This is a genomic window from Erythrobacter sp. (genome assembly GCF_024305245.1).
In the GTDB taxonomy this organism is placed as follows: Bacteria; Pseudomonadota; Alphaproteobacteria; order Sphingomonadales; family Sphingomonadaceae; genus Erythrobacter.
Genome location: NZ_JAMWYX010000006.1, coordinates 56,353 through 111,334, shown reverse-complemented (window position 1 = coordinate 111,334; position 54,982 = coordinate 56,353). Strand labels below are relative to the sequence as shown.

At 65.0% G+C, this 54,982-nt stretch carries 57 protein-coding genes (2 of these 57 running past the window's edge); 32 read left to right on the top strand and 25 right to left on the bottom strand.

Annotation, left to right across the window (positions count from 1 at the left end):
* Positions 1-1,213: the start of a pitrilysin family protein gene (locus tag Q0L48_RS10400; protein WP_296720586.1), read on the bottom strand. It extends 1,781 nt beyond the left edge of the window; only the first 1,213 of its 2,994 coding nucleotides appear in the window; the start codon lies at positions 1,211-1,213; the stop codon falls past the left edge of the window.
* A gap of 88 nt (positions 1,214-1,301) precedes the next feature.
* On the opposite strand from Q0L48_RS10400, the gene Q0L48_RS10395 reads away from it, so the two are divergent.
* The 7 genes from Q0L48_RS10395 to Q0L48_RS10365 all read left to right on the top strand — a co-directional run bounded on the left by Q0L48_RS10395 (position 1,302) and on the right by Q0L48_RS10365 (position 5,691).
* A complete protein-coding gene (locus Q0L48_RS10395; RefSeq protein WP_296720584.1) occupies positions 1,302-1,880 on the top strand; it encodes a NifU family protein in 579 nt (192 codons plus the stop codon).
* 29 nt (positions 1,881-1,909) lie between these two features.
* On the top strand, positions 1,910-2,518 hold the full coding sequence (locus tag Q0L48_RS10390; protein ID WP_296720582.1) for a malonic semialdehyde reductase: 609 nt from the start codon (positions 1,910-1,912) through the stop codon (positions 2,516-2,518).
* Positions 2,519-2,569: 51 nt separating this feature from the next.
* Positions 2,570-3,202, top strand: coding sequence for a tRNA (adenosine(37)-N6)-threonylcarbamoyltransferase complex dimerization subunit type 1 TsaB (tsaB, locus tag Q0L48_RS10385; protein ID WP_296720581.1), 633 nt, complete (start codon positions 2,570-2,572; stop codon positions 3,200-3,202).
* Complete coding sequence (locus tag Q0L48_RS10380) at positions 3,199-3,675, top strand: GNAT family N-acetyltransferase (RefSeq protein ID WP_296720578.1); 477 nt, start codon at positions 3,199-3,201, stop codon at positions 3,673-3,675. The genes tsaB and Q0L48_RS10380 overlap by 4 nt, the downstream gene beginning before the upstream one ends.
* Before the next feature lie 116 nt (positions 3,676-3,791).
* Entirely contained in the window at positions 3,792-4,238 is a 447-nt protein-coding gene (locus Q0L48_RS10375; RefSeq protein ID WP_296720575.1) for a MucR family transcriptional regulator, read from the top strand.
* A 129-nt stretch (positions 4,239-4,367) separates the two neighbouring features.
* On the top strand, positions 4,368-4,790 hold the full coding sequence (locus tag Q0L48_RS10370; protein ID WP_296720572.1) for a Fur family transcriptional regulator: 423 nt from the start codon (positions 4,368-4,370) through the stop codon (positions 4,788-4,790).
* A gap of 94 nt (positions 4,791-4,884) precedes the next feature.
* The gene (locus Q0L48_RS10365; protein WP_296720756.1) at positions 4,885-5,691 is read left to right on the top strand and encodes a 1-acyl-sn-glycerol-3-phosphate acyltransferase; all 807 of its coding nucleotides are present in this window, start codon (positions 4,885-4,887) and stop codon (positions 5,689-5,691) included.
* Here Q0L48_RS10365 and Q0L48_RS10360 read toward each other — a convergent pair.
* The 3 genes from Q0L48_RS10360 to ybeY all read right to left on the bottom strand — a co-directional run bounded on the left by Q0L48_RS10360 (position 5,688) and on the right by ybeY (position 8,103).
* Complete coding sequence (locus Q0L48_RS10360) at positions 5,688-6,572, bottom strand: LysR substrate-binding domain-containing protein (RefSeq protein WP_296720569.1); 885 nt, start codon at positions 6,570-6,572, stop codon at positions 5,688-5,690. The genes Q0L48_RS10365 and Q0L48_RS10360 overlap by 4 nt on opposite strands.
* Positions 6,573-6,666: 94 nt before the next feature.
* A complete protein-coding gene (locus Q0L48_RS10355) occupies positions 6,667-7,596 on the bottom strand; it encodes a hemolysin family protein (RefSeq protein ID WP_296720567.1) in 930 nt (309 codons plus the stop codon).
* Positions 7,597-7,623: 27 nt separating this feature from the next.
* Complete coding sequence (ybeY, locus tag Q0L48_RS10350; protein WP_296720564.1) at positions 7,624-8,103, bottom strand: rRNA maturation RNase YbeY; 480 nt, start codon at positions 8,101-8,103, stop codon at positions 7,624-7,626.
* A gap of 211 nt (positions 8,104-8,314) precedes the next feature.
* Here ybeY and Q0L48_RS10345 point away from each other — a divergent pair, with 211 nt between their 5' ends.
* Positions 8,315-8,818 (top strand): DUF421 domain-containing protein, encoded by a 504-nt coding sequence (locus tag Q0L48_RS10345; RefSeq protein WP_296720562.1) that lies wholly within the window; start codon positions 8,315-8,317, stop codon positions 8,816-8,818.
* 12 nt (positions 8,819-8,830) lie between these two features.
* Here the strand turns inward: Q0L48_RS10345 and Q0L48_RS10340 are convergent, their stop codons facing one another.
* From Q0L48_RS10340 to Q0L48_RS10325, 4 genes are all read right to left on the bottom strand, one after another.
* Positions 8,831-9,862 (bottom strand): PhoH family protein, encoded by a 1,032-nt coding sequence (locus Q0L48_RS10340; RefSeq protein ID WP_296720560.1) that lies wholly within the window; start codon positions 9,860-9,862, stop codon positions 8,831-8,833.
* A gap of 140 nt (positions 9,863-10,002) precedes the next feature.
* The gene (gene miaB / locus Q0L48_RS10335; protein ID WP_296720557.1) at positions 10,003-11,346 is read right to left on the bottom strand and encodes a tRNA (N6-isopentenyl adenosine(37)-C2)-methylthiotransferase MiaB; all 1,344 of its coding nucleotides are present in this window, start codon (positions 11,344-11,346) and stop codon (positions 10,003-10,005) included.
* A 35-nt stretch (positions 11,347-11,381) separates the two neighbouring features.
* Complete coding sequence (locus tag Q0L48_RS10330) at positions 11,382-12,323, bottom strand: hypothetical protein (protein ID WP_296720556.1); 942 nt, start codon at positions 12,321-12,323, stop codon at positions 11,382-11,384.
* Positions 12,324-12,341: 18 nt separating this feature from the next.
* Complete coding sequence (locus Q0L48_RS10325) at positions 12,342-12,803, bottom strand: peptidylprolyl isomerase (RefSeq protein WP_296720553.1); 462 nt, start codon at positions 12,801-12,803, stop codon at positions 12,342-12,344.
* Between the two features lie 101 nt (positions 12,804-12,904).
* On the opposite strand from Q0L48_RS10325, the gene mgtE reads away from it, so the two are divergent.
* Positions 12,905-14,377, top strand: coding sequence for a magnesium transporter (gene mgtE / locus Q0L48_RS10320; RefSeq protein ID WP_296720552.1), 1,473 nt, complete (start codon positions 12,905-12,907; stop codon positions 14,375-14,377).
* Positions 14,378-14,436: 59 nt separating this feature from the next.
* On the top strand, positions 14,437-14,841 hold the full coding sequence (locus Q0L48_RS10315) for a DUF1489 domain-containing protein (protein WP_296720550.1): 405 nt from the start codon (positions 14,437-14,439) through the stop codon (positions 14,839-14,841).
* A gap of 43 nt (positions 14,842-14,884) precedes the next feature.
* Here the strand turns inward: Q0L48_RS10315 and Q0L48_RS10310 are convergent, their stop codons facing one another.
* Positions 14,885-15,940, bottom strand: coding sequence for a BLUF domain-containing protein (locus Q0L48_RS10310; RefSeq protein WP_296720548.1), 1,056 nt, complete (start codon positions 15,938-15,940; stop codon positions 14,885-14,887).
* A gap of 237 nt (positions 15,941-16,177) precedes the next feature.
* A complete protein-coding gene (locus tag Q0L48_RS10305) occupies positions 16,178-17,140 on the bottom strand; it encodes a YncE family protein (protein ID WP_296720547.1) in 963 nt (320 codons plus the stop codon).
* A 167-nt stretch (positions 17,141-17,307) separates the two neighbouring features.
* Between Q0L48_RS10305 and Q0L48_RS10300 the strand changes: the two genes are divergently transcribed.
* The 13 genes from Q0L48_RS10300 to Q0L48_RS10240 all read left to right on the top strand — a co-directional run bounded on the left by Q0L48_RS10300 (position 17,308) and on the right by Q0L48_RS10240 (position 35,478).
* The gene (locus Q0L48_RS10300; protein ID WP_296720545.1) at positions 17,308-18,393 is read left to right on the top strand and encodes a putative urea ABC transporter substrate-binding protein; all 1,086 of its coding nucleotides are present in this window, start codon (positions 17,308-17,310) and stop codon (positions 18,391-18,393) included.
* Between the two features lie 34 nt (positions 18,394-18,427).
* Positions 18,428-19,243, top strand: coding sequence for an ABC transporter permease (locus Q0L48_RS10295; protein WP_296720544.1), 816 nt, complete (start codon positions 18,428-18,430; stop codon positions 19,241-19,243).
* Positions 19,239-20,021, top strand: a complete 783-nt coding sequence (locus Q0L48_RS10290; protein WP_296720753.1) for an ABC transporter ATP-binding protein — start codon at positions 19,239-19,241, stop codon at positions 20,019-20,021. Before Q0L48_RS10295 ends, Q0L48_RS10290 begins: the two co-directional genes overlap by 5 nt.
* Positions 20,022-20,033: 12 nt before the next feature.
* Positions 20,034-20,516: a CopG family ribbon-helix-helix protein gene (locus Q0L48_RS10285; protein WP_296720541.1), complete on the top strand. Its 483-nt coding sequence runs from the start codon at positions 20,034-20,036 to the stop codon at positions 20,514-20,516.
* A complete protein-coding gene (locus Q0L48_RS10280; RefSeq protein WP_296720540.1) occupies positions 20,513-21,337 on the top strand; it encodes an urea amidolyase associated protein UAAP1 in 825 nt (274 codons plus the stop codon). Before Q0L48_RS10285 ends, Q0L48_RS10280 begins: the two co-directional genes overlap by 4 nt.
* Before the next feature lie 19 nt (positions 21,338-21,356).
* Positions 21,357-21,992 (top strand): urea amidolyase associated protein UAAP2, encoded by a 636-nt coding sequence (locus tag Q0L48_RS10275; RefSeq protein ID WP_296720538.1) that lies wholly within the window; start codon positions 21,357-21,359, stop codon positions 21,990-21,992.
* Entirely contained in the window at positions 21,989-25,573 is a 3,585-nt protein-coding gene (uca, locus tag Q0L48_RS10270; protein WP_296720537.1) for an urea carboxylase, read from the top strand. The genes Q0L48_RS10275 and uca overlap by 4 nt, the downstream gene beginning before the upstream one ends.
* The gene (gene atzF / locus Q0L48_RS10265; RefSeq protein WP_296720534.1) at positions 25,570-27,336 is read left to right on the top strand and encodes an allophanate hydrolase; all 1,767 of its coding nucleotides are present in this window, start codon (positions 25,570-25,572) and stop codon (positions 27,334-27,336) included. The genes uca and atzF overlap by 4 nt, the downstream gene beginning before the upstream one ends.
* 53 nt (positions 27,337-27,389) lie before the next feature.
* Positions 27,390-28,895, top strand: a complete 1,506-nt coding sequence (locus Q0L48_RS10260; RefSeq protein ID WP_296720533.1) for an ATP-binding protein — start codon at positions 27,390-27,392, stop codon at positions 28,893-28,895.
* Positions 28,885-29,811, top strand: a complete 927-nt coding sequence (locus Q0L48_RS10255) for a response regulator transcription factor (RefSeq protein ID WP_296720532.1) — start codon at positions 28,885-28,887, stop codon at positions 29,809-29,811. The genes Q0L48_RS10260 and Q0L48_RS10255 overlap by 11 nt, the downstream gene beginning before the upstream one ends.
* Before the next feature lie 258 nt (positions 29,812-30,069).
* Complete coding sequence (locus Q0L48_RS10250) at positions 30,070-31,095, top strand: sterol desaturase family protein (RefSeq protein WP_296720530.1); 1,026 nt, start codon at positions 30,070-30,072, stop codon at positions 31,093-31,095.
* 28 nt (positions 31,096-31,123) lie between these two features.
* Positions 31,124-31,825 (top strand): hypothetical protein, encoded by a 702-nt coding sequence (locus Q0L48_RS10245; protein WP_296720526.1) that lies wholly within the window; start codon positions 31,124-31,126, stop codon positions 31,823-31,825.
* Positions 31,826-32,121: 296 nt separating this feature from the next.
* On the top strand, positions 32,122-35,478 hold the full coding sequence (locus Q0L48_RS10240; RefSeq protein WP_296720525.1) for a TonB-dependent receptor: 3,357 nt from the start codon (positions 32,122-32,124) through the stop codon (positions 35,476-35,478).
* A 21-nt stretch (positions 35,479-35,499) separates the two neighbouring features.
* Here Q0L48_RS10240 and Q0L48_RS10235 read toward each other — a convergent pair whose 3' ends face one another.
* Positions 35,500-36,075, bottom strand: a complete 576-nt coding sequence (locus Q0L48_RS10235) for an HdeD family acid-resistance protein (RefSeq protein ID WP_296720523.1) — start codon at positions 36,073-36,075, stop codon at positions 35,500-35,502.
* Between the two features lie 178 nt (positions 36,076-36,253).
* On the opposite strand from Q0L48_RS10235, the gene Q0L48_RS10230 reads away from it, so the two are divergent.
* Positions 36,254-36,499, top strand: a complete 246-nt coding sequence (locus Q0L48_RS10230) for a hypothetical protein (protein ID WP_296720522.1) — start codon at positions 36,254-36,256, stop codon at positions 36,497-36,499.
* Positions 36,500-36,553: 54 nt separating this feature from the next.
* Here Q0L48_RS10230 and Q0L48_RS10225 read toward each other — a convergent pair whose 3' ends face one another.
* From Q0L48_RS10225 to Q0L48_RS10215, 3 genes are read right to left on the bottom strand one after another with little or no spacing between them, the layout of a single operon-like run.
* Entirely contained in the window at positions 36,554-37,267 is a 714-nt protein-coding gene (locus tag Q0L48_RS10225; protein ID WP_296720519.1) for a DsbA family oxidoreductase, read from the bottom strand.
* On the bottom strand, positions 37,264-38,154 hold the full coding sequence (gene nudC / locus Q0L48_RS10220) for an NAD(+) diphosphatase (protein ID WP_296720518.1): 891 nt from the start codon (positions 38,152-38,154) through the stop codon (positions 37,264-37,266). Before nudC ends, Q0L48_RS10225 begins: the two co-directional genes overlap by 4 nt.
* Positions 38,154-39,470: a serine hydrolase gene (locus Q0L48_RS10215; RefSeq protein WP_296720515.1), complete on the bottom strand. Its 1,317-nt coding sequence runs from the start codon at positions 39,468-39,470 to the stop codon at positions 38,154-38,156. The genes nudC and Q0L48_RS10215 overlap by 1 nt, the downstream gene beginning before the upstream one ends.
* Positions 39,471-39,586: 116 nt before the next feature.
* Between Q0L48_RS10215 and Q0L48_RS10210 the strand changes: the two genes are divergently transcribed.
* Positions 39,587-39,808 carry a hypothetical protein gene (locus Q0L48_RS10210; protein ID WP_296720514.1) on the top strand — a complete coding sequence of 74 codons (222 nt, stop codon included), beginning with the start codon at positions 39,587-39,589 and terminating at the stop codon, positions 39,806-39,808.
* Here the strand turns inward: Q0L48_RS10210 and Q0L48_RS10205 are convergent.
* Entirely contained in the window at positions 39,805-40,848 is a 1,044-nt protein-coding gene (locus Q0L48_RS10205) for an A/G-specific adenine glycosylase (RefSeq protein WP_296720512.1), read from the bottom strand. The two genes, Q0L48_RS10210 and Q0L48_RS10205, sit on opposite strands and share 4 nt — an antisense overlap.
* A gap of 29 nt (positions 40,849-40,877) precedes the next feature.
* Here Q0L48_RS10205 and Q0L48_RS10200 point away from each other — a divergent pair, with 29 nt between their 5' ends.
* The 4 genes from Q0L48_RS10200 to Q0L48_RS10185 all read left to right on the top strand — a co-directional run bounded on the left by Q0L48_RS10200 (position 40,878) and on the right by Q0L48_RS10185 (position 46,481).
* Positions 40,878-41,429, top strand: coding sequence for a DUF721 domain-containing protein (locus Q0L48_RS10200; protein WP_296720510.1), 552 nt, complete (start codon positions 40,878-40,880; stop codon positions 41,427-41,429).
* Positions 41,426-42,190 carry a thioredoxin domain-containing protein gene (locus Q0L48_RS10195; protein ID WP_296720507.1) on the top strand — a complete coding sequence of 255 codons (765 nt, stop codon included), beginning with the start codon at positions 41,426-41,428 and terminating at the stop codon, positions 42,188-42,190. Before Q0L48_RS10200 ends, Q0L48_RS10195 begins: the two co-directional genes overlap by 4 nt.
* A 91-nt stretch (positions 42,191-42,281) precedes the next feature.
* Positions 42,282-43,028 carry a thioredoxin domain-containing protein gene (locus Q0L48_RS10190; protein WP_296720505.1) on the top strand — a complete coding sequence of 249 codons (747 nt, stop codon included), beginning with the start codon at positions 42,282-42,284 and terminating at the stop codon, positions 43,026-43,028.
* Positions 43,029-43,058: 30 nt separating this feature from the next.
* The gene (locus Q0L48_RS10185) at positions 43,059-46,481 is read left to right on the top strand and encodes an AAA family ATPase (protein ID WP_296720503.1); all 3,423 of its coding nucleotides are present in this window, start codon (positions 43,059-43,061) and stop codon (positions 46,479-46,481) included.
* Positions 46,482-46,483: 2 nt separating this feature from the next.
* On the opposite strand, the gene Q0L48_RS10180 is transcribed toward Q0L48_RS10185, so the two are convergent.
* The 5 genes from Q0L48_RS10180 to rpmF form a co-directional block, all read right to left on the bottom strand.
* Positions 46,484-46,915, bottom strand: a complete 432-nt coding sequence (locus tag Q0L48_RS10180) for a MerR family transcriptional regulator (protein WP_296720499.1) — start codon at positions 46,913-46,915, stop codon at positions 46,484-46,486.
* 59 nt (positions 46,916-46,974) lie between these two features.
* Positions 46,975-47,274, bottom strand: coding sequence for an integration host factor subunit alpha (locus Q0L48_RS10175; protein ID WP_198157200.1), 300 nt, complete (start codon positions 47,272-47,274; stop codon positions 46,975-46,977).
* Between the two features lie 140 nt (positions 47,275-47,414).
* Complete coding sequence (locus Q0L48_RS10170) at positions 47,415-48,389, bottom strand: beta-ketoacyl-ACP synthase III (RefSeq protein ID WP_296720495.1); 975 nt, start codon at positions 48,387-48,389, stop codon at positions 47,415-47,417.
* On the bottom strand, positions 48,386-49,477 hold the full coding sequence (gene plsX / locus Q0L48_RS10165; protein ID WP_296720494.1) for a phosphate acyltransferase PlsX: 1,092 nt from the start codon (positions 49,475-49,477) through the stop codon (positions 48,386-48,388). The genes Q0L48_RS10170 and plsX overlap by 4 nt, the downstream gene beginning before the upstream one ends.
* Before the next feature lie 38 nt (positions 49,478-49,515).
* Positions 49,516-49,692, bottom strand: coding sequence for a 50S ribosomal protein L32 (rpmF, locus tag Q0L48_RS10160; protein ID WP_296720492.1), 177 nt, complete (start codon positions 49,690-49,692; stop codon positions 49,516-49,518).
* A gap of 240 nt (positions 49,693-49,932) precedes the next feature.
* Here rpmF and Q0L48_RS10155 point away from each other — a divergent pair, with 240 nt between their 5' ends.
* Entirely contained in the window at positions 49,933-50,328 is a 396-nt protein-coding gene (locus Q0L48_RS10155; protein ID WP_296720491.1) for an MAPEG family protein, read from the top strand.
* A gap of 124 nt (positions 50,329-50,452) precedes the next feature.
* Here the strand turns inward: Q0L48_RS10155 and Q0L48_RS10150 are convergent, their stop codons facing one another.
* Genes Q0L48_RS10150 through Q0L48_RS10140 form a run of 3 tightly spaced genes read right to left on the bottom strand, consistent with a single transcriptional unit; the run spans position 50,453 to position 52,261 of the window.
* Positions 50,453-51,124, bottom strand: a complete 672-nt coding sequence (locus Q0L48_RS10150) for an MBL fold metallo-hydrolase (protein ID WP_296720490.1) — start codon at positions 51,122-51,124, stop codon at positions 50,453-50,455.
* A gap of 40 nt (positions 51,125-51,164) precedes the next feature.
* A complete protein-coding gene (locus tag Q0L48_RS10145; protein ID WP_296720489.1) occupies positions 51,165-51,584 on the bottom strand; it encodes a hypothetical protein in 420 nt (139 codons plus the stop codon).
* On the bottom strand, positions 51,581-52,261 hold the full coding sequence (locus Q0L48_RS10140; protein WP_296720488.1) for a LexA family transcriptional regulator: 681 nt from the start codon (positions 52,259-52,261) through the stop codon (positions 51,581-51,583). Before Q0L48_RS10140 ends, Q0L48_RS10145 begins: the two co-directional genes overlap by 4 nt.
* 123 nt (positions 52,262-52,384) lie before the next feature.
* On the opposite strand from Q0L48_RS10140, the gene Q0L48_RS10135 reads away from it, so the two are divergent.
* Positions 52,385-52,588, top strand: coding sequence for a hypothetical protein (locus tag Q0L48_RS10135; RefSeq protein ID WP_296720486.1), 204 nt, complete (start codon positions 52,385-52,387; stop codon positions 52,586-52,588).
* Complete coding sequence (locus Q0L48_RS10130; RefSeq protein ID WP_296720484.1) at positions 52,585-53,022, top strand: hypothetical protein; 438 nt, start codon at positions 52,585-52,587, stop codon at positions 53,020-53,022. Before Q0L48_RS10135 ends, Q0L48_RS10130 begins: the two co-directional genes overlap by 4 nt.
* A 41-nt stretch (positions 53,023-53,063) precedes the next feature.
* Here Q0L48_RS10130 and Q0L48_RS10125 read toward each other — a convergent pair whose 3' ends face one another.
* Together Q0L48_RS10125 and Q0L48_RS10120 are read right to left on the bottom strand one after the other, a co-directional pair.
* Positions 53,064-54,506, bottom strand: coding sequence for an aldehyde dehydrogenase family protein (locus Q0L48_RS10125; RefSeq protein ID WP_296720483.1), 1,443 nt, complete (start codon positions 54,504-54,506; stop codon positions 53,064-53,066).
* Positions 54,507-54,617: 111 nt separating this feature from the next.
* Positions 54,618-54,982, bottom strand: partial view of an acetolactate synthase large subunit gene (locus Q0L48_RS10120; RefSeq protein WP_296720482.1) — the 3' end only. 1,318 nt of this gene lie beyond the right edge of the window; only the last 365 of its 1,683 coding nucleotides appear in the window; its start codon lies beyond the right edge, outside the window; it ends in the stop codon at positions 54,618-54,620.

The following is a 54,982-nucleotide window of genomic DNA, read 5'->3' as shown; positions in this document are numbered from 1 at the left end:
CGAGCGCGGCCTGCCAGTCATCGGTCAGCGGCGCGAAGGTCACGAAGGTCGCATCGGTCGAGCGCGAGACGTCGTCCTGCTGCACCTGCGCATACAGGAAACTGCCGCCACCGCGCGCGCGCGATTCGAGCCGGCGATTGATGATCGACTGCGCCACCGCATCGAGCAGCAGGCCTTCGTTATATTCGATGGTGTCCTCAACCGGACGCCACGGACGCATGATCGCATAGGTCAGGCTGCGCGGCAGATCGGCCTCGACCCCCACGGCCAACTCGCCGATGGGTGTGCCGGACACCGGGCTTTGCTCGGCTCCGGCAGGTGCGGCCGGATCGCCGAAATCGGGTGCCACTCCGGGTTTGCCGGTGCCCTTCCAGTCGCCGAACCATTGTTCGACCAGCCCGGCCAGCACCATCGGATCGGCATCGCCCGCCACCACGATCACGGTGTTTTCGGGCCGGTACCAGCGTTCGTAGAACGCCTTCACGTCCGCGCCGTTGGCGGCCCTCAGCGTTTCGTCGGTACCGATCGGATTGCGGGTAGCGAGCCGTTGTCCGGCAAAGAAGGTGCGCCGCGTGATATCGGCCATGCGTTCGCCCGCGCCCCCCCGCTCGCGCTTCTCGGCAAGCACGATCGGGCGTTCTGCGGCGACGTTCGCATCATTCAGAACCGGCGCCTTGATCATGCCCGACAGCAGCTTGAAACTTTCCGCCAGCTTGGCCTCGCTGATATCGGGGATGTCGAGCTTGTAGACGGTGTGCGTCGGGCTGGTTTCGGCATTGGCATCGCTGCCGAAGGTCGCGCCGAGCCGCTGCCACGCGGAAATCGCCTCGGCCTGTCCGAGATATTGGCTTTCGCGGAACAGCAGGTGTTCGAGCAGGTGGGCATAGCCCTGTTCGCTGTCCTGTTCGTGCAGCGAGCCTGCATCCACCCGCACCCGGATCGATATCTGGCGCGGCGGCACGCCATTGCGGCGCACGGCATAGCGCAGGCCGTTCTCCATCTCGCCGAACAGCCACTTGTCATCGACCGGAACGTCCGAACCGCGATACAGCCACGGCACCTCGCCCTCTGCCTGGACCGCGACCGGAGCCGGGACCGCCGGCGCAGGCTGTGCGGCCGTGACAGGTGCCTGCTGGGCCAGTAGCGGCTGAGCCAGAACGACGGGGGCAAGCAGAAGGGCGAGAGCGCGGGCCGCGCGGGAGAACGACGTCATACGGCAGCTTATAGTCTGCCCGACCCTGAAGCGATAGTGAATGCTTGCATCCTTGCCCTTGGCGCTGCGGACACCTAAGTTGACGGACATGTTCATAGAAACCGAAACCACACCCAACCCCGCCGCGCTCAAGTTCCTTCCCGGTCAGACCGTGATGGACGCAGGCACGCGCGAATTCGCTTCCCCCGAAGCTGCCGAGGCCAGCCCGCTGGCGCAGGCGATCTTCGACACGGGCGAGGTGGTAAACGTGTTCTTCGGTGCCGATTTCGTCAGCGTCACCGCTGCGCCGGGCGCGGACTGGAGCGCGCTGAAGCCGCAGGTGATCGCCATCCTGCTCGATCATTTCGTCTCCGAAGCCCCGCTGTTTGCAGGTGGGAGCGGAAACGGCATCGCCGTCCCGCCCGAAGACGAAGCCGTTGTCGAAGAACGCGCCGAGGACGCCGAAGTCATCGCCGCGATCAACGAACTGCTCGAAACCCGCGTGCGCCCGGCCGTTGCTGGCGACGGCGGCGATATCGCCTATCGCGGTTTCCGCGACGGCGTGGTGTACCTGACGCTGCAGGGATCATGCTCCGGCTGCCCGTCGAGCACCGCGACCCTGAAGCATGGGATCGAGGGCCTGCTGAAACATTACGTGCCCGAAGTCGTTGAAGTCAGGGCCGCCTGAATTCTTCAATCACACTGCGGGGATTTCCCATGACGACGCAATTTCACGACCACGTCCTGTCGGACGCGGCGCTTGCCCAACTGTTCAACGAAGCGCGCAGCTATAACGACTGGCTCGACCGCGACGTTTTGGACAAACAGCTCCACGCGATCTGGGATCTCATGAAAATGGCTCCCACCTCGGCCAACATGCAGCCGGCGCGGATCGTGTGGGTCAAATCGCCTGACGCCAAGGCGAAGCTGACGGAATGCGTTATGGACGGCAACAAGGCCAAGGTCGCCGCCGCCCCCGTAACCGCTGTGATCGGCTACGACATCGATTTCCACGAAGAACTGCCGTGGCTATTCCCGCACACCGATGCGAAAAGCTGGTTCGACGGCGACGAGGAAGGCCGCAAGGAAGGCGCGTTCCGCAATTCCTCTCTGCAAGGCGCCTACCTGATGCTTGCCGCGCGCGCGCTGGGGCTGGATTGCGGGCCGATGTCAGGCTTCGATGCCGATGCGGTGAACGCCGCTTTTTTTGCGGACGAACCGCGCCACCGCGCCAATTTCATCTGCGCGATTGGCTATGGCGACCCTGCCAGCATCTTCGACCGCAGCCCGCGTCCGGATTTCGCGACCTTCAACCGCATCGCCTGACGCGCATCTGCCGCTTGCGCCCCGCCACGTGCTGAGGCATCGGGCGGGGATATGCGGGTACTCGCCATAGAAACCGCCTCCGAGGCCTGTTCCATCGCCCTGTTCGACGATGGGCACCTGATCGCGCGCGACCATCGCGTGATCGGGCGCGGCCATGCCGAGGCGCTGGTGCCGATGATCGCCGCGCTGCCGGACAAGGGGCGCGCGGATCGCATCCTCGTGTCGCTCGGTCCGGGCAGCTTTACCGGAGTGCGCATCGGCCTGGCCACCGCCCGCGCGCTGGGCTTTGCTTGGAATGCCGAGGTGCTCGGCTACCCGACGCTGGCGCTGCTTGCCGCGCAGGCCCGCGCCGACGCGCCGGGATCGGCGGTGACGGTGTGCGTGACCGGCGGCCACGGCGAATGGTTCGTAGCCGACTTCGGCGCCGATGGCCTGCCGGAGGGCGACTCCGCCTCGCTCACGCCAGGTGCGGCCGCCGCGCGGGCCTGCCACCCATGCGTCGCTGGCAATCGTGCGGAAGAATTCGCCGCGTTGCGCCCGGATGCCGGTCTGGCCGCCAATCCCCTGCTGCCCGATGCCGCCGCCGTGCAGATGCTCCCCGCCGCGCTGCTGACACGCGCCCTCGCCCCGATCTACGGACGCGGGCCGGACGCTACCCCAATGGCAGGGCGCGTCCCGGCATGATGCCCTGCCCGCACCTCCTCGACCGGATCATGGCGGTGATGGAGGCGGCGTTCGATCCGGCTTACGGCGAAGCCTGGAACCGGCGGCAGGTGGCTGACGCGCTGTCGATGCCCAGCACCCATGCGCTGGTGGTGGACGGCGAAGGCAATCTGATCTCCGATGGCGCGGCGGACAGCCGGACCCCGGCAGGGTTCGTGCTGAGCCGTCATGTGCTCGACGAGGAAGAGCTGCTGCTGATCGCGGTGGCCCCCGACACCCGCCGCCGCGGGATCGGTGCGATCCTGATAGAGCACCTGTTCGATGCTGCGCGCGAGCGGGGGATTACAAGGATCTATCTGGAAATGCGGCGGGGAAATCCAGCACTTCACCTTTATCAGAAGCTCGGTTTCGTCCCGATCGGGGAACGGCCCAAATATTACCGCATGGCCAATGGCGAGCGGATAGACGCGATTACTTTTGCCCGTTCGGTTTAATTTGGCACGGTTCGTCTTATCTATGGGCCTACGGAAACTCTCCCAGTTGCAAACCTTGGGCAGTTCGGCCATGACCGCGCCCTTGGGGAGTAACCGGAACATTGACTGAGGATTCTATGCAAGACGTGGAAAATGAAATGAACGAAACCCTTATTACGCTCACCAGCGATATCGTGTCGGCGCATGTCAGCAATAATGATGTCGCTGTCGGCGATCTGCCCAGCCTGATTACCAACGTCTATGCAGCGCTCGCAAATCTCGGCGAAAAGCCGGTGGTGGAAGAGCCCAAGCCGCAGCCCGCCGTTGCCATTCGCAATTCGATCAAGCCCGAATACATCGTGTGTCTGGAAGACGGCAAGAAGCTGAAAATGCTCAAGCGTTATCTGCGCACCAACTTCAACATGACGCCGGAAGAATACCGCGCACGTTGGAACCTGCCCGCCGATTACCCGATGGTCGCCCCCGCCTATGCTGAAAAGCGCCGCGATCTGGCCAAGAAGATCGGCCTTGGCCGCAAGCCCGGCACCACCAACCGTCCCCGGCGCGCCAAGAAAACGACCTGAACGCGTGCGACCGGCCCTGTTGAGAGGGCCGCAAGCCAGCTTGAGCAAGCAGCCCCGCCCCTATAAGGATAGGGCTGCTTTGCTATGCGGAGCCCACACGGGCTCGGCCACTTGGCGATGGAGCTGTCATTGACCCAGAAAATAGATCTCGAACAATTATGCGCGGAAAAAGGCCTGCGCATAACCGAACAGCGCCGCGTCATCGCCAGAGTGTTGTCCGAAAGCGAGGATCACCCCGATGTCGAGCTGCTGCACACGCGCGCGTCGGCAATTGATCCCAAGATCTCGATTGCCACGGTCTACCGCACTGTGCGCCTGTTCGAGGAAGCGGGCATTCTCGACCGTCACGATTTCGGCGATGGCCGCTCGCGTTATGAACCCGTGCCCGAAGCGCATCACGATCACCTGATCGATGTCGAGACCGGAAAGGTGGTCGAATTCGTCGATCCCGAGGTCGAGGCGCTCCAGCGCCAGATCGCCGAGCGTTTGGGCTACCGTCTGGTCGACCACCGGATGGAATTGTACGGCGTACGGCTCTCGCGTGAGGACTGAGGTGGACGGCGCCCCGCGCACGTCCGCAAAAGAGCAGCGCGAGTGGGAACTGCGCCAAGCCGCCGCGCGCGGCGAGATCACCCCGATCTCGCCGATGGGCCGGGTTCGCATCACGCTGCGGGCGCTGGCGCTGATCGGTCTGATCGCGGTGTTCGTGCCGCTGCACTACCTCTACCGCACCTTCGCCTATGGCTCGCCCTTCCCGATGCTGTTCCTGCGCTATGCCGCGCGGGTGTGCGGCGCGAAGGTCGAGGTGATCGGCACGCATCTGCGGCGCGACGTGTTCTATGTCGCCAACCATATCTCGTGGATCGATATCCTCGCGCTGGCGGGTGCCAGCGGCACGGCTTTCGTCGCCAAGGCGGAACTCGAAGCATCGCCGGTGGTCGGCTGGCTCGCCAGCCTCAATCGCACCGTCTTCGTAAAGCGCGAGCATCGCATGGGCGTGGCCGAGCAGATCAACGCCCTAAAGGAGGCGCTGGTCGATAACTGGTCGGTCACCGTGTTTCCCGAAGGCACCACCACCGACGGCCAATCGCTGCTGCCGTTCAAGACCAGCATGCTGTCGGTGCTGGAGCCACCGCCGCCGGGCGTGCTGGTGCAGCCGGTGGTGCTCGATTACGGGCCGGTCGCTGAATGGATCGGCTGGATCGGCGAGGAAGGCGGGCTCAACAACGCCAAGCGCTTGCTGGCGCGCAAGGGCACCTTCCGGCTGCGGCTGCATTATCTGGAGCCCTTCAGCCCCGAAGATTTCCGCGGGCGCAAGGCCATCAGCCACGAATCGCGTCGCCGGATCGAGGAAACCCTGCTGGAAGTCCTAGGCCGCCCGCTGCGTGAATTCGCGCACACCGTCCCGCCGGTACGTTACGAACCGCGCACCGATGGCGAACGGGTCGGCTAAAGCCCCGCCCTGACCAGCCAATCGTGGAAGATCCGCACCGGGCGGCTTTCCAGCGCCACCGGCTTGCACACGAACCAGTAGCTATAGGGGCTTTCCACCGGAACGCCGGGCAGATTGGTGAGCCGGTTATCGCTGGCGCGGCGCAGGTGATCGTCATGCATGATCGCAATGCCAAGGCCCTGCGCGGCGGCTTCCAGCATTAGCGCGCCCGAATCGTAATGGTCGATTGCGCCCGCTTCCATGTCTTCAAGCTGGTTGGCCTTTTTCCACGCCACGAAGCTTTCGGGCAGTTCGTTGTGGATCAGGAAGGTCTGCTTCGCCAGGTTCTCGGCCGTGACCTCCGGCCCGATGTTGCGCGCCACTTCCTTGCTGCAGATAGCGTGGACGAGATTGTGATCGAGCCGCACCGCGTGCAGTCCGCTCGCCGGCCCGCGCGACAGGATGATCGCGGCGTCGAGCGTATCGCCCACGCGGTCTTCCAGATGCGGCGCGGTGTCGATGTCGATATGCAGCAGCGGGTGGCGCTTGCGCAGTTCGCCCAGCCGCGGGAACAGGCGCTGGCTGCCGAACATCGGCAGCACGCCCAGCCGCAGCCGCAGCAGCGCGATATTGTCGGACTGGCTTTCCACTGCGCGGGCCAGCGCTTCCATGTGCGGGTTGACCGCCTCGTAGAACGCCTGGCCTTCGTCAGTCAGTTGCATCGACTGGCGGGCGCGGGTGAACAGCTTCTTGCCGACGAATTCTTCAAGATTGCTGATCCGCCGCGACAGCGCCGACGGGCTGAGGCCGATTTCCTCCGCCGCCGCGCGGGCGGAACCCATTCGGACCGTGCGCATGAACGCTTCGAGCGCGCGCAATGGAGGCAGACGACGTTTGGGCATGGAACCTCTCCTTGGTGAAGGGAGATACGCACGAGGCCGCCATTTGGATGCAAAAAATCGAAGAAAAATTGCATCCGTCGCCAGCGCGTTGCGCCTACTGCACGTCGCTTTCGACGTGCGGCGGATGCAGCCGCAGGCGTTTCACGTGGGTTTCGTCACCTGCTGTGACTTCAATCCTCCAACCGCTCGTATGTTCCAGCACAGTGCCGACTGGCGGCACCGCCTCGGCCAGCACGAAGGCCAGCCCGCCCAGCGTATCGACGGCTTCCTCGACCTCCGCCAGTCGCGGGTCGACCATTTTGGCGACATCGTCCAGCTCGGCGCGGGCGTCGCAATCCCACATCCCTTCGCCGATCGCCACGATCAGGTCTTCGGGCGCGTCGTCGTGCTCGTCCTCGATGTTGCCGACGATTTCCTCGACCAGATCCTCGATCGTGATGAGCCCGTCGGTGCCCGAAAATTCATCGACCACGATCGCCAGATGCACCCGGCGCGCGCGCATATCGGCCAGCACGTCCAACGCTCCGCGCGCCTGCGGCACATACAGCGGCTGGCGCAGCAGCACCGTCCAGTCCGCAGGGGGCGGCGTGCCGTTGGCGAGGAACGGGAAGATATCCTTGATGTGGATCATCCCGATCACGTCATCCAGCGTCTCGCGATAGACCGGCATGCGCGAATGGCCATGTTCGCTGAACGCCGCCACAACTTCGGCCCAACTGATCGACGCTTCCACCGCGATGATCTCGCCGCGCGGCACGGCGACATCATCGGCATCATGTTCGGAGAAGTGCAGCAGGTTGCGCAGCATCTGGCGTTCGACCCGCGACAGATCCCCGCCCGCATGGGCGCGATCATCGAAATGCGACGCGCCGTGTTCGTCCTCGTGCTCGTCGATCGCTTCTTCAAGCTGTTCGCGCAACGAACGCGCGGCTTCCAGCCCGAGGATCTTGCGCAGGGCAGGCCAAAGCCCGCCGCTACTGTCCGCGTCTCCCGAAGAAGATGCGGAAGATGGGGAATCGGCCATGGCCTTAGTCAATGCTCCTTGCGGTGTTCATGCGCCATATGGGTCGTTGATGCCCAGTTTTGCAAGTATCGCTGTTTCGATTGCTTCCATTTCATCCGCCTGTGCGTCGCTTTCGACATGATCGTGGCCCGCCAGATGCAGCAATCCGTGAACGATCAGGTGCGCCGCGTGATGATCCAGCGGCACGCCCTTGTCTGCCGCCTCGCGCGCACAGGTCGCATGCGCCAACGCGATATCGCCCAGCATCACCGGCGGGCCATCGGGGGCGAGGCCCTGCAATTCACCGCGTTCCAGCATCGGGAAGCTGAGCACATTGGTCGGCTTGTCGCGTGCCCGCCATTCGCGGTTGAGGCTGTGCACTTCGGCGTCGGAAGTGAACAGGATGCTGGCGATCAGGCGCGGATGGGCCAGCAGCGGCTCGCCCTCGCCCGCCGCCCGCGCTGCTCGCTCCGCCAGCGCTTCCCAATTGCCATCCGGCCAATGTTCGACGTCGCAATCAAGCTGCATGGCGCGCCTGTAGGAGACACATGAGACACTGTACAGGAAGCGAAAACCGGCCCTGCCCAGAGGGGTCGTTCGCAGCGGTCGTCAAAGGCAGGAAGTCGGCGCGGATCATGCTGCGCCCGATAGCCTGTCGCCCTGCGGTAGGAAAGGGCGGCAGCTTGGCGGCCGATATCGCCCCAAAAGGAACAAAACTGCGCAAACGCGTTCACCTCTCATGCTTTTCGATGACTTTTATGACCTTCTGCGGGTCGCGGTGGTATCGCTGTTGGCCTATGCGGCTCTGGTGATGGTGCTGCGGCTGGCGGGCAAGCGATCGCTGGCGAAGCTCAATGCCTTCGATCTGGTTGTCACCGTGGCGCTCGGCTCGACACTGGCGACGGTGCTGCTCAGTTCCGATGTCGCCTTGCTGGAGGGGCTGCTGGCCTTCGTGATGCTGGCGCTGCTGCAATGGGTGGTGTCCCGCCTGTCGATCACATCGCAGACCTTCCGCAACCTTGTGCGCAGCCAGCCGCGCCTGCTGTTCGAAGACGGGCAATACCGGACGCAGGCAATGGCGGACGAACGCGTGACCAAGGACGAAATGGAGGCTGCGATCCGTTCCTCGGGCGTCGCCCACCTTGAAGATGTCGCCGCCGTGGTGCTGGAAACCGACGGCAGCCTGAGCGTGATCAAGGGTTCCGAAAAACCGCTGACTGTACTGGGCAGCGTGCGGCGGTAGCCAGACCCGCCCTTACGCGTCGTCCCCCTCATAGGCTTCGACAATCCGGCCCACGATCGGGTGGCGCACCACGTCGGCGACGGTGAAGCGGATCGTGCCAAAGCCTTCGATCCCTTCCAGCCGCGATACCGCATCGTTCAAGCCGCTGTTGGCCGGGCCGCCCGGGATATCGACCTGCCTGGGATCGCCGCAGACCACCATCCGGCTGTTCTGGCCGAAACGGGTCAGGAACATCTTCATCTGTTCGCGCGTGGTGTTCTGCGCCTCGTCGAGGATGACGAAGGCATCGGCCAGCGTGCGCCCGCGCATGAAGGCGATCGGAGCGATCTCGATCTCGCCGCTGGCAATGCGCCGCTCCACCTGTTCGGGCGGCATGCAATCGTTCAGCGCATCGTACAACGGGCGCAGATAGGGATCGACCTTGTCCTTCATGTCGCCGGGTAGGAAACCGAGTTTCTCCCCCGCCTCCACCGCCGGACGCGACAGGATCAGGCGCTGGACGCTTCCCGTAATCAGCTGGCTGACCGCCTGCGCCACCGCGATATAGGTCTTGCCCGTGCCCGCTGGGCCGAGCGCGAAGATGATATCGTCCTTGGCGAGGCTGCGCATGTATTCGATCTGTGTGGCTGACCGGGGCACGATGGTTTTCTTGCGCGTGCGGATCATGATCGGCGCCGCGTCCATGTCGCCCGAAATGATGCCTTCCAGCGTCGGTTCGTTCGACATCGCGATCAGCGATTCGATTGCGCCGCTATCCAGATCCTCGCCGCGCGCCAGCCTATCATACATGGTGGTAAGCGTATCGCGGGCGCGCGCGACATCGTCCTCCGGCCCTTCGACCACCACCTGATGTCCGCGCGCGTGGATATACACGCCAAGCCGGTTTTCGACCTGCACCAGATTGGCATCGAACTGGCCGAACAGCGGGCCGAGCAGCGACTGGTTCTCGAAGGTCAGTTCCAGCCGGGCGCGCCGGGGAACGGAAATGCCGCGAGGATCGGGCGAAAGAGCCGGGTGTCCGGCACGGGAGGGTCGTCGGCCCATAGGTTCCTTTGCATGAGGCCAAGGGACAATTCCCGGCCCACGAGTCGGAAAGGTAAGCACGCCTCCCGCCAAAGCAAGCTGGCAGCGACGAGATGGCAGTGGAAAGTCACCGAGTTGCAATCTCGGCGCGCGGGACCGGTTCAGGCCGGAAGGGTCGCGCGGACCTGTCCCATCAACGAATTCGGCCCCGCTTCGGCGAGGGTGACTTCAACCAGATCGCCAATGGCGTAATCGCCCTCGAACCACACCGATTGCAGCCACGGCGATTTGCCAAGCCACTGGCCGGGGTTGCGCCCTGTGCGTTCCACCAGCACCTTGCAGGTCTTGCCGACGCTGGCTTTGTTGAAGGCGAACTGGTGGTGGGCGATGCGCGCTTGCAGGCGTTGCAGGCGCTCGTCCATGATTTGGGGCGCGATCTGACCCTCCATCGTCGCCGCCGGGGTGCCGGGGCGCGGCGAATATTTGAAGCTGAAGGCGTGGGCGTAGCCGACTTGATCGACGATCCGCAGCGTATCCTCGAACTCTGCTTCGGTTTCGCCGGGGAAGCCGACGATGAAGTCGCCCGACAGCGCGATATCGGGGCGGACGGCGCGGAATTGCTCCAGCAGCCTCAGATAGCTTTCCGCCGTGTGCTGGCGGTTCATCGCTTTCAGCACCCGGTCGCTGCCGCTCTGCACGGGAAGGTGCAGGTAGGGCATCAGCTTCGGCACTTCGCCATGCGCGGCGATCAGGGCTTCGTCCATGTCGTTGGGGTGGCTGGTGGTGTAGCGGATTCGCTCCAGCCCGTCGATGTTGGCGAGCGCGTGAATCAAGCCTGCGAGGCCCGCCGGGCGGCCCTTGTCGTCCTCGCCGCTCCATGCATTGACGTTCTGGCCGAGCAGGGTGATTTCGCACGCGCCGGTCTCGACCAGTTTGCGCGCTTCGGCGATCAGGTGGTTGAACGGCCGCGAAATTTCCGCGCCGCGGGTATAGGGCACCACGCAATAGGTGCAGAACTTGTCGCAGCCTTCCTGCACCGTCAGGAACGCGCTGGGGCCACGTTTCTTGCGCGCCGGGAGCGCGTCGAACTTGGCGATGGCGGGCATGTCGGTATCGGTCGCGCGCTCGCCGTTCGTGGCCTTGTCGAGCATCTCGGGCAGGCGGTGATAGGCCTGCGGGCCGACCACGATGCTGACCGCCGGCGCGCGCGCCATGATCTCCTCGCCCTCGGCCTGCGCAACGCAGCCCGCGACCGCGATCATGGGAGCCTTACCCGCCTTGTTGCCCGCCTTCACCAAGCGGCCAATGTCGGAATAGACCTTCTCGGCGGCTTTCTCGCGGATGTGGCAGGTGTTGAGGATGACGAGATCGGCCTCCTCGCCCTCGGGCGCAGGCGCGATGCCGCGTTCCCCCAGCAATTCGGCCATGCGCTCGCCATCATAGACGTTCATCTGGCAGCCGAAGCTTTTGACCCGGTAGGTCTTGGGGGCGGAGGTGGGTTTCATGAGGCGTGCGCCTTTAGCGCCGATGGGGCGCGGGTTCAATCACCGCTGCGCTTGCGCTTTGCCGAGTCCTTGGGCTGGTCGTTGTGCAGGCAAGGCTCGTCCTTGCGCTGTCCCGGGCCGGGGTGGGTCTGATCCTCCGAACCGCACTCCACCAGCGGTCTTGCGATCCGATTGGCCTTCACCACCTCGTGCGCATCCGCGCTGGCATAAGCTGCGATCCACGTGATGCAATCGGCCAGCGGGCGAACCTTGTGCTTGAAAAGGGCGTTCTTGCGCGGCTCGCAATTGATCGTGAACACATTGGCTGCTGGCGGTTCCTCGGAGCGGGCGAACCGCCGCAGCACCTCGCCGCGTTCGTTGAAGACGGTGCGCTGCAGGGCGTTGGCCTTCGTCTCGCTGCGATAGAAGGGCGATGTATTGAACATGTAGGCGCGCACTTCAGGGTGGGCGACCGAAACTTCGGTTGCCAGCGCTCCGCCGAGCGAATGGCCGGTGACCACCCATTGCGGGTCGGAACCCCAGCGTTTTTTCTCAGCCGCGAAATAACGCAGCGCCAATTCGATCTGGTCATTGCGCAGCGTGCCGTAGAACAGATCGCTGAGGCCTTTCAGATCGGTCCCGCGAAAGGCGAGGATGCGGGCGATCGGCTTGCGCTGGGGGTCGCCAGAGGTGCCGGGCGCGAACTGGTCGAAGATTTCGTAGCTGAAGCCCTTGTCAGCGTCTTCAGGCGCAATCGGCAGGTGTTCCAGCCGTTGCAGGACGCGGCCCGGCCTTGCGAACAGATCATCGTCACCGGTGTATGCGTTGGTCGAGGCGACGGCATAGGGGAAGGCATCCACCGCCGCATCGCGCACGAAACCGCACCACCCGCCAGGCTCAAGCTGGCAGGGTGAGCGCGATTGCGAAATATCGGGAAGGGTGGCGCAGGCCGATAGCAGCAATACGCATAGCGCCGCTGCTACCGCACGCAGCGTCATACCTGCACCAAGTTGATCTTAGGCAACGGATGCCTTCACGATCTTGCCCGGCGCGCGCGGCGGTTCGCCCTTGGGCAGGGCGTGGACGTGTTCCATGCCGCTCGTGACCTGGCCCCACACGGTGTACTGCTTGTCGAGGAAGCGTGCGTCGTCGAGGCAGATGAAGAACTGCGAATTGGCGCTGTCGGGGTTCTGCGAACGCGCCATCGAGCACACGCCTTCGACGTGGGGTTCGGCGTTGAATTCGGCCTTCAGGTCGGGCTTGTCGCTGCCGCCCATGCCGGTGCCGGTCGGATCGCCGCCCTGCGCCATGAAGCCGTTGATGACGCGGTGGAAGATCACGCCGTCATAGAAGCCTTCGCCCGCCAGCTCGGCGATGCGCTCGACATGGCCGGGGGCCAGATCGGGGCGCAGCTTGATCACGACGTCTTTGCCCTCGCCGTCGCCGGTGTCGAGGGTGAAGGTGAGGGTGTCGGCCATTTCGTATCTCCTGAATGAATTTGGCCGCTTCTATAGCGTGCGAGGCGTGACTGTCACCCTCCCCGCTTGCTTTTCGACCCTCCCCGCCTAAACGCCTCAACATGGCTGACGATCGCATTCCCGAAGACGATCTGCTGATCGCCGACCCCGCTGCGGAGTCGGCGGCCGAATCGGCTGAGGTCGAGGTGCGCCCGGACGACCGCGTCGACGATGAGCGCCACGACGAGGAAAACCGGCTCAAGCCCGAATATATCAGTGCCGTCCACCTCGCATTGGAAGCGGGCGACAAGGGCGCGGTGTATGACCTGGTCGAACCGCTCCACGCCGCCGACGTCGCCGACCTGATCGAACTGCTCGACCGGTCGGAACGCGCGCAGCTCGCCTCGGCGATCAGCGACCTGATGACCGGCGACGTGATCGCGGAACTGAACGATTACGTCCGCGAAGACCTGATGGACACGCTGTCGGCGCACGCGGTCGCCGTGATTGCCGAACAGCTCGACACCGACGATGCGGTGCAGCTGATCGAGGATTTGAACGAAGCCGATCAGCGCGCCGTGATGGCCGAGCTGGAGCCGGAAACCCGCGCCGCCGTTTCCAGCGCGCTCGCCTATCCCGAAGAGACCGCAGGCCGGTTGATGAGCCGCGATTTCGTGGCGGTGCCCGAGCATATGACGGTCGGCAACCTGATCGATTACCTGCGCGAAGAAGGCGATCTGGAGCATGATTTCTTCGAAGTCTTCATCATCGACGAACGCCATCACCCCGTCGGCACCTGCGCGCTGAACTGGGTGCTCACCACCCCGCGTTCGGTCCGCCTGACCGACCTGATGAAGCGCGACCAGACCCTGATCCCGGTCACGATGGATCAGGAAGAAGCCGCGCTGATGTTCCAGAAATACGCGCTGATTTCGGCCGCCGTGGTGGACGAGAGCGGACGGCTGGTCGGACAGATGACGGTCGACGACGTGGTCCACATCATCTCCGAAGAAGCGGGAGAGGATGCGCTGCTGATGTCGGGCGCGGGCGACGGCGACATCAACGAACCGCTGCGCGAGGCCTATTCCAGCCGGGTGCGCTGGCTGATCGCCAATCTCGGCACGGCGGTGGTCGCGTCGGGAATCATCGCGTTTTTCGGAGCGGCGATCGAATCGCTGGTGGCCTTGGCAGTTCTCATGCCGATCGTCGCCAGCATCGGCGGCAATGCCGGCACGCAGACGATGGCGGTGGCGGTGCGCGCGATTGCCACCAATCAGCTGACCCGCGCCAATACCAAACGCATTCTGTGGCGCGAATTTCGCGTCGCGCTGCTCAACGGCGGTACGATTGCATTATTGATCGGATTGGCCGCCGGGCTGCTGTTCTCGCCGATGATGGGCGTGGTGATCGCGCTCGCCATGGTCATCAATATCGGCGTGGCCGGCCTTGCAGGCGTGCTGGTGCCGGTGATTTTCGAGCGGCTGGATCAGGACCCGGCGGTGGCTTCATCGGTGTTCGTGACGATGATTACGGATTCGATGGGGTTCTTCGCGTTCCTCGGGCTGGCCGTGGCGGCGGGCCTTGCTCCGCTGTGATCTCTTGTGCACGAACCGGCGTGGCTCGCAATGCCGCGCAAACTCGCTAGATTGGCCCCATGCCGCTCCACATGACCAAGATCGCGTTCGGCGCGAAAAGCTATGAAGATCTCGCCGGATGGTATGCCAATCACGAGCGGGACCGCAGCGAAATCCGCCTGACCACCCGCAACCGCCCGACCCGGCACGCGGAGCTGGTGGGCGGATCGCTGTACTGGATTCTCAACCATGCGCTGGTGGCGCGTTCGACGATCCTCGGCTTCGAGAAGACCGAGGACGGGCGCTGGGACATCTGCCTCGAGCCTGTGCTGGTGCGGGTCCATCCGCAGGGCAAGCGTGCGCATCAGGGCTGGCGTTACCTGACCGAGGGCAAGGCTCCGCGCGATCTTGATGCGGGCGAGGATATCGGCGATGCCCTGCCCGGCAAGCTGGCGGCCAAGCTGGAGCGGCTGGGGCTAGTCTGATCGGTACCGGCCTGGTCTGACCGTTACTGGCCCGGTCTTACCATTACTGGATCGTGCGGCCCTGCCGGATCAGCTGCGCCAGCCGCGCGCTGGTGCCATCAAGGCTGCGCCGCGCGTGATCCGCACCGACCGAGGCCGCCGTCGCCGTCGCTTCGGCGAACAAACGCCCACCGACCGAAACCACCACCAGATGTCCGGGCGCAGCCTTGCGGCTGATCTCCACAGCTTCGCGCAGGCGGGTGAGCGCGCGTTGCCGCGGCAGGGCATCCGACAGGCCGATATCGACCGCGTCGTGATCCTGCGCGGCGACCTGATTGGCGAGCGCTTCCTTGGTCTGCGGAAAGGCCATTTCCACCCGCCAGCCGGCATCGGTGAACTGGTCGGCGAGCATGGTCGTGCCCAGCATGTGCGGTTCGCCCGGCGCGGTTGCCAGCAGGATCGAATAGCGGCTGCGGCGAAGGGTGCTGGTGCAAGCATGGGTGCGCACCGCGTGCCCGGCCAGTTGCAGCATGCTGAGGCCGATGGTCAGGTCGATCTCGCTACACCGGTCGGCCAGCCAGGCATCGCCCATCGTACGGGCGACCGGCTCGATCAGGTGGGCAACGATATCATCCGCGCTCCAGCCCTGTTCGGCGATGCTCGCAAGCAGGGCGTTGATCCGCGTGTCGTCCGCCTCCAGGGCGATCTCCACCAGCCCCGGCACGTAATGCGCTAACGCATGCGGCGCGAGGTCGCTGGCGCAGGACGCGCTCTGCAGGCCTTGCTCGCGACTGTAAAGCAGCAGGTCCCAGTTCGAGAACAACCGGCTGGAAACCATGTGATCGGTAAGGATTTCGATATCGCTGTGCCGTTCATCGCGCAGGATCGATGCCCAGACCACTTCCAGCGACTCGGGCGGGCCTTCCAGCGTCTGCAGGAACCGGCCATTGTCATACAGCAGCATTCCGGTGACGCCGAGGCTGCGATTGCGCTGCTGGGCCCGCGCGACCATCTGTTTGAGATCGGTTTCCGAAGGCCGCGAGACAGCGCGGCTCTGGTATGTGAGACAGCCGACCCAGGCACCTACGCCCGCAACCACCGATTCCGTATGCACGTGCATTGCATCCTCCCCTCGACCGATCGGGATGCACGGGTTTACCGGAGGAGCTTCTATATTGGCTCTTTGCGATAACCCGTTGGACGATCCCCATCCGCGGAATTACTCAAATTCGAGAGGTGAGCCGATCACGGCAAAGCAACCGGCCCCCTCACAGACCTGTCGCGCCACCGGCACAACAGAACCGGAAGAAGGACAGGTTCACCTATGATAGGACGAAGGTCAATCCTTAAAAGGGATTCACCGTGGATATGGGGCACTCCACCACGACAGAGTCTGGTTGTCATGCGCCGACGTCCACACGCCCGCAGGGGTGTAACGCAGCGCGCCGCTGCCCACCGCGTCGCCGAGTCGCCCACGGATTTCAAGGGTTTCGGGATCGATCACCACCAGTGTCTGATCGTCGGTGGTGCGCAGCCACACCGCGCCGCCGCCGGTATCGATATCGCCCCATTTGAGGTTGTCGCCGACCTTGGTTCGGCCCGCCACCGTGAGCGACTCGGGGTCGACCTTGGCCACGGTGCCATCGCCTTGTTCCTGCACCCACACCGCACCCTCGCCCGCGGCAAGGAAGCCCGGCGTATCGCCCAGCGCGACTGTGCCGGTAACGGTGTTGGTGGCGGGATCGATTTTCTGCAACAGCTTGCCTTCGCTGCTGACCGCCCAGATCGCATCGAAGCCGAAGGCGAGGTACCAGGTCTCGGGCGCGACATCGATGGTGGCGGTCACCGCGTTGGTGGCAGGATCGATCCGCGCGACCTTGCCCGCAGGATCGCTCGCCACCCAGACCGACCCGGCTCCGGCGACCACATTGGTTTCGCCCTTAGGATTGGCGAGGCCGCTGGCGACGGTGGCTTCGAGCGTCGCAGTTTCGAGGTTGATGCGGTAGATTTCCGCGCCCTTGCAATTGGCGACCCACAGCGATCCTTCGGCAATCGCCATCGTGCCGCAGGGGCGCGGGACTGCGAAGCTGGCGAGCTTTTCGGTGGTCGACCACTGCTCCACCCGGCCATCATTGGTGACCCACACCGTATCGCCATCAACCGCGAGGAAATCGGCGAAACCGGGCACTTCGAGCGCCTTTTCCACCAGATCGGGCGCAGGATTGGTCGCAGGCGGCGCAGGCTCCTCCGCCGCGCAGGATGCCAGCAGGGCCGAAGCCATGATGATCGAAAGAGGGCGTGCTGCCGAAGGCCTGACCATCGCATTCCTTTCCAAGATCGTCCGGGCGCGAGGACGCGCGAAAGGCACATCCCCGGCCATAATCCCACATGAGTTAGACATATTACATTTCTTCGCAATCGTAATAATTCCCCATAGACAAATGTTCCGGATCGGGTGATGCTGCGCTTGCGAAAGGAATCCGATTCATGCTCCATCTGGCGAACCGCGCGGCCCGTTTGTTCCTCATTGCCTGCGCGCTGGCGGTGGCGGCCTGCTCCCCTTCCGCCGAAGAAGCGGCCGAGCCGCGCACCGAATTCGACATCGGCTGGTCGATCTATGCCGGATGGATGCCGTGGCCCTATGCCCAGCAGGCCGGGATCGTCGACAAGTGGGCCGACAAATACGGCATTGAAATCAATTTCGTGCAGGTCAACGACTACGTCGAGTCGGTCAACCAGTACACCGCCGGAAAGCTTGACGGAGTAACGGTCGCCAATATGGACGCGCTGACCATTCCGGCAGCGGGCGGCAAGGATACAAGTGCGATCATCCTCGGCGATTATTCCAACGGCAATGATGCGGTGCTGCTGAAGGGCGCGAGCAATGTCGCAGGGATCAAGGGCCGCGATGTCTATCTGGTCGAGCTGTCGGTGTCGCATTACCTGCTCGCCCGCGCGCTGGAGGAAAGCGCGCTGGCGATGACCGACGTGAAGACAATGAACACCTCGGACGCGGACATCGCAGGGGCATTCGCCTCGCCGCAGATCACGGCCGCAGTAGCGTGGAACCCGCAGGTCACAACCATGAAGGAAGTCGCCGGAACCACCGCCGTCTTCACTTCGGCCGATATTCCGGGCGAGATCCTCGATCTGCTGGTGGTCGATACCGCCACGCTCAAGGCCAATCCGAACCTTGGCAAGGCGCTGGCGGGCATCTGGTACGAAACCATGGCCTTGATGGCGAAGGATGACGCCGAGGGCGCAGCCGCACGCGCGGCGATGGCGAAACTGGCGGGCGCTTCACCCGAAGCGTTCGAAGGCCAGCTCGCCACCACCTTCCTCTATACCGACCCGGCTGCCGCAGTCGCGGCGATGGCGTCGCCCGATCTTGTCACCACCATGACCCGCGTGCGCGATTTCAGCTTTGCGCAAGGGTTGTTCGGTCAGGGCGCGCGCTCGGCCGATGCGGTCGGCATGGCGTTTCCGGGCGGAGCAACGCTGGGCGACACCGACAATATCACGCTGCGCTTCGACCCCACCTTCATGCAGTTGGCAGCGGACGGGAAGCTCTGAGGCCGTTGGGGGCGGATAGCAGGACGCTGGCCAGATGCGCTGGGTGAACCGCACCATCGGACGCGGCAATGCGCTGCTGCTGGGCGCGCTGCCGCTGGCGCTGCTGGGGCTGACCTACATCATCGCCGCTGCCAGCCGCAACGCCGCCAATCCGTCCGACAAGATCCTCCCCCTGCCCGCCGCCATGATCGAGGCGATGGCGGTACTGGTGTTCGAAGCCGATCCGCTGTCGGGCCAATACCTGTTCTGGGCGGATACGCTGGCCAGCCTGCAGCGACTCGGGTTCGGGCTGGGCATCGCCACGCTGTCGGCGCTGCTGGTGGGCCTGGTGCTGGGCGCGTTGCCGCCAGTGCGGGCGACATTCGGACCGACAGTGACGGCCATCGCGGTGATCCCGCCGATTGCGCTACTGCCGATTTTGTTCATCGTCTTCGGCCTCGGCGAAACCGCCAAGGTCGCGCTGATCGTGATCGGCATCACGCCGTTCATGATCCGCGATGTCGCCGGGCACATCGCCGCCCTGCCGCGCGAACAGGTGGTGAAGGCGCTGACGCTGGGCGCATCGAGCTGGCAATTGCTGCTGCGCGTCGCGCTACCCCAAGCCATGCCGCGACTGATCCAGAGCCTGCGGCTGTCGCTCGGCCCGGCATGGGTGTTCCTGATCTCGGCCGAGGCGATCGCGGCGGACGTGGGCCTCGGCTACCGCATCTTTCTTGTCCGGCGTTACCTCGCGATGGATGTGATTCTGCCCTACGTCGCGTGGATCGCGCTGCTCGCGGTGGCGATCGATTTCCTGCTCACCCGCTCCAGCCGCAGCCTGTTCGGCTGGGCGCACAAGGCGGGGCATTGAGCCGGTGTTGAGCCTCAACAACGTTTGGGTCGAATATGGCGAGAAGGTGGTGCTCGAACGAATTGCGCTCGACATCGACGAAGGCGCGTTCGTCTCGATCATCGGACCATCGGGCGCGGGCAAGAGCAGCCTGCTGCGCGTCATCCTGGGGCAGGACCAGCCGAGCCGGGGCACGATCATGCTCGACGGCAAGCCGCTGCCCGCCGAATGCGGGCCGGATCGCGGGGTGGTGTTCCAACGCTATTCGGTGTTCCCGCATCTGACGGTGCTGGGCAACACGCTGCTGGGTCTGGAACTGGCGCAGGCGCCCTTCACCGCCCGCCTGTTCGGCAGCGCGCGGCGCGCCGCCATCGCGCAGGCCGAGGAAATGCTGGCGGCGGTCGGCCTGTCCGATAGCCTGAATCTCTACCCCACCGAAATGTCGGGCGGAATGCAGCAGCGGCTCGCCATTGCGCAGGCGCTGATCAAGCGGCCGCGCATCCTGTTGCTGGACGAACCTTTCGGCGCGCTCGATCCGGGCATCCGCACCGATATGCACACGCTGATCACCCGGCTGTGGCGCGAATTCGGGCTGACGATCGTGATGGTCACGCATGACATCAAGGAAGCCTTCGGTCTCGGCACGCGGGTGCTGACGCTCGACAAGCGTCGCCACGATCCGCACGCGCCGAACCGCTATGGTGCAGGCGTGATCTACGACATCGCGCTGACCCGCCGCATGGCAGCCGAAGCGGAGATCGAAGCCGGTATTACGATTGACAAGAATGGTAATAATTGAGATGGTTTCTGCATGAGCACCGAGCCTTCCCGTCTTGCCCGCCTCAGCATGAGCCTTCCCGCTGACCTGTTCCGCCAGCTCGACGTGATGGTCGACGAACGCGGCCTGCCGTCGCGCTCGCAACTGATCGCCGAATTGATCCGCCATGCGCTCGCCGAGCATGAGGCACTGACCCGCCCCGATGATATGCTCGCGGGCACGGTCACGATTGTCTACGCCGGCGGCGGTGGGCGGGTGCGCCAGCAACTGGCCGAAACCCAGTCCGATTACCTGAAAGAGGTGATCTCCTCGCAGCACGTGTTCCTCGAACAGGACCAGTCATTGGAAGTGCTGCTGGTGCAAGGCCCGGCGGTCCGGCTGAAGCAGCTGTGCGATGCGCTGCGCACCATCCGCGGCGTGCAGCAATTGCAGCTGGTCACCACCACCGCGCTGTTGCCACCACTGCACGAACAGGACGCAGCCAGCGAAACCGCAGGACAGGAGGCCGCCGAATGAGCGCGAATCTCGCCGATCCGAAAGCCGCGCGCGATCATGCCCGCGCGCAAGGCGGCACGCGGGTGGAGGCAATGCCGACCCTGCCGCCTGCCGCCGACGATCTGCCCGATGGCGTATCGCCTGACGATCTGCTGTGGGAAGAAACCATCGCGCCGGGCGGCTATGCCTCGCGCCGGATCGCGCGCGGCACGCGGCTGCGGCTGATCGATACCGGCGGCGATGCCTGCGCCAGCCTCAACATCTACAACGCCGAACTGCCGACCGAACGGCTGAATGTCGCGGACACGGTCAAGGTCCAGTGGAACGCCTATCTCGGCACGGGCAAGCTGCTGCTGGGCGACATGGGCCGGGTACTGGCGACCATTATCGCCGACGATGCCGAAACCCACGATGCGTTCTGCGGCACCTCCAACGCCGCCACCAATGCCGCGAAATACGGCGAAGGGCGCAATTCCGGCGTGTTCCCCAACGGGCGCGACCGGCTGATTTTGGGCGCGGCCAAGCACGGGCTGACCCGGCGCGATGTCCACCCCTGCATCAACCTGTTCAAGGGCACCCGGATCGAAGCCGACGGCGCGATCACGCCGGTTGCTGGCCCCTTCGCACCGGGACGCAGCGTCATCCTGCGCGCCGAGATGGACGTGATCGTGGTGCTCGCCAATTGCCCCCATGTCCGCGATCCCCGCGCCGAATGGCACAGCACGCCGCTGCGCGTCACTGCATGGCGCGGCCCCGTCACGCCGGAAAACGACACCATCCGCAACGCCACGCCAGAAGGGCAGCGCGCCTTCCTCAATGTCGAGGACTACTACCGCCGCTGAGCAGGAAGCACGAACACCAATGACTGACGACCCGGCCCTCTCCGGCCTTTCCGGTGCCATTGTTCACGACGAAATCGTACCCGCCCGCGCGCCGTGGCTGCACCACGTCGCCGCCGGGCAGACGCTGCGGATCGTCGATGTCGAGGGCAATCAGGCGGTCGATTTCCTGATCTACGCCGCTGCCGACGATGCCGAGCGTTACAGCGCGCAGGATACGGTCGCAGCGCAAGGCAATTTGTTCCTGCGCACCGGCACCGTGCTGCTGTCGAACGAAGGCAATCCGATGATGACCATCACCGGCAGCGCGGTCGATTACCACGATACCATCGGCGGCGCGTGTTCATGCGAATCCAATACCTTGCGTTACGGACATCACACCAAGTCGCAGCACGCCTGCGTCGAGAACTTCCTCGAAGCCAACCTGTGGGAAGGGCGCGGGAAGCGCGACATGGTGCCCAACATCAACTTCTTCATGAACGTGCCTGTCGAGGATGACGGGACGCTGGGCATCGTCGACGGCATCTCAGCGCCGGGCCTGACGGTCGACCTGCGCGCCGAGATGGATGTGATCGTGGTGGTGTCCAATTGCCCGCAGATCAACAATCCGTGCAACGCCTTCAATCCCACGCCTGTGCGCATGATCGTGACCGCATGAGCTTCGATACGGTCCTGGTGGCGAACCGGGGCGCCATCGCCACCCGGATCATCCGCACCTTGCGGCGGATGGGGCTGCGGTCAGTTGCGGTCTATTCCGAAGCTGACGCAGGCTCGCTCCACGTCGCGCAGGCGGACGAAGCCGTGTGCATCGGCCCTGCGCCTGCCAGCGAATCCTATCTCGATGTCGCCGCGATCCTGAAGGCCGCGAAGGACACCGGCGCGGGCGCGATCCATCCGGGTTACGGCTTCCTCGCCGAAAATGCCGAGTTTGCCGAGGCTTGCGCGGCGGCGGGCATCGCCTTCATCGGCCCGACACCGGACAACATCCGCACCTTCGGCCTCAAGCACTCCGCCCGCGCGCTGGCGCAGGCGCATGATCTGCCGCTGGCGCCCGGCACCGGGCTGCTGACCGACGAGGACGAAGCCGCCGAAGCCGCTGCACGGATCGGCTACCCGGTGATGCTCAAGGCGACCGCGGGCGGCGGCGGCATCGGAATGCGCATCTGCGCCGATGAAGCCGCGTTGCGCGAAGGGTTCGCCACCGTCGTGCGGCAGGGCGAGGCGAGTTTCGGCGATGCGGGCGTGTTCCTTGAACGCTACATCGCCAATGCCCGCCATATCGAGGTGCAGATCTTCGGCGACGGCGCGGGCCGCATCATGCCGCTGGGCGAGCGCGACTGTTCGCTGCAACGCCGCAACCAGAAGGTGGTCGAGGAAGCCCCTGCCCCCTGCCTGTCCGACACGAAGCGTGCCGAGCTGATCGCCGCCGCCGTGCGGCTGGGCGAGGCAGCGAACTACCTCTCCGCCGGGACGGTCGAGTTCCTGTTCGATGCCGACCGTGCCGAATTCTTCTTCCTTGAAATGAACACAAGGCTTCAGGTCGAACACGGCGTCACCGAGGAGGTGATGGGGATCGATCTGGTCGAATGGATGATCCGCGGCGCAGCGGGCGATTTCGCGTTCCTCGCTGCGCCCGCGCCGATGCCCAAAGGCCATGCAGTGCAAGTGCGGCTTTATGCCGAAGACCCGGCGCTCGATTACCGCCCGACCACCGGCACGCTCACCAATGTCGCCTTCCCCGAGGATATCCGGGCCGAGACATGGGTGATGGCGGGCAGCAATGTCAGCGCGTGGTACGATCCGATGCTGGCCAAGCTGATCGTCCATGCCGGGACGCGCGAGGATGCGATTGCGGCGATGCAACACGCGCTCGCCGCCAGCCGCATCGACGGGATCGAGACCAACCTGCGCTGGCTGCGCGACGTGCTGCGCGAGCCACGCTTCATCAGCGGCGATGTGACCACCCGGCTGCTTGCCGGGGTTGTCCATGCCCCCGCGAGCATCAGGGTGATTTCGGGCGGAACGTCCACCACGGTGCAGGATTGGCCCGGACGGCTGGGCCTGTGGGATGTGGGTGTGCCGCCGTCGGGGCCGATGGATGATCGCTCGCTCCGGCTCGGCAACCTGCTGCTCGGCAATCCGGAGGGCACCGCCGGGTTGGAGATTACCGCCAGCGGGCCGACATTGCTGTTCGAGGCGCCCGCGCGCATTTGCCTGACCGGCGCGGATTGCGGCGCGAAGCTCGACGCCGAAGCGGTCGCGCGCGGCGTGCCGATTGATATCGCCGCCGGGCAGACGCTCACCATGGGCCGGGTCAGCGGCCCCGGGATGCGCGGATACATTCTGTTTGCAGGCGGGCTGGATATTCCCGCCTATCTCGGCAGCGCGAGCACCTTCACCCTCGGCCAGTTCGGCGGTCATGCGGCACGTCCGCTGGTCGCGGGCGATGTGCTGCATCTGGGGCAGGCAGAGACAGCCGCGCCTGCCGTAGCCGAAAGCCTGCCCGAACTCGGCAAAAGCTGGGAAATGCACGTGCTCTACGGCCCCCACGGCGCGCCCGATTTCTTCACTCCGGACGATATCGCCCGCTTCCTCGAAGCCGATTGGCAGGTGCATTACAACTCCAACCGCACCGGCGTGCGGCTGGTCGGCCCCAAGCCCGAGTGGGCGCGCCGCGACGGGGGCGAGGCGGGGCTGCATCCGTCGAACATCCATGACAATCCCTACGCCATCGGCGCGGTGGACTTTACCGGCGACATGCCGATCATCCTCGGGCCGGACGGGCCATCACTGGGCGGCTTCGTGTGCCCCTTTACCGTGATCGCGGCGGATCGCTGGAAAATCGGGCAACTGGCGCCCGATGACCGAGTGCGGTTCGTGCCAGTCACCATCAATGACGCCATGGCGGCCAACGCCGCGCCGCTGACCGTAGCGCCCGAGCCCACCTTGGCCCGCACGATTTCCGACTTGTCACCCGTCCTCGCCGAACTCCCAGCCGAAGGCGCGCGCCCGCGCACCACCTATCGCCAGCAGGGCGACCGCAACATCCTGGTCGAATATGGCGATATCGTGCTCGATATCGAGCTGCGCATCCGCGTCCATGCGCTGATGCGGGCGCTGGAGGACGCCGCCCTGCCCGGCGTGATCGACATCACCCCCGGCATCCGCTCGCTACAACTGCATTTCGATGGGCAAGTGCTCGATCAGCCCCGCGCGCTCGCCGCGCTGATGGCGGCCGAGGCGGCGATGGGCGATCTCGACGATTTCACCATCCCTTCGCGCATCGTCCACCTGCCGCTGAGCTGGCGCGATCCGGCGATCACCGAGACGATCGAGAAGTATATGGCCGCCGTGCGCGACGATGCGCCGTGGTGCCCGGACAACATTGAATTCATCCGCCGGATCAACGGCCTGCCGGATAGCAACGCGGTCGAGAACCTGATCTTTGATGCCAGCTATCTCGTGCTGGGTCTGGGCGATGTCTATCTCGGCGCGCCGGTCGCCACCCCGGTCGATCCGCGCCACCGGCTGGTGACCACCAAATACAACCCGGCGCGCACCTGGACTCCGCCCAATGTGGTCGGGATCGGCGGGGCTTACATGTGCATCTACGGGATGGAGGGGCCGGGCGGATACCAGCTGTTCGGGCGGACCATACAGGTGTGGAACACGCACCGGCAGACGGACGCCTTTGTCGATGGCAAACCGTGGCTGCTGCGCTTTTTCGACCAGATCCGTTTCTACCCTGTCTCGGCCGAAGAACTGGCCGATTGGCGGCGCGATTTCCCCACCGGGCGGCGCTCTATCCGGGTCGAGGAAAGCACCTTCCGGCTGGCCGATTACCGCGCCTTCCTTGCCGACAATGCCGATAGCATCGCCGCCTTCGAAGCCACGCGTCAGGCCGCCTTCGATGCCGAGCGGGGTGCGTGGGAGGCCAGCGGAGAATTCGACCGGGTCACCGATCTACTTGCCGAAGATGCACCGGTCGAAGCGGTGGCGATCGCCATTCCTGAAGGCGCAGACCTGATCGAGGCACCTTTTGGCGGTTCGGTGTGGAAGCTGCTGGTCGGCCCCGGCGACACGGTGGAGGCGGGCGACGTGATCGCGGTGATCGAGGCGATGAAGATGGAGTGCCCGTTCGAAAGCCCGGCCAGCGGCACCGTCGCCGCGCTCTACATCACCGAACGCCAGTCTCTCCAGCCCGGCGCGCCGATGCTGGCCCTGAGGAAATCGCCATGACCGCGCCCGAACGCCTGTCCGCCAGCGCCATCGCTGCCGCCGTCAACGCCGGCGAAACCAGCGCGGTGGCGGTGATGGAGGCCGCGCTTGCCCGGATTGCCACCTATGACGCGGTGCAGCCACAGGTATGGATCAGCCGCGCCGCGTCGCACGATCTCATCGCCGCCGCACGCGCTATCGACGCACGCGTGGCCGCTGGCGAGCATCTGCCGCTGGCGGGCGTGCCTTACGCGGCGAAGGACAATATCGATGTGGCGGGCTTTGCCACCACTGCCGCCTGCCCGGCCTTCGCCTATCGGCCGGAACGATCCGCCGGGGTGATCGAACGGCTCGAAGCAGCGGGCGCGATCTGTGTCGGCAAGACCAATCTCGATCAGTTCGCCACCGGACTTGTCGGCACGCGCAGCCCGCATGGCGCGCCGCGCAATACCTCCAACCTCGCCTATGTCAGCGGCGGTTCCAGCTCCGGCTCGGCGGTTGCGGTGGCGGCGGGGCTGGTCGCCTTTGCGCTCGGCACCGACACAGCGGGATCGGGACGGGTTCCGGCCGCGTTCAACCACTTGGTCGGCCTCAAGCCCAGCAAGGGCCGCTGGAGCACGCGCGGGCTGGTTCCCGCCTGCCGCAGCATCGACTGCATTACCGTGTTCACCGACGCGCTCGGCGACGCGCGGCTGGTGGATAGCGTGGTGGCGGGATTTGACCCAGCAGACCCATTCTCGCGCCCGCTTGCCGATGCGCCGATCTCGGGCAAGCGCATCGGCATCCCACGCCCAGACCAGCGCGTGTTCTTCGGCGACATCCAAGCCGAAGAACTTTACGCCCGCGCTTTGGACGTGCTGGGCGACAGCGGCGAACTGGTCGAAGTGGACATCGCACCGCTGCTCGAAGCCGCGCAACTGCTTTACGGCGGCCCGTGGGTGGCCGAGCGTACCGCCGCTCTCGAAACGATGCTGCGCGACAATCCCGAAGCCATCGATCCGGTGGTGCGCAGCGTGGTGGAGCCGGGGCTGGATATCAACGCAGTGGAGGTGTGGAACGGCATCTACCGCCTCGCCGAACTCGCCCGCCATGCCGAGGCGCTGTGGCAGGACGTTGACGCGCTCGCCTTCCCCACCACCGGCACCACCTACCGCGTCGCCGAACTCGCGGCTGCGCCGGTTGCGCTCAACAGCAATCTGGGGCGCTATACCAATTTCGTGAACCTGCTCGACATGGCGGCGGTCGCGGTTCCGGCGGGCGCGCGAAGCAATGCCACCGGGTTCGGCATCACGCTGATCGGCCCCGCACATAGCGACCTTGCCCTGATCGACATGGCCGAAGCCTACCTTGCCGCTGCCGCCCTGCCCGCCCTGCCCCCGCTCGATACCGGAGATCACATGGACACGATCAAACTCGCCGTCGTCGGCGCTCACCTTGAAGGCATGCCGCTGCACTGGCAGCTGACCAGCCGCGACGCGGTATTTGTCGGCGCTTTCACTACCGCGCCCAATTACCGGCTTTACGCGATGGCCGATTCTATCCCGCCCAAGCCTGCGCTGGTGCACAGCGCGGACGGCGCGGCGATTGCGCTGGAGGTGTACGAACTGGATATGGCCGCGTTCGGCAGTTTCGTCGCCGAAGTCCCGCCGCCGCTCGCGATCGGCACCGTCACGCTTTCCGATGGCACCAGCGTCAAAGGTTTCGTCGCCGAACCGCGCGCGCTCGAGGGGGCGCAGGACATCACGCATCTGGGCGGCTGGCGCGCCTATATCGGGGGGCTGTGATTGCCGCACTTCGCCGCCGCCCTTGCCTTACGATCCCGCCGGACATCGCAGCCGTGAACGGACCTGCGACCGATAGCCTGCTGGCATGGCTGCGCGACAGCGGCGAACAGGGCCATGCCGATGCGCTGTCGGCGCTGCTTGCCGAGAACGCTGCGCTGACCCGCGCCAAGGACGCCGCCGAAGCCGCCAACGAGGCCAAGACCCGCTTCCTTGCCAGTGTCAGCCACGAAATCCGCTCGCCGCTCAACGCGATCTATGGATACGCCCAGCTGCTCGAACGCGGCGACGGCACAAACGCGGTGGAGGCCGGCAAGGTGATCCGCCGCAGCGCCGAACACTTGTCGAACCTGGTCGAAGGGCTGCTCGACATCGCGCAGGTCGAAAGCGGTTCGTTGCGGCTGGCGCGCGACACGATCCGCCTGCCCGCATTCGTCGAGCAAGCGGTCGACATGTTCCAGCCGCAGGCCGCGATGAAGGGGCTGTCGCTCCGGCTGGCAGCGCCCGCCAGCCTGCCCGAATTCGTCCGCACCGATCCCAAGCGGTTGCGGCAGGTGCTGATCAACCTGCTATCGAACGCGATCAAGTTTACCGACCACGGCGAAATCGCGCTGAAAGTGCATTACCGGAACGAACTCGCCACGTTCGAAGTTGCGGACAGCGGCATCGGCATCGCGCCTGCCGATATCACGCGTATCCTGCTGCCGTTCGAACGCGGCGGCGGCGCCTCTGCCGAACGCGCAGGCATCGGGCTGGGCCTCGCGATCACGCAGGCACTGGTGCACATCATGGGCGGCGAACTGCGGGTCGAGAGCACGCCCGGCGAGGGATCGCGCTTCATCGTCCGGTTGATGCTGTCGCAGCCGCTCTCCCCGCCCACCGATCTGCCGGAAGGCGAACCGGCGCGGCTCTATCTCGGGCGTGAGCGCAGGCTGCTGCTGATCGACGATGACCCGGCCCACCGCGAAGCCTTGCGCGGCCTGCTCGAACCGCGCGGCTTCCGGGTGCTGAGCGCCGGGGGCGGCGAACAGGGGCTGACCGTCGCGGGGGAAGCGCAGCCCGATCTGGTGCTGCTCGACGTGGCGATGCCCGGCATGAGCGGGTGGGATGTCGCCGCGCAGCTTCGCGCACGCCACGGCCCGCGCCTGCGGATCGTGATGCTGTCGGGCGAAGCGGCGCAATCCGGCCCGCGCGGTGAAACCGGCCCGGCCAACGACGTGTTCGTTGCCAAGCCGTTCGATTTCGGCGTGCTGCTCGATATCATCAGCGAGCAGCTCAAGCTGGAGTGGCCGCAAACAAACCCGCGCGAGGGCGCAGGTGCTGCGCAGCACGACCCCGTCCTTCCCCCCCTGATGGCAGCCGAAGCGCGGCCGCATCTGGCCGAGATCGTGCGGCTGGTGCGGATCGGCCATGTGCGCGCGATCGAGGCACGAATCGATGCCATCGCCGCACTGGGCGAGGAAGCTGCCGCACTGGCCGAACGGATGCGCGTGCACCTTGATGCATTCGATCTCAAATCGCTCGCCGCGCTCGCCGGAACGGAGGATCGCCATGGTCGCTAGTGATCCCGCAGGCACGCGGCGCGATTGCATTCTCGTGGTCGACGACAACCCGGAATCGCTGCGGTTTCTGGTCGACACGCTGGAGGCCGAGAGCATGGACGTGCTGATCGCCCGCAGCGGCGAGGCGACGCTCGAATTGCTGGGCGAAGCCGCGCCCGACCTGATCCTGATGGACGCGTTGATGCCGGGTATGAGCGGGCTGGAGACGACCCGCCGGATCAAGGCCGATCCGGCCACCGCGCATATTCCGGTAATCTTCATGACCGGGCTGACCGATCCCGAACACGTAATCGCCGCGCTGCAGACCGGCGGGGTGGATTATGTGCGCAAGCCGGTGGAGGTCGGCGAGCTGCTGGCGCGCATGCGGGTGCATCTCGCCAACGCGCGCACCTCCTACCGATCGCGCCTCGCGCTGGGGCGGGCCGGTCGCAGTCTTGCCGCGGTCAGCCCGCAAGGTGACCTTGTCTGGTGCACGCCGCAGGCCGAAAGCCTGTTCCAGCGCCTCGATCCGGCGTGGGAGCTGAACAGCCCCACTCCGCCCGACGCCATCCGCCCTGCCCTGCGCCAACTGCTGATCGATCCGGGCCATACCGGCGCGGTCAATCTGGCGCTGGCGGGCATCGACATCGAAATCGCGCTGGCCGAAAGCGACCGGCCGGGCGAAGCGCTGTTCAAGATCACCGAGGCGGGCGAGGCATCCAAGGTCGAACTGCTACTGCGGCAGACCGGGCTCACCCGGCGCGAGGCGGAAGTGCTGCTGTGGGTCAGCTATGGCAAGACCAACCGCACCGTCAGCGAGATTCTCGGCATTAGTCCGCGCACCGTCAACAAGCATCTGGAACAGGTTTTCCGCAAGCTCGGCGTGGAAACCCGCGCCGCCGCGACCGCCATCGCCGTGCGTTACCTTTCCGAGTGAGCCGAGCGCGCTGCACGGCGCGGATGAACTGCCGATCCCGCCCTACGTCATTCGCCCACTTCCGCGTGAAAACCGCTGCCGATAACGCCGCGGTCACCATGGTTCACATTCGACATGCCTGTTTGTCATGCCGGTGGGTCTTTTCGGGCAAATCGCCGCACGAATTGACGCTTTTTTGACGGTCCGATCGGTTGACCGTGATGATGCCGAGCCTGACAGAGCATGAGTGCAGACGCGAATTTCTGATTGGAGCGCGCAATGGCCGGAGTACAGGTTGGAAATCGGATCATCGGCGCTGATGCGCCGGTAACCGTCGGCTGGGAAAATATCGGCCGGGTCGAAGGCGGCCCGATCAAGCAGTTCGTCTTCACCCACTTCCAGCCGGCCGTGCTCTTCGGCCTGATCGCGTTCTGGTATTATGCACCCAACGAATGGGCACTGGCGTCGATCGGCATCATCATCGGCCTGTGCTTCAAGGTGCTGCTGCTGGGGCTGGAATGGGTCAATCCGCGCTATCGCAGCTGGCAGCTGACGTGGAAGGAATTCGCCACCGACGTGTTCTATGTCGGCCTCGGTTACACGCTGCTGCGGATGGTCGACACCTATATCGGCGACGGTGTGATGATCGAGGCGGTGCAGGGCGCGTTCGCGTGGGAAAAGTTCTCGTGGTTCACGAGCCTGCCGCTGCTGGTGCAGGCGCTGATGATCTCGATGATCTTCGACTTCGGCCAGTACTGGATGCATCGCGGGATGCACAACTGGTACCCGCTGTGGCTGACCCACGCGCCGCACCACTACATCACCCAGCTCAACATCAACAAAGGCGCGGTCGGCAATCCGATCGAACTGTTCCTGATCGGGCTCGGGATCGGCGGGTTCTTCGACTTCCTGCCGCGCGCCTTCCTGATTGCCGGGGCGCTCGGCATGGCGGTGGGCACCTATCAGCACATCAACGTGCGCTTCAATACGCCGCGCTGGTGGCGGTTCATCTTCAACACCACCGAACACCACAGCGTCCACCACTCGCAGGATTACGAAGCGACCCGCAGCAATTATTCGGGCACCTGGATCATCTGGGATCGCATTTTCGGCACCTGCGTCGATGGCGAGGCCGAACTGCTGGGCATGGAAGGCGGTCGCCGGATGGACATCCGCGAAACGATGCTTTTCCCCTTCACCGAAGCCTACAAGGACTTCCGCGCGTGGCTGAACAAGCCGGCAGATGCGCCAGAGCCCGCAGCCGCGCAAGCGACCGTCGCGCACCAGCCGGAACCGGCAGAGTGATCCGGAAGACCGGGGGCGGTCTGTGAGCATGCATGTCAATCTACCCTATATCGACCGCATCTGGCGGGCGCGGGGCGAAGTCCTGCTCGATGAACCGCTGACCCCTGACGAGGCATTTGATCGGCTCGATCCGCTGTTCCAGACCGCGGGCAGCGCCTATGCGGTCGAAGGCGACACGCTGGGCTATTCCAAGCACAACCCCGCCGCGCAGGACAAGCTTGCCACCTTCACCCGCGGCACGCTGCGGCTGGATCGGCAAGACGGCCGATCGCGGCTGGTGTTCGACGTATCGAGCACGGCGCTGCTGCTCTGCTTCCTCGCACCGCTGCTGTTCCTCGGTTTTGCGCAGACGATGGTGGCGCTCAACGCCTGGGACGTAGCCGGAACCGGCGCGGTCGACGCCCGCGAAAAGGACAAGGAAGCCGAGAAGCCCAAGGTCAAGCAGGAGCTTCATCCGCTCGACAAGCTGCTCGGCGCGCCCGAACCCGACGATCCGGACAAGAAGAAAGACAAGGAAAAAGACAAGAAGAAGAAGGAGAAGTTCGATCCGACCCGGGCTTATGTGCTCGCCGGATTGTTCTTCGTGATCTACCTTGTCGGGCGTGTGCTCGAACCGTGGCTGTTCAAACGCACCTTGCGCGCGGCGCTGGCAGTAAAGCCGGAAGACGCCGAAGCGCTGGAAGATGCTCGGGCCGGGGCTGGCCCCTCGCCCCAGCCCGAGGCCGGTTGAGCGCGCCGCCGCTTATAGGGCAGCCCCGACCTCACACGATTGATTCCATGCTGCGCCGCATGCCCATGTAAACGCATGGGCACTCTTTAGTAGTGACCAAATCATGGTAGACGTGGCTTCACACGTTCTAAGTCAAATGGCGCATGGCGGCGCCCCCTGTAAATCATCATCAACATGTCGGTGACGTTGCTCGGCAGGGGAATGTGCAGCTTCACGGTGTGAACCTGTGCATTTTTACGACGCAGGAATGCCAAGCGAGAGGAGGAATACCTTTACCCATTCAATCGGGGGCATTGATGAACATCACCACACACGCGCTTATCCGCCGCACTCTCCTTTCCACGACCTTGCTGAGCGGCCTTGTCGCTTTCTCGCCTGCCGCCGCCGCCGACGACGATGCGGCGCCTGAGGTTCTCGCCGACAGCGCCGCTGCCGATGCCAGCGCCGATGGCCCCGATGAAGAGGCAATCGTCGTTACCGGCTCGCGCCTGCGCCGCGATTCCAACCTTGATTCCCCCTCCCCGGTGGTCACCATCACTGCCGACGCCTTCCGCGGTGAGCAGGAAATCACTGATACGCTGCGGTCGATCCCGGCGCTGGCAGGCTCGATCAGCTCGGCGCAATCGGTCGCGCCCGGCGAGCTCGATTCGGGCGCAGCGGTCGGCGCGGCAACGCTCAACCTGCGCGGGCTCGGCGCGGAACGCACGCTTGTGCTGGTCAATGGCCGCCGTCATGTAGCGGGCGTGGCCGAAACCTCGGTGGTCGATATCAACTCGATCCCGGCCTCGCTGATCAAGCAGGTCGAAGTCCTCACCGGCGGCGCATCCGCGGTCTACGGCGCGGACGCTGTGACCGGGGTGGTCAACTTCATCCTCGACCGCGATTTCGACGGGCTGGAGCTGGGCCTGACCGGCGGCATTTCGGATAATGGCGACGGCGAGAACTTCGATGGCTACGTCAAGTTCGGCAAGAATTTCGCCGAAGACCGCGGCAATGTGACGCTGGTGGGCGAATACAGCCGCGATAATGGTCTGCGGTTCGGCGATCGGGCACAATTCCGCAATGGCAATATCGCCAGCAACGGCCCCAACCCCGCGCTCCGCTTCCAGCGCGGCGATCTGGGATCGGGCACCCCCAACTTCAGCGATTTCTTCAGCCTCGACAACGGGTTCTATCCCTATGGCTTTGTCATTCCGACGCCGGGTAGCTCGCGTTACAATGCGATCTTTCCAGCCGGAACCGCGCCCACGGCAGCCGAACAGCAGTTGATCGACCGCGCGCTGGCGGCCCCCACCCGGCTGATCGGATCGCAATACCAATTCTCGATCACCTCGGGCGGCGGCATCATCATCCCCGGCAACTTCGCCGATCCGCTTTCCGACATCGACGGTAACGGCCAGAGCGACTGCACCGAAAGCTTCGTCGGCTTCAACGGCCTGTTCGATTACAACGGGTTCGGCGCGGTCGGCGGTTGCTACATCGCCACCGAAACGGGCATCAACGTGATTGATGACGGCCTTATCGCCAGCAACTTCAACGCCTTCGGCGGCGACGGGGTGATCTTCGACAACAACGGCTATCTGATCCCCGAGAGCGAACGCTACAGCATCAACCTGCTGAGCGATTTCGATATCAGCGACAGCCTCAACATATATTTCGAAGGCAAGTATTTCCGGCAGGAAACCACCTTCGGCACCAACCAGAACTCGTTCTACGATCTCCTCACCATCGCGCCGGACAACCCCTTCATCCCCGATGTGCTGCGGCCGATCTCCGATGCTTCGGGCGGGCTGTTCATCACCCGCGACCCGACCGATCTCGGCCCCAATATCGACACCAACATCTCCGAGACATTCCGCTTCGTCGGCGGGATCAAGGGCCAGCTTTCGGACGAGGTCGACTTCGACATCTCGGCCAATTGGGGCCGGTACGACCTGAAGCAGATCAACCGCAACAACGTGCTGTATGATCGCTTCCTCGCCGCGATCGACGTGACCACCGATGCGCAGGGCAATGCGGTGTGCCGCAGCGAGCTCGATCCCACCGTGCGTTCGCCCTCGACGCCGTTCGGCATCCCGACCGGCGAATTCGGCTATCTCACCTTCGTTCCGGGTCAGGGTCAGTGCCAGCCGGCCAACCTGTTCGGGGTGGGTTCGATCAGCCAGGAGGCGGTGGATTTCATCACCACCACCACCATCAACAGCGCCCGCACCGAACTGTTCGAGATTCATGCGCTGGTCAGCGGCGATACCTCGGCCTTCTTCAACCTGCCCTATGACAACATCCAGTTCGCGGTGGGCGCGGAATACCGCGAGGAAACCAGCCGCTCGCTGTTCGATCCGCTGGTGCGCGGCATCCTGCCGGTGACGACAGCCGACGGAACGGCCGGACAATTCGTCGGCGATGCGCCGGGCTTTGACGGGTCGGGCTTCTCGCAGACTTCGCTCGGCACCCCGCCGGACGGGTTCTTCCAGGATTCGGGCGGCGGTTACGATGTGGTCGACATCTTTGCCGAGGTCGGGACAACCCTGATTCAGGACGTGTTCGCCATCCAGGAGCTGCGGCTCGAACTGGCCGGGCGGTTCTCGGATTACAGCTCGGTCGGGTCGGTCTACACCTATGCGATCAACGGTTTCTGGTCGCCGATCGAGGATGTGCGCCTGCGCGGCACCTATTCGCGTGCGGTACGGGCACCGAACATCTCGGAATTGTTCGCCCCGGCGCAGGCCGCATTCTTCCGCCCCTTCGACCCGTGCGACCAGACCGAGATCGACCGGCTCACCGCGTCGGGTGATCCCAACATCCAGAACCGGGTGACGAACTGCCGCGCCGATGGCATCCCGCAGGGTTTCTCCGATCCGCTCAGCGCCCGCTTTGCCGGCACGATTTCGGGCAACGAGGATCTGAAGCAGGAAACCGCCGACACCTACACCTTCGGCATGGTGCTGCAGCCGCGCTACATTCCCGGTCTCGCGCTGACGGCGGATTACTACAACATCCGGATCGACGATGCGATCAGCACCATCGGTGCGCAGGACGTGGTCGATAACTGCTATGACAGCACCACCTTCCCTAACGATTTCTGCAACAGCTTCACCCGTAACCGCGATTCCGCTTCGGCGCAGTTCCTCGGCTTCAATTCGCTCAACCTGACGACCATCAACTTCGTCCGGATCGAAACCGCCGGTATCGATGCGTCGCTGTCCTACCAGACCGCCATCGGCGATCACCGGCTGGGCGTGTCGGCAACGGCTTCGTGGGTCGACAAGATCGATTTCTTCTTCGATCCGACCGATCTGACCCGGATCGACCCGGAGCTGCGCGAAATCCAGCGTCCCGAATGGTCGGGCCGGGCGACCGCCACCTATGGATACGGCGATTTCAACCTCAACTACACCGTTACCTATCTGGGCGAGATGGCGCTGCGCGGGGTCGAGATCGAGAACCTTTCTGCGCAGTTCGGCCCGGCAGGGCTGACGGGCGAGACCTGGACCCACAATCTGGGCGCGGGCTACACCTTCCCCGACATGGGGCTGGAAGTGTTCGGCGGGGTCAACAATCTCACGGACGTGAATCCCTTTATCACCGAACGCGCCTATCCGGTCAGCCCGATCGGCCGGTCGTTCTTCCTCGGCGTGCGCTGGACAATGTAGGTTCGCTCGCCGCAGTCGGCCTCAAACAGCCGGGGAGCCAGAAGTGGCTTCCCGGCTGTCATTGCCGGTGCAGCAGGCGAAGGATGCGCCGGTGAAGATCAGATTGATGCCGACAAAAATGTCGAGGAACGCCACGGACCAGCCGCTTGGCAGGCCCAACAGCACCAGAATGCCGAGCGCGAGTGCAATGAGGCCGGTGACAAGGAACAGCCACCAGGCGCGCTGAGGCCGGATGCGGAAGGCCAGCAGGATCCGCGCGACGCCGTCGGCCGCGAAGAACGCGCCGAACATCACCGTCAGCGCCAGCAATCCCGCAAACGGATTGGTCAGGAAGATCAGCCCTCCGACGATATAAAGCACGCCGAGCAACCCCTGCAGCGCGGTGCCCCGCCAGCCGCGCACCCGCACCGCGTGGATCAGCGTGAGCACACCGCCCGCGATCAGCGAAACGCCGACGGCGAACTCCAGCGACCATGCTGCCAGAAACGGGAACAGCAGCGATGCCGCCCCGATCACCACCAGCAACAGTCCGAGGGCAATGAACCATCCGCGCCCGATATTCGGCGGCGCCAGCCGGGCGGCGGATCGTTGGATCATGCTGTTCTGCATATGCGGCCTCCTGTCGTTGTCCTTCGATCTGGTAGGACACCGCGCGGCTGCTTTCCCTAACCCGGCCTCTCTGTCTGCCGATTGCCTGACACGACCCGCCGATGGCGATGATGTGCAGGGGAACATCCCCCCCCTGCGTGGCATTGATCGGGAAAGGAGAAATTTCATGCCCGACCGCCAGAGCCGCCATCCCGATAATGATCTGATCGACGACCTGACCGCCGAGGATACCCCTTCGCAGCAGGGTTCTGCGGGCGGCAATGTCGCCCGCCGCGTCGGCAAGCGGGCCGAGGAAAAGCGCGCGACCGACCCCGACAACCGCGAGCCGGTGATCGGATCGGACAATCCCGCCGACGATGCCGTCAAGGGCGAGAAGACGATGCGCAAGATCAAGTCGGGCAATCAGGGTTGAGCGCCTAGCCGTACCGACCACCAATGCCAGCCGACGCCGCGTTCCAAATGATTGTCAGCTTGTCGCGCTGGTGCTTTGCTTTGCTGCCACCCGGCGCAGGGCGTTGACGTAAACCTCGGGCTCCTGCGCGCCGGGGATCAGGAACTTCGCACCCGACGCGTTGGCAACGATCATCGCCGGAACGCCTGTAATGTTCATGTCCCACGCCTCGTGCTCCTCCGCCACCACGCGGGCTTCCAGATCCGGATCATCGAGCGCCGCCTTGGCCGCCTCTCGGTGCAGGCCGACGCTGGCGGCGATATCGAGCAGCACGCCGCGCTCCCCCAGCTTTGCGCGCCGGTTGAAATGGGCGCGGAACAGCGCGAGCTTCAATTCGGTCTGAACCTGCGGCCCCGCCTGTTCGAGCGCGAAGGCCACCAGCTTGTGGCACAGCCTCGTGTTCCACATCATCGCGGGCGGTGCCTCGCCTTCGCCCTCGTAGGACAGCGACACGCCCGCGCCTTCGGCAATCGCCTTCATCCGCCCGCGCAGGCCCGCGCCTTCCGCGGCAGAACGGCCATATTTGCGTTGGAGGTGCGCTTCCTGTTCCTCGCCCTCGGTGGGCATCTGCGGGTTGAGTTCGAACGGTCGCCAACGGATTTGCGCCGCGATCTCGCCGTCGAGTTCGGCCAGCGCCTTGGTCAGTTGTCCGTACCCGATCAGGCACCACGGACACATGACATCGGAATAGATGTCGATGGTGAGAGCTTGGGGAGCTTGGGTCGTCATTTGTCGAGCCACCATGTCACAAGATGATGCGCAATCGCGAATTTCTGCGGGAAGATCAGCAATTCGTTGCCGTCCGGCCCGGCGGCGCGGGCATCCTCCAGTTCGGCGCGGGTGAACCAGCGGGCATCGTCCAGTTCGGTACGGTCGATGGTGATTTCCGGATCGTCCGCCACGCTCGTGCAGCCGATCATCAACTGGCTGGGGAACGGCCACGGCTGGCTGGCGATGTAGCGCACGTCGCGCACCCGTACGCCCGCCTCTTCGTGAACCTCGCGCGCGACTGCTTCCTCGATCGTTTCGCCCGGTTCGACGAAGCCTGCCAGCGCCGAATACATTCGCGGGGGAAAGCGCGGCTGGCGGCCCAGCAGCAACTTGTCCTCATGTTCAACCAGCATGATCGTGACCGGATCGGTGCGCGGGAAATGCTGCGCGCTGCACGCATCGCAATTGCGCTGCCAGCCGCCTTTGACCAGCTTTGTTGCCGCACCGCAATTGGCGCAGAAGCGGTGGCGCGCGTGCCAATCGATCAGACTGCGCGCCCCGCCATAGATCGCCAGCTCCTCGGGCCGCAGCATCTGCATGACCTGCCACGCCCGCGGCATGGCGGGGCCGCTTGCGCCCTCAGTGGGAACCGGAGCGAAATGCGCGCGGTCGTCCAGCATCCCGAGGAACACAAGCTCCGCATCCGGCTGCACATCGGCGAGCGTGTGCCACAGCAACCTCCCGTCATCGTCGAATTCGGGCAGCAGGCCATCGAGGTTCAGCACCCGCGCCCGCCAGTTCATCAGATTGCCGAGCGCCGCCGGATCGACGCGGATATTGTCCGCCCGGTCGATTGGCGATCCGGCGAAGGCCATCGCCCCGGCAGAAGCGGGAGAAACCGGCATCAGGCCGCTTTCTTGCCGCGCATCGCCGCCAGATCCGCCTCCATCGCGGCGAGGAATTCGTCGCGCACCGGATAGGCTTCGCTTGGCATGTACTGGGTAAACAGGGTCGAGCGCAGCTTCAGCCCGTAATCGACCGCCGCCAGCGTGCCCGCTGCGCCGCCCCAGCCGAATGTCTGCCCGACCGACCGGCCGCCTGCGCCGTGGCCCTGCCCCGCCATCCAGCTGCCGGTGGTATCGACCGTTGCGGGCAGCAGATCCGACGTGCCGACCCGCACCGCCTCCTGGCTCATCACCCGCACTCCGTCGATGGTGCCATAGCCGAGCAGCATCCTGAGGAAGCGGTCGTAATCCTTCGGACTGGACACCAGCCCGCCGCCGCCCGCAGGCACTTCGGGCGGGTCGAGGAAGATCGAATTGACGCCCGGATCGATCGGAAAGGCATTGCCGCCGATGATGCCGTAATTGTCGGTCAGCCGCGCCGCCTCGCTTTGCGGCACCTGCATCCACGTGCTGGCCATGCCGCAAGGTTCGAAGATGCGCTGGCGCAGGAACGCCTCGAAATCCATGCCGCTCGCCACCTCGATCACCCGGCCGAGCAGATCGATGCTGGCCGAATAGCTCCACTTGGTCGCAGGCTGATACATCAGCGGCAGCGTGGCGAGACGGTCGGCAAAGACCTCCAGCCCCGGTGCCGGTGTGACCGGTTCGATGCCGGGGATCGGCATCCGGCTGACCCGCCCGCCGACCAGACCCAACTCATTGAAGGCGGCCTGCAACGGCCCCCGGCTGATGATCTGGTACCCCAGCCCGGCGGTGTGGGTCAGCAACTGGCGGATGGTGATCGGGCGTTCGGCCGGGACGGTGTTTTCCAGCGGACCTTCGGGATCGACCAGCACCTGCATGTCGCGAAATGCGGGCAGGATTTCATGCAGCGGCTGATCCAGCCCCAGCTTGCCTTCGTCGATCAGGATCATCGTCGCCATGCCGGTGATCGGCTTCGACATCGAATAGATGCGGAACAGCGAATTTTCGTCCACCGGAGTGGGCCGCGCCAGCGACAGCGTGCCACCGCCGACGGTGTGGGCGTGAGGCTGCCGCCCCCAGCCGAAGGTCAGGAACATGTTGGCGACCTTGCGTTCCGACACGTAACGATTGGCCAGCGCGGCGACATTGGGCCAGTTTTCCGCGACATCATGCGCCAGCAATGTGCGTCCGAACGGCAGGCCGGAAAGCGCTGCGCCAGCCGCCAACAACGAACCGCCGCGAAACAGGGCGCGGCGGGACAGGACAGCGGCTTCGCATTCTTGGGGGGTCATGAGGCAGAATCTCCGATGGGCTTTGGCCCCTTGTCTGGGGCAGCCGGGCGCATGGGTCAATCGCGGGCACTGCCTGCGGGCTTGCAAAAGCGCGGTGTCCTATGCATATAAGACACATGCTCAACGCACTTGCCTTTATCATCGGCCTTATCAGCCTCGTCATCGTCATTCCGGCGCAGATCCCGCTTTTGGGATGGGCGAACTGGATCGCCTTGCCGCTGATCGTGCTGGGGATCATCATCGGCGCGCTGTCGTCCAAGGATGGCGGGCGCAATTTCTGTCTGGTCGTTCTGCTGATCGCAGCCGTGCGCCTGATGCTGGGCGGCGGTATCTTCTAGACGCTCGCCAGCGCCAGCCGCGTAGCCTTGGCGAACAAGGTTGCCAGCCCCGCGTCTTCGATCCCGCTGACCGGCCACCATTGCCCCTCGCCCGGTGGCGGCGTGTCCGTATCGAGGGCGATCACGCCCAAGGTCAGATGCGCATGGGTAAAGCCGTGCCGCACTGCGCCGAGCATCCGCCATTCGCCTGACACTGGCGGCTCACCCGAACCATCGCCTTGCGCGCTCCAGCCATCATCGGGCAGCGCCCGCATCCCGCCGAGCATCCCGCTGCCCGGACGGGTGACCAGCCACACCTCGGCGCCGTTGTTGCGGGTGATCCAGAACGCCGTGCCGCGCCGTTCGGGCACCGGCTTTTTCGCAGGTTTGACCGGCAGGCGCTCGGGATCGCCTGCGGCATAGCCCGCGCAAAGCTCGCGTAACGGGCACAGCAGACAGCGCGGTGCCTTGCTGGTGCAGATCTGCGAGCCCAAATCCATCATGGCTTGCGCAAAATCGCCTGCACGCATTGCGGGGGTGATCGTGCCAGCCGCAGCGCGGATCGCCTTGCGCGCTGCGGGCAAGAGTTCGTCAATCGCAAATAATCGCGCCGCGACCCGCTCGACATTCGCGTCGACCACCACTGCCCGCTGACCGAACGCAATCGCAGCGATGGCGGCGGCGGTATAATCGCCCAGACCGGGCAGTTGCCGCAGTTCCGCCTCGGTTGCAGGAAAACCGCCGCGCTCTGCCACTTCGCGCGCGCATTTCACCAGATTGCGGGCCCGCGAATAATAGCCCAGCCCTGCCCATGCCGCCATGACGTCGTCCTCGGGCGCGGCGGCCAGCGCATCGACCGTCGGCCAGCGCGCGGTGAACTTCGCGAAATAGGGTTTCACCGCCGCCACGGTGGTCTGCTGCAGCATGACCTCCGACAGCCACACTCGGTACGGCCACGCCGGATCATCCGGCAAGGTGCCGCCGGGCGGATTGCGCCACGGCAGATCGCGCGCATGGGCATCATACCAGCCAAGCAAAATGTCGGAGATACTGGCAGTCACGTCCCGCCTATGGCATGGCAGGCGCAATCATGGGAAGCGACAAGAAACCTCCGGCGAAGTCGGGCACGACCAAGCCTTATACCAGGCCGCGCGGCAAGGGCGCGCGCGCGATCGGCGACCTGATGCCCGAAATCGGGCGAACCGCGTTTCGCCGCTTCGGCTTCGTGCAAAGCTCGGTTGTCACCCGCTGGCCGGAAATCGTCGGCCCCACGCACGCCCGCATCTGCAGCCCCGAAGCGATCCGCTTTCCGCCCGGCGAGAAGGCCGAAGGCATCCTGCAACTGGTGGTGGTGCCCGCCCATGCGCCGCTGATCCAGCAGGTCATCCCGGAAATCATTGACCGGGTGAACCGCTTTTTCGGCTACAAGGCGGTGGCGCGGGTGAAGCTGCGGCAGGGCGCGGTCAAGCCCGCCCTTGCCGACAAACCCGCCAAAGCCCCGCCCTCGCTGAAGCCGATCCCACTGGAACTGGGCGACAGTTTGCGCGATATCGGCGATCCGGAACTGCGCACCGTGCTTGAATCCCTCGCCCGCAGCTTTGGCGATAACGAAACCCCGGATAAGGAGCGGGACATCCCATGACCTTGCGCCCCCCTGTAATCATTAGCGCCGCGCTTGGCGCGGCGCTGGTCGCGCTGGCAGCGCCCGGAACGGCGCAGCAGAGCCTTGAAAACCCGCGCAGCGCCTTCGACGGCGTCGATCAGCAACGCAATTGGAGCGCGGCTGTCGTCCGCACCGATCGCGGCCATTTGATCGGCAATCCCGAAGCCGAAACGCGCCTGATCGAGTTCATCAGCTATACCTGCAGCCATTGCGCCACCTTTGCGATGGAAGGCGAACCGGCGATCGACATGTCCTTGCTGAGGCCCGGCAAGATGGCGGTGGAAGTGCGTCCGGTGATCCGCAACGCGCTCGACCTCACGGTTTCGCTATTGGTGCAGTGCGGCGATCCGGCAGGCTTCAAGGATCGCCACAGCGCCTTCATGTACCGACAGAGCGAGTGGATGGCGAAGTTTCAGAACGCTCCGCAAAGTCAGAAGGCCATCTGGGCGCGCGGGGACAAGGCAGCGCGCATGATCGCCGGTGCACTCGGCCTGACGAATATGCTGGTGCAGCGCGGCCAGTCGATCTCAGACGTCAATGCATGCGTGATGGACAATATTGCGGCGCAGAAGCTGTTGGACAACGGCGCTGCGGACCGGACCGATTTCCAGGTTGCGGCCACGCCCAGCTTCGCGCTCGACGATCAGTTGCTGGTCGATGTCCACAGCTGGTCGGGGCTATTCCCGCTGCTCTCCGCCCGATTTGCCCCTTCTGCCGCTGACGAAAGCGGCGGCGGCTGATCCAGTTGTTCACAGTGCCCGCGCCCGGCCTTGCTGGCATGGCGCGCACGCGGTTATTCTTCTGTCTCATTGTGCCAAGGATATGTCTTCGATGAAACTCTCCCGCCTATCCGTGCTCGGCCTGCTTGCCGCTGCTCCGCTCGCCCTTGCCGGCTGTGACGATGCTGCCGCCCCCGGCGGGGTCGCCAGTGGCGAACCTTTGCCCGCGGTCGCCGCGCCCGAAGGCACCAGCTGGACCAATACCGTCACCGTCACCCCCGAAGGCGGCTACATGATCGGCAATCCCGATGCCCCGCTGAAACTGGTGGAATATGCCTCGCACACCTGCGGCGCCTGCGCCAATTTCGCTGCCACCGCGAAGCCAGCGCTGACCGACAAGTATATTCCCACCGGCACGGTCAGCTTCGAACTGCGCAATCTGGTGCGCGATCCGATCGACCTCAGCATCGCCACTCTGGTACGCTGCGGCGCGAAGGAGAACATGCAGCCGTTGTCCGATCAGGCATGGGCTGCGCTTTCGGACATCTTCGCGCAGGTTGATGCCAATCAGGCGCTCTATCAGACGGCCACGACCCAGCCGGTCGACCAGCGTTTCGTGACCGTCGCGCAAGCCGCCGGGTTAATCGATTTCTTCGCCGCGCGCGGGCTGAGCGCCGATCAGGCGCGCGCCTGCCTTGCCGATACCGACGCAGTCCAGGCGATTGCCGACGCGTCGACCAGCCAGTCCGAAGAACTGGGCATCAACGCCACCCCCACCCTGCTGCTCAATGGCGAGAAGCTAGGCGTCAGCACCTGGGATCAGCTCGAACCGCTGCTGCAGCGCGCCGGCGCGCGCTAAGGCGAGACGCGGGGGCGCGGCGATAACCTGATGCAGTTCCACCGGCTCAAGCTCACGGGGTTCAAGAGCTTTGTCGAGCCGGCGGAATTGCGCATCGAACCCGGCCTGACCGGGGTTGTCGGCCCCAATGGCTGCGGCAAGTCCAACCTGCTCGAAGCGATCCGCTGGGTGATGGGGGAAACCTCCGCCAAGTCGCTGCGATCGGGCGGAATGGAGGATGTGATCTTCGCGGGCACCTCCACCCGCCCCCCGCGCGACTTTGCCGAAGTGGTGCTGCACGCCAGCGATGACCGCGACGATGAGCTGGTCGTCACCCGCCGGATCGAGCGCGGTGCGGGCAGCGCCTACCGCGTGAATGGCCGCGACGTGCGGGCCAAGGATGTGGCGCTGACCTTCGCCGATGCCGCCACCGGTGCGCATTCTCCGGCGCTGGTCAGCCAGGGCAAGATCGCCGCGGTGATCGCCGCCCGCCCGGCAGAACGCCGCGCGATGCTGGAAGAAGCCGCCGGGATCGCCGGGCTGCACGTCCGCCGCAAGGACGCCGAAAGCAAACTGCGCGGGGCCGAGGCGAACCTCGCCCGGCTCGAAGACCTGATGGCCGGACTCGACGCGCAGATGTCCTCGTTGAAGCGGCAGGCCAAGCAGGCCGAACGCTACACCGAACTGACCCACCGGATCCAATCTGCCGAAGCACGGCTGCTGTTTGCGCGCTGGCGTGAAGCCGCCTTCGCCGCCAGGGAAGCGCGCGCCGCCGCGGAGGGCGCCAACGCCGCCGTCACCGAGGCGCAAAGCGCGGTCGCCGCTGCGCAGACCGAGCAGGCCGAAGCGGCACAAACGCTCGCCGCCGCGCGCGATGAACTCGCCGACCGGCGCGACGATGCCAGCGCCAACGGGCACCGCATGGCCGCGTTGTCCGAAAAGCTCGAAGCCGCCGAAACCCGCCTCGCCGATCTCACCCGCCAGCAAACCCGGCTGGAGGAAGACCGGAAGGATGCCGACCGGCTGACCAGCAGCGCGGTAGAGGCCCTGGCGCGGCTCGATACCGAGGTCACCGCCAGCCGCAACGCCGTGACCGAGGCCGAAGCCGCCCGCCCCGCGCTCGCCAACCGCGCGGAGGACAGCGAACGTGCCAGCCGCGCCGCCGAACTCGCGCTGGCGAAAGCAACCGCCGATCACGCCGGGGTCGAGGCCGAATGGCGCGTTGCCGAAGCGGCAGTCGAACAGGCCGAAGCCCGGCTCGAGCGGATCGAGGGCGACATGGCGCGGATCGCCCGCACCCGCGCCGAATTGGCCCAGAGCGGCGATCCGCAAGCCGATGTGTTCGCCGCGCGCGATGCGTCCGATGCGACGGCAACTGAACTGGCGGGATTGCGCGAAAAGCTCTCCGCCGATCAGGCGCGCAAGGGCGAATTGCAGGCGTTGCGCGACAAAGCCGCCAGCGCGCTCGCCGCCGCGCGCGCCGAACTCGCGGGGATCGAACGCGAGCACACTGCCCTCGCCCGCGACCGCGACGCGCGGGCCAAACGCGAAGCCGGGCGGCAGGGAATGGTCACCGCACTCGACCGTGTGCGCGTAGCGCCCGGCTACGAACGCGCGCTCGCCGCTGTGCTGGGGCGCGACGGCAAGTCCCCCTTGGGCGCTCCCGCAGCAGCGCAGGACGGGCGGTACTGGACCGGGGCCGATGCGCCCGCACGAGTGGCCGACAGCCTGCTCGCGCACCTCGCCGATTGTCCGCCGGAACTCGCCGCTCGCTTGGCGCTGGTGCATTGCGCGGACACCGATGATGGCCGCACGCTGGCCCCCGGCGAATGGCTGGTGACCCGCGCCGGACACCTGCGCCGGTGGGACGGCTTCATCGCGCGCGGCGAAGGTGCGGCAGAGGCGGCGCAGCTCGAAGCCGCCAACCGCTTTGCCGAACTGGATGCCGCGCTCCCGTCTTTGCGCGAAGCCGCTGCCAATGCCGAGGCCGAGGACAAGGCCGTGCGCGAGGAACTGACCGCGCTCCAGACTGCGTTTGTGGGTCAGGAGCGCGCCATCGCAGGTGCGATCGAGGCCGAGCGGCAGGCCTTGCGGCGACTCGATCAGGCTGAGGCAGCGAAGGAGCGGCTCGCCGCGCGTTTGGCCGAACTGGCCGCGAGTGCGGGCGAAACCGAAACGCAGCTCGCCGCGGCAAAGGATGATCTTGCCACTGCGAAGGCGCAGCGCCAGCGCCTGCCCGCGCGCGATGCCGGGCGCGCATCGCTGGAAGCCGCACAGGCGAAAAACGCCGCCGCCCGCAGCGCCGTTCAGGCCGCACTGGCCAATCTTGCCGCACAGGATCAGGCGCTGGCCGTCGCGCGGGAACGGCTCGCAGCGCAGCAGGCCGAGCAGGCGGGCTGGAAGGCGCGGTCAAGCGATGCCGAGCGGCGCATGGCCGAAACGGCGCGCCGACTGGCCGAAATCGCCGAGGACCGCGCCATCCACGCTGCCAAACCCGCTGCACTGACCGCCGAGATCGAAGCGGGCGAAGCGACCCGCATACGCCTCACCGCCGAACTCGCTGCGGCCGAGGCCGCGATGCGCGAGGCCGAGACCCGCCAACGCGCGGCTGACGCAGAACTCGCCGCCCGCACCGAAACGCTGGCGCAAGCGCGTGAAGGCCGTGCCAGCCTTGCCGCGCGGGCCGAGAACGAGGAATCGCGCCGCACCGAACTCGCCCGCATTTCCGGCGAGCGGTTCCAGTGTCCGCCCCCGCTGCTGGGCGACCGCTTCGGCTTCGGCGAGGATGACATCGCGCCCGCCAGCAGCGAATCCGAAGAGCTGGAACGCCTCACCGCCGCGCGTGAGCGGATCGGCCCGGTCAACCTTGTCGCAGCCGAGGAACTGGCGCGGATCGAGGGCGAGCATGGCAGCAGTGCCAGCGAACAGGCCGAACTGGTCGAAGCCATCGCAAGGCTGCGCGGATCGATCGGCAATCTCAACCGTGAGGGGCGCGAGCGGTTGCGCGCCGCCTTCGAGGAGGTCGACGGCCATTTCCGTGTGCTGTTTACCCGCCTGTTCGAAGGGGGGCAGGCGCATCTGGCGCTGGTCGACAGCGACGATCCGCTGGAGGCGGGCCTCGAAATCTATGCCCAGCCGCCCGGCAAGCGGCTGCAATCGCTGTCCTTGCTGTCCGGCGGCGAGCAGGCGCTGACCGCGACCGCACTGATTTTTGCGCTGTTCCTCACCAACCCCGCACCGATCTGCGTGCTCGACGAGGTCGACGCGCCGCTGGACGATGCGAACGTCGAACGCTTCTGCGACCTGCTCGATTCGATGGTGCGGACCACCAAGACGCGCTACCTGATCGTCACCCACAACGCGGTAACGATGAGCCGGATGCACCGATTGTTCGGAGTGACGATGGCGGAAAAGGGCGTCTCTCGCCTCGTCAGCGTCGATCTGGGCGAAGCCGCGCTGCTGGCGGCGGAATAGACCTAAGCGTCGAGCGCGGCGGCAAGCCTTGCGCGGATCGCCTTCAGGCCCGCAACCGTCTCTGCCATGTCAGGAGCTTCGGTCACCATCAGGCGAACGCCGGGGCCTGGGTCGGAGTCGGCCGCGGCACGGCGATCGCCATCGCGGCGATCCAGCGCGCGCCGATCGAGCGCGCCCTTGCTCGAGGCGCGCAGCACCGCCTCGGCGCCCTTGAGAGTGTAGCCCTCGCGGTTGACCAGCCGATCGATCGCTTCGACCATCGCAACATCGCTCGGCCGGTAATAGCGCCGCCCGCCGCTGCGTTTGAGGGGCTTGAGCAAGGGGAACTGCTGTTCCCAATAACGCAGCACGTGAGGCTTGATCCCGAGCGCTTCGCTGACTTCGCCGATGGTGCGCAGCGCGCCTTCGTCTTTCCCGTCACCGAACTCGGTCATCAGCCTCACCTATGCCATGCGTTGGCGTGCCATGCTTTGGCGCACTATCCTTCGGGCCGTCAGCCCTTGGCGATCCGTTCCTTGAGCAACTGACTCGCGCGGAAGGTCATCACCCGGCGCGGTGTGATCGGCACTTCCACCCCGGTCTTGGGATTGCGACCGATCCGTTCGTTCTTGTCGCGCAGCACGAAACTGCCGAAGCCGGAAATCTTGACGTTTTCGCCACGCGCCAGCGCATCGCTCATCTTGCCGAGGATCGATTCGACCATTTCAAGGGATTCCGCCCGGCTGAATCCCATCTTGCGATTGATGGTTTCTGCCAGATCGGCGCGAGTCAAAGTTCCTACCGAACGCATCATGCGCTTGCTCCTTCGTTGGCGCGACCCATCCGAAGACCTTCAGCTTACTATTTTTCGTCAGGTTTGCAATGTGATGACGCAGCTAATGTTGAGTTTTCAGCAAGTGTGTTAGCTTTCTCGCGCCACGACACCGCCTCGCCTTACAGCCGGATCAGGCTGGCTCCCCAGGTGAAGCCGCCACCCATGGCCTCCAGCATGACCAGATCGCCGGGTTTGATCCGCCCGTCCTTGCGCGCGACATCAAGCGCCAGCGGCACCGAGGCGGCCGAGGTATTGGCATGCACGTCGACTGTCACGATCACCTTTTCAGGCGCAAGCCCAAGCTTCTTCGCTGTCGCATCGAGGATCCGCGCATTGGCCTGATGCGGCACCACCCAGTCGATCTCGTCAGCGGAAACGCCTGCTTCATCAAGCACTTCTCTGAGAACGCTCGAAAGGTTGACCACCGCGTGGCGGAACACCTCGCGCCCCTTCATCCGCACATGGCCGACGGTCTGCGTGGTTGAAGGGCCGCCATCAACATAGAGCAGATCATGGCAAGCGCCGTCCGCATGCAGCCGGCTTGCGATGATGCCAGGCGCGTTCTTGCCGCTGTCCCCGCCGGAGGGCGCTTCGAGCACGACTGCCCCTGCCCCGTCGCCGAACAGCACGCAGGTGGTGCGATCTTCCCAGTCGAGAATACGGCTGAACGTTTCCGCGCCGATCACCAACGCGCGTTTGGCCATGCCGGTGCGCAGCAGCGAATCGGCGGTGGCGAGCGCATAGAGAAAGCCCGAACACACCGCCGCGACATCGAAAGCGATCCCGCCATTGCAGCCCAGTGCGGCCTGCACCTTGGTTGCGGTGGCGGGGAAAGTGTTGTCGGGCGTGGCGGTGGCAAGCACGATCAGACCGATGCTCGACGCATCGACGCCCGCATCGGCCAATGCCGCGCGCGCCGCAGCGGTCGCCAGTGTCGCGGTGGTCTCGCCCTCGCCCGCAATATAGCGCTGGCGAATGCCGGTGCGCTCGACGATCCATTCGTCGGTAGTGTCGACCCGTTCCGCAAGTTCGGCATTGGTCACCACCTTGGCGGGAAGCGCCGATCCGGTTCCCAGCAATCGCGAACCGTTCATGCCGCGGCCTCGCCGCCCTTCGGCCCGGTAATCCGGCCGTTCTGGCCCAGCGCGCCCTCGCCCAGTTGCGACAGATCATGTGCGATCCGCTCGGTCAGCTTGTTTTCGAGCAATCGCGCGGCGACGGCCACGGCGTTGGCGACGCCTTTTGCATTGGCGCTGCCGTGGCTTTTCACCACCACGCCGTTGAGGCCGAGGAACACCGCCCCGTTGTGGTTGTTGGGATCGAGGTGATGCTTGAGCAGTTCGGTCGCCGGGCGCGATACGAGAAAGCCGACCTTCGACCGCAGCGACGACGTGAACGCCTGCCGCAGCAGATCGGTGACGAAGCGCGCCGATCCTTCGATCGCCTTCAGCGCGATATTGCCGGAAAAACCGTCGGTCACGACCACGTGGGTTTCGCCCCGGTTGATCTTGTCGCTTTCGACAAACCCGTCGAACATCAATGCCAGACCGCCATCTTCGCGCGCCGAGGCGGCGGTGAGCATCGCGGCGGCATCGCGCAGTTCCTCGGTGCCCTTGATTTCCTCGGTACCGATATTGAGCAGCCGCACGACCGGGCGTTCGAAGCCGTTGACGATCCGCGAATAGGCGGCGCCCATCACGGCGAACTGCACCAGATTGCGGGCATCGGCTTCGGTATTGGCGCCCAGATCGAGCATCACCACATCATGCGCCTGCAAGGTCGGCATGATCGCGGCCAGCGCCGGGCGATCGATCCCCGGCAAAGTGCGCAGCGCGATCTTGCTCATCGCCATCAGCGCGCCGGTATTGCCCGCACTGACGGCGGCTCCGGCCTCGCCGGTCTTCACCGCATTGACGGTCAGGCCCATGCTGGTGGTCTTGGCGCGGCGCATGGCGCGGCTGGGCAGTTCATCACCGCCGACCACGCCTTCGCAATGCAGGATTTCGGAAGCCCCGCGCATGCCGGGGTGATTGTCGAGCGCGGCGGCGATGCGCTTTTCATCGCCGACCAGAAGGAACTTGAAGTCCTCGTGCTGGCGGCGGGCGAGCGCCGCGCCTTCAACCATCACGCGCACGCCTTCATCACCGCCCATCGCGTCAACGGCGATACGCGGCAAGTTCATCGTGCTAATCTCCGGTCTATTGTCTGAGCCAACGGCGATCAGCCGACGGCGACAACCTGACGCCCGTTGTAGTGGCCGCAATGGCCGCAGATGTTGTGCGGACGCTTCAGCTCACCGCAGTTGCCGCATTCGCCGAAGGCTTCGACCTTCAGCGCATCGTGCGAACGACGCATACCGCGACGGCTGGGGGATACTTTTCTCTTGGGGACAGCCATGGTGGCACCAATTCCTCGAATATTTGCGTTTGCCTGCGCCACCGGCCCTGCGGGTGGCGACGGCGTGATTCTCAAAGGCCGCCCTTACGGCAAGGAAGCGTCACGCACAAGCCGCAGCCCTTGCATGCATTCCTTGGCCAGCAATGGCGGGAAGCCGCGCGCTATAGCGCAAAATTCGCGCGTTGCAAGCGGCCTGCTGCGGCCCTAGCACCGCCCGAGAATTAACGAGGGGATCCTTCAATGACCGTACTTCCTGTAACGCTGGCCGCTGCTGCGGCGGCGGCGATACTCAATATCTGGCTGATGCTGCGCGTGGGTGCGGTGCGGCGGGCGCTTGGCGTCAGCGTGGGTGACGGGGGCAGCGAGCCGTTGCAACGCCGGATGCGGGCGCAGTTGAATTTTGTCGAAAACACCGCCTTTGTGCTGGTGCTGATCGCCGCCATCGAACTGGCGGGACGCGGCAGCTGGTGGCTCAGCTTGGTGGCCGCTTCCTATTTCATTGGCCGGGTGCTGCACGGCTTTGGCATGGACGGCGGTAATTGGGGCTGGGGCCGCGTGGTCGGAATCATCACGACCATGCTGGTGCAGTTGGGCCTCGCCGTGGTGGCGGTGCTGATTGTTATGGGGGTGATGTAAGCATCAGCTTGTTAGCGCCAAACGGCCCGCCAACGGACGGGCCGCAAGCGCGACTGCGCGCCCGCAGCAACGCGGCTTTCAGGCCGTGTGAGCGAGGATACCGCACGCCGGAGGGCGTGCGAAATCAAGAAAGCGCGTAATCGCTCACAAACGCATTCGTCTTGCGCTCGCGGCCGAAGGTGCTGGTGGGGCCGTGGCCGGGGATGAACATCACGTCCTCGCCGAGCGGCCAGAGCCGCTGGGTGATGCTGTCGATCAGATCCTGATGATTGCCGCGCGGGAAGTCCGTGCGGCCGATGCTGCCCTGGAACAAGACATCGCCGACAATCGCGAAGCGGCTCGGCGCGTGGAAGAACACCACGTGGCCGGGGGTGTGGCCGGGGCAATGGATCACGTCCAATGTCAACTCACCCACCGTCACCGTGTCGCCGTGCTTGAGCCAGCGGTTCGGCTCGAAGCTTTTGGCGACCATCCCCCAACGCGGGCCGTCATCGTCGAGCTGCTCGATCCAGAAGCGGTCGTCCTCGTGCGGACCTTCGATTTCCAGCCCCAGTTCCTCGGCCAGCATCCCCGCCTGCCCGCAATGGTCGAGATGCCCGTGGGTGACGAGGATCTTTTCCAGCGTAACGCCCGCCTTGGCAACGCCCTCTTTCAGCTTGTCAAGATCCCCGCCGGGATCGACCAGCGCGCCTTTCATGGTCTTGGTGCACCAGATCAACGAGCAGTTCTGCTGGAGCGGCGTCACCGGAATGATCGCGGCGCGCATGGGGGGGAGAGGTTTGGGGGTGTCGGTCATGGGGCGTTGTTGGACAGAAGGCGATCCGATTGCAACCCGGTCAACCTGCCTGACCCCGCAGGATTGCCAACCTGTTCGATGGGGCGTCGGGACTCAGGAAGTCGGGAATGGTAAGATCGGTCCGGCGTGGCCGATTGAGCCACGCCACCTGCCACTCGGCGAGCCTCTCTCCTGTCATGTGCTTATATCGACCCGCTTCAGGTTCATCGAGCCACTCCCTTTGGAGCACCAATGCCAAAGGCGCCTCTGCCCCAGCCTCATGGGCCGAGCATTCGAGCGCCTCTTCATAAGTGGCGAAAGCAAAGTAATAATCGTCGCCACCCTCAGGCGGATGGCACCATACCCGATATTCCAGCACCTCGTCCCAAACGAGGCCGCCGCCTGCCTTGGTCAGAGCAGGGTAGTGACCAACCTTGTTGGGATCGATTGCTATGGGATATTGCCGCATTGCGTCGCTCACACCCGCCCCCCCTTCCACACAACCCGCCCGATGATCGCCACCTCCTCCGCCGCCACCTCGACCGGCGGATAGGCGAGGTTCTGCGACAGCAGCGCCACCCGCCCCGGCGCGGCGTTGGCGATGCGTTTCACCATCAGCGTTTCGCCCACGCGCACAACGTGGATGCCGTCGCGGAACGGGCGGGGTGAACGGTCGACGAGGATTTCGTCGCCGTCATTAAGCAACGGCTCCATCGAATCCCCCTCGACCCGGATTGCGGAGAGCTGCGCGCTTTCCAGTCCCTGTTCGGCGAGCCAGCGGCGCGAGAAGCGCAAGGTGTCGAACGCATCCTCCCCGCCCGCAATCGCGCCCGGCCCCGCCGACGCGCCGAGATCGAGCCGCGGCACATCCACCCATGCACCCGATTCGCGCTTTCTAGGGGTTTCTGCGTAGGATATATCCTTCGCCTCGCGCAATTCCTCCTCCCCCACGCCAAGGAAGCGGGCGAGCGTCGCGCGGTCCTGTTCCTCCAGCTTGCGCGGACTACCTTTGCGTATGAATTGCTGCAGATAGGACGGATTGCGCCCCAGCAGCTCGGACAGGGCGGCAAGGCTCACCCCGCGCTCCTGCGACAAGGCGAGCAGCCGGGCGCGAGAGCCATCAGGGCTGTGACGGAGGTTTTGCGGGTCGGTAACCATGGAAATATCCTACACCTAGGATTTTTCCTAGACAAGTAGGAAATCAACTGGAACATTTACGGAACATCGAGCGATTCGCCCGGTGATCGCCAACCGCCAAGCAACCGACAGGGACGCAAAACCATGCTGCTTCGGAAAATCGAAATCTTCCTGCGGGAGCATTCCATGCCCGCTACCAAATTCGGGCGGCTTGCTGCCCATGATCCGCGCTTCGTGCTCGATCTGCGGATGGGGCGCATCCCCCGTCCGGATACCGAACTGCGCACCCGCGCCTGGATGCAGGGCTATGCCGACCGCGCAGCAGCCGGAATGAAGGAGGCCGCATGATGCTGACCGAATCGCACCGCGATCCCTTCGCCCACGCCTTTGCCGCTCTGGACGCCGATTGCGGCGACCTCGAACTGAAGTCGGCGGCCCGCCAATCCTTGCGCGCCGGTTTCCGCCCGCGCCGCACCACCGCCGACCGCGTGCGCACCGCGGTGATGCAACTGACCGGCGGCAGCGGAACGGTGCTCGCGCATGAGGAGAAGGCCTGGGCCTCGATCACCTTTTCGGGCACGCGCCACGAAGTGGTGCTCGAATTCTGCGGGCCGGAAGCCGTGGTCGGCGGTGAGGAGCTAATCGAGCGCCTGCCCGATCATGAATTCACGATCCCCGGCCAGCTGGTCGCCGATGCGACCGTTACGGCAGTCGACCACCGCTTCGGCGCGATGGAGCGGTTGCAGGTGACGGCGGTGCTGCTGTTGCTGGAGGAGGTGTGATGACACACCCGCCTTCCCGGGCCTCACCCGGGGAGGCGAAACTACTGATTCCGCCGCACCACCAGGTTCCTGATCTCGCTCATGTCCTCCATCGCGAAGCGGATGCCTTCGCGGCCGAGGCCTGAATCCTTCACACCGCCATAGGGCATGTTGTCCACCCGGTAGCTCGGCACGTCGTTGATGACGATCCCGCCCACGTCGAGCCGGTCCCACGCGTCGAACATCTTGAACAGGTCGCGGGTGAAGATGCCTGCCTGTAGACCGAATTTGGAGTTGTTGACCTCGTCGAGCGCCGCATCGAAATCGGTGAAGCGTTGCAGGATCGCGAGTGGGCCGAAGGCTTCCTCGTTTTTCGCCTTGGCATCCTCGGGCACGTTTTCCAGCAACGTAGCCTCCAGCATATTGCCGCGCGACAACCCGCCGCCGCACAGCAGGCTCGCGCCTGCCTCCACCGCCTCGTCGATCCAGCCCTTCAGTCGCTTCGCCTCGCTGTCGGAGATCATCGGGCCGATGAAGGTGTCGCGGTCTTTGGGATCGCCCGCCACCAGCGTCTTCGCCTTCTTCACCAGCATCGCTTTGAACGCGTCATACACATCATCGTGGATCAGGATGCGCTGCACCCCGATGCAGGACTGGCCCGACTGGTAGAACGCGCCGAAGATCACGCGTTCCAGCGCATCGTCGAGATCGGCATCGTGGTCCACGATCACCGCCGCATTGCCGCCGAGTTCGAGCACGACCTTCTTCTTGCCCGCCTTGGCCTTCAGATCCCAGCCCACACCGGGCGATCCGGTGAAGCTGAGCAGCTTCAGCCGCTCGTCCTCGGTGAACAGGTCCGCGCCGTCGCGGCTGGCGGGCAGGATGCTGAATGCGCCCTCGGGCAGCACATCGCACTCCGCCAGCACCTCGCCCATGATGATCGCGCCAAGCGGTGTCTTGCTGGCGGGTTTCATCACGAACGGGCAGCCCATTGCAATCGCAGGCGCGATCTTGTGCGCGGCCAGGTTCAGCGGAAAGTTGAACGGCGAGATGAAGCTGCACGGCCCGATCGGCACCCGCTTCCACATCCCCATGTAACCTTTGGCCCGCGCCGAGATATCGAGCGGTTGCACCTCGCCGTAGTTCCTCACCGATTCCTCGGCCGCGATGCGGAAGGTGTCGATCAGGCGCGTGACCTCCCCTTCCGCATCCTTGATCGGCTTGCCCGCCTCGACGCACAGCGCGTAGGCGAGTTCGTCGAACCGTTCCCGGAACCGCGCGACGCAGTGCATCAGCACGTCCTGCTTCTCGTAGGACGCCAGCTTCGCCATCGGCTCCGCCGCGCGCACCGCGCCTGCAATCGCCTCCTCGATCACATCGGGCGTCGCCAGCGCGGTGCGAAACGCGACCTCGCCGGTGTATTTGTCGGTCACCTCAAGATCGGTGTTGGGCTGCGCCGCCTTGTTGTTGAGGTACAGCGGATAGGTTGATTTGAGTTGGGGCATCATGACCTCCGATCGTCATTGCGAGCGCAGCGAAGCAATCCAGTGCGGATCGCACGTGGCTCTGGATTGCCGCGTCGCTGCGCTCCTCGCAATGACGAAGCCGAGGTGCGCCTAAAGCTCCTTGCTCAGCCGCTTGATATCATGGTTCAGGATCTGGTCGTTCTCGGTGTAATCGACCGGGCAATCGATCAGATGCACCCCCGGCGTATCGCGGCAATGGGCGAGCACGTCGGTCAGGTGTTCGGATGACGTCACCCGGTGCCCGAATGCGCCATAGCTTTCGGCATATTTGACGAAATCGGGGTTGCCGTAGGTCAGGCCGAAATCCTTGAAGCCCATGTTCGCCTGCTTCCAGCGGATCATCCCGTAGGCATCATCGCGCAGGATCAGCACGGTCAGGTTCAGGCCGAGCCGCACGGCGGTTTCCATCTCCTGGCTGTTCATCATGAACCCGCCATCGCCGCAGATCGCCATCA

What these genes read in the sequence shown, in the direction of transcription:
- Q0L48_RS10395 (WP_296720584.1), top strand. Translation starts at nt 1,302, where the DNA reads ATGTTCATAGAAACCGAAACCACACCCAACCCCGCCGCGCTCAAGTTC.
- Q0L48_RS10390 (WP_296720582.1), top strand. Translation starts at nt 1,910, where the DNA reads ATGACGACGCAATTTCACGACCACGTCCTGTCGGACGCGGCGCTTGCC.
- tsaB (WP_296720581.1), top strand. Translation starts at nt 2,570, where the DNA reads ATGCGGGTACTCGCCATAGAAACCGCCTCCGAGGCCTGTTCCATCGCC.
- Q0L48_RS10380 (WP_296720578.1), top strand. Translation starts at nt 3,199, where the DNA reads ATGATGCCCTGCCCGCACCTCCTCGACCGGATCATGGCGGTGATGGAG.
- Q0L48_RS10375 (WP_296720575.1), top strand. Translation starts at nt 3,792, where the DNA reads ATGCAAGACGTGGAAAATGAAATGAACGAAACCCTTATTACGCTCACC.
- Q0L48_RS10365 (WP_296720756.1), top strand. Translation starts at nt 4,885, where the DNA reads ATGGGCCGGGTTCGCATCACGCTGCGGGCGCTGGCGCTGATCGGTCTG.
- Q0L48_RS10360 (WP_296720569.1), bottom strand. Translation starts at nt 6,572, where the DNA reads ATGCCCAAACGTCGTCTGCCTCCATTGCGCGCGCTCGAAGCGTTCATG.
- Q0L48_RS10355 (WP_296720567.1), bottom strand. Translation starts at nt 7,596, where the DNA reads ATGGCCGATTCCCCATCTTCCGCATCTTCTTCGGGAGACGCGGACAGT.
- ybeY (WP_296720564.1), bottom strand. Translation starts at nt 8,103, where the DNA reads ATGCAGCTTGATTGCGACGTCGAACATTGGCCGGATGGCAATTGGGAA.
- Q0L48_RS10345 (WP_296720562.1), top strand. Translation starts at nt 8,315, where the DNA reads ATGCTTTTCGATGACTTTTATGACCTTCTGCGGGTCGCGGTGGTATCG.
- Q0L48_RS10340 (WP_296720560.1), bottom strand. Translation starts at nt 9,862, where the DNA reads ATGGGCCGACGACCCTCCCGTGCCGGACACCCGGCTCTTTCGCCCGAT.
- miaB (WP_296720557.1), bottom strand. Translation starts at nt 11,346, where the DNA reads ATGAAACCCACCTCCGCCCCCAAGACCTACCGGGTCAAAAGCTTCGGC.
- Q0L48_RS10330 (WP_296720556.1), bottom strand. Translation starts at nt 12,323, where the DNA reads ATGACGCTGCGTGCGGTAGCAGCGGCGCTATGCGTATTGCTGCTATCG.
- Q0L48_RS10325 (WP_296720553.1), bottom strand. Translation starts at nt 12,803, where the DNA reads ATGGCCGACACCCTCACCTTCACCCTCGACACCGGCGACGGCGAGGGC.
- mgtE (WP_296720552.1), top strand. Translation starts at nt 12,905, where the DNA reads ATGGCTGACGATCGCATTCCCGAAGACGATCTGCTGATCGCCGACCCC.
- Q0L48_RS10315 (WP_296720550.1), top strand. Translation starts at nt 14,437, where the DNA reads ATGCCGCTCCACATGACCAAGATCGCGTTCGGCGCGAAAAGCTATGAA.
- Q0L48_RS10310 (WP_296720548.1), bottom strand. Translation starts at nt 15,940, where the DNA reads ATGCACGTGCATACGGAATCGGTGGTTGCGGGCGTAGGTGCCTGGGTC.
- Q0L48_RS10305 (WP_296720547.1), bottom strand. Translation starts at nt 17,140, where the DNA reads ATGGTCAGGCCTTCGGCAGCACGCCCTCTTTCGATCATCATGGCTTCG.
- Q0L48_RS10300 (WP_296720545.1), top strand. Translation starts at nt 17,308, where the DNA reads ATGCTCCATCTGGCGAACCGCGCGGCCCGTTTGTTCCTCATTGCCTGC.
- Q0L48_RS10295 (WP_296720544.1), top strand. Translation starts at nt 18,428, where the DNA reads ATGCGCTGGGTGAACCGCACCATCGGACGCGGCAATGCGCTGCTGCTG.
- Q0L48_RS10285 (WP_296720541.1), top strand. Translation starts at nt 20,034, where the DNA reads ATGAGCACCGAGCCTTCCCGTCTTGCCCGCCTCAGCATGAGCCTTCCC.
- Q0L48_RS10280 (WP_296720540.1), top strand. Translation starts at nt 20,513, where the DNA reads ATGAGCGCGAATCTCGCCGATCCGAAAGCCGCGCGCGATCATGCCCGC.
- Q0L48_RS10275 (WP_296720538.1), top strand. Translation starts at nt 21,357, where the DNA reads ATGACTGACGACCCGGCCCTCTCCGGCCTTTCCGGTGCCATTGTTCAC.
- uca (WP_296720537.1), top strand. Translation starts at nt 21,989, where the DNA reads ATGAGCTTCGATACGGTCCTGGTGGCGAACCGGGGCGCCATCGCCACC.
- atzF (WP_296720534.1), top strand. Translation starts at nt 25,570, where the DNA reads ATGACCGCGCCCGAACGCCTGTCCGCCAGCGCCATCGCTGCCGCCGTC.
- Q0L48_RS10255 (WP_296720532.1), top strand. Translation starts at nt 28,885, where the DNA reads ATGGTCGCTAGTGATCCCGCAGGCACGCGGCGCGATTGCATTCTCGTG.
- Q0L48_RS10250 (WP_296720530.1), top strand. Translation starts at nt 30,070, where the DNA reads ATGGCCGGAGTACAGGTTGGAAATCGGATCATCGGCGCTGATGCGCCG.
- Q0L48_RS10245 (WP_296720526.1), top strand. Translation starts at nt 31,124, where the DNA reads ATGCATGTCAATCTACCCTATATCGACCGCATCTGGCGGGCGCGGGGC.
- Q0L48_RS10240 (WP_296720525.1), top strand. Translation starts at nt 32,122, where the DNA reads ATGAACATCACCACACACGCGCTTATCCGCCGCACTCTCCTTTCCACG.
- Q0L48_RS10235 (WP_296720523.1), bottom strand. Translation starts at nt 36,075, where the DNA reads ATGATCCAACGATCCGCCGCCCGGCTGGCGCCGCCGAATATCGGGCGC.
- Q0L48_RS10230 (WP_296720522.1), top strand. Translation starts at nt 36,254, where the DNA reads ATGCCCGACCGCCAGAGCCGCCATCCCGATAATGATCTGATCGACGAC.
- Q0L48_RS10225 (WP_296720519.1), bottom strand. Translation starts at nt 37,267, where the DNA reads ATGACGACCCAAGCTCCCCAAGCTCTCACCATCGACATCTATTCCGAT.
- nudC (WP_296720518.1), bottom strand. Translation starts at nt 38,154, where the DNA reads ATGCCGGTTTCTCCCGCTTCTGCCGGGGCGATGGCCTTCGCCGGATCG.
- Q0L48_RS10215 (WP_296720515.1), bottom strand. Translation starts at nt 39,470, where the DNA reads ATGACCCCCCAAGAATGCGAAGCCGCTGTCCTGTCCCGCCGCGCCCTG.
- Q0L48_RS10210 (WP_296720514.1), top strand. Translation starts at nt 39,587, where the DNA reads ATGCTCAACGCACTTGCCTTTATCATCGGCCTTATCAGCCTCGTCATC.
- Q0L48_RS10200 (WP_296720510.1), top strand. Translation starts at nt 40,878, where the DNA reads ATGGGAAGCGACAAGAAACCTCCGGCGAAGTCGGGCACGACCAAGCCT.
- Q0L48_RS10195 (WP_296720507.1), top strand. Translation starts at nt 41,426, where the DNA reads ATGACCTTGCGCCCCCCTGTAATCATTAGCGCCGCGCTTGGCGCGGCG.
- Q0L48_RS10190 (WP_296720505.1), top strand. Translation starts at nt 42,282, where the DNA reads ATGAAACTCTCCCGCCTATCCGTGCTCGGCCTGCTTGCCGCTGCTCCG.
- Q0L48_RS10185 (WP_296720503.1), top strand. Translation starts at nt 43,059, where the DNA reads ATGCAGTTCCACCGGCTCAAGCTCACGGGGTTCAAGAGCTTTGTCGAG.
- Q0L48_RS10180 (WP_296720499.1), bottom strand. Translation starts at nt 46,915, where the DNA reads ATGACCGAGTTCGGTGACGGGAAAGACGAAGGCGCGCTGCGCACCATC.
- Q0L48_RS10175 (WP_198157200.1), bottom strand. Translation starts at nt 47,274, where the DNA reads ATGATGCGTTCGGTAGGAACTTTGACTCGCGCCGATCTGGCAGAAACC.
- Q0L48_RS10170 (WP_296720495.1), bottom strand. Translation starts at nt 48,389, where the DNA reads ATGAACGGTTCGCGATTGCTGGGAACCGGATCGGCGCTTCCCGCCAAG.
- plsX (WP_296720494.1), bottom strand. Translation starts at nt 49,477, where the DNA reads ATGAACTTGCCGCGTATCGCCGTTGACGCGATGGGCGGTGATGAAGGC.
- rpmF (WP_296720492.1), bottom strand. Translation starts at nt 49,692, where the DNA reads ATGGCTGTCCCCAAGAGAAAAGTATCCCCCAGCCGTCGCGGTATGCGT.
- Q0L48_RS10155 (WP_296720491.1), top strand. Translation starts at nt 49,933, where the DNA reads ATGACCGTACTTCCTGTAACGCTGGCCGCTGCTGCGGCGGCGGCGATA.
- Q0L48_RS10150 (WP_296720490.1), bottom strand. Translation starts at nt 51,124, where the DNA reads ATGACCGACACCCCCAAACCTCTCCCCCCCATGCGCGCCGCGATCATT.
- Q0L48_RS10140 (WP_296720488.1), bottom strand. Translation starts at nt 52,261, where the DNA reads ATGGTTACCGACCCGCAAAACCTCCGTCACAGCCCTGATGGCTCTCGC.
- Q0L48_RS10135 (WP_296720486.1), top strand. Translation starts at nt 52,385, where the DNA reads ATGCTGCTTCGGAAAATCGAAATCTTCCTGCGGGAGCATTCCATGCCC.
- Q0L48_RS10130 (WP_296720484.1), top strand. Translation starts at nt 52,585, where the DNA reads ATGATGCTGACCGAATCGCACCGCGATCCCTTCGCCCACGCCTTTGCC.
- Q0L48_RS10125 (WP_296720483.1), bottom strand. Translation starts at nt 54,506, where the DNA reads ATGCCCCAACTCAAATCAACCTATCCGCTGTACCTCAACAACAAGGCG.